Below are 57,671 nucleotides of genomic sequence, written 5' to 3'. Positions count from 1 at the left end.
AACATCGCATTTTTTGAGATTCTCTACCGTAAGGTCGTTTTGATTATCGAGATCGATGGTGAGGCCAATTTCGTGACCGCGTGACACCGCGATTTTCTCAATTTCCTTTCCCATTCTCCCGTAGCCAATTAGTGCAATTCTCATTATTTTGCTGATTATCTGTTTTTAGAATAAGCCACAAATATAAAACAATACTCAAATGTAGCCATAGTAGTTTTGCACTTAAAATTATTTCGATGAACACAAGCGGGAAAGGGGTGAACAGGATTAACGGAAATTTAAAGCCGCAAATATTCAGCTAATTGATTTTTAGCTAATTTTATCGGGATAATTGAAGGAGATGAAAAACATAAAACTTGTTGCAACTGATTTGGATGGTACTTTTCTGAAAAATGACCGTACCGTTAGCCAGGCAAATATTGATGCTTTGCAAAAACTCGGTGAGAAACAGATCGTTCGGGTTGCAGCAACTGGCCGGAATTTACAAAAAGTAAAAGATGTGTTGCAGCCCGATCTGCCATTCGATTATGTGGTGTTTTCGTCGGGAGCAGGAGTTTACAACTGGCAAAAAAAAGAGCTTATTGCCAACCAAAATATAAAAGTGTCGTCGGCAAAAAAACTGCTCACACACTTTATTAATCAGGATGTAAATTTTCATGCTTTTTACCCGGTTCCCGATAATCACAAGCATTACTACTACCGCGGAAAGGACGATTGCGAGGAGTTTGAACGTTACTTTAAATTTAATGTGGCGCATGCTGAACCGTTGAACACCGGTGAGCTGCCAAATGGTGAATTGTGCCAGTTCCTAATCATTATAAAACAGAACGAAGAGCGATTTAATAGCCTGAAAAAAGAGATTGAAGCTTTGTGTCCCGAGATCAGGGTGATCCGGGCATCGTCGCCAATTACGCCGGGATTTATCTGGATTGAGGTGTTTCATCATTCGGTATCAAAAGGAAACGGTGTGAACGAAATCTGTAAACGACTGGGAATTTCGAAAGACGAAACCATGGGGCTGGGAAACGATTACAACGATTTTGATTTGCTGGAATTTACCATGCACTCGTTTTTAACCGAGAACTCGCCACACGAAATAAAAGACAAATATCCGATCATCCCAAGCAATGAAAACGATGCCTTTGCTTACTCTGTACAATCGTTATTGACTTAAAATTGTTCTTATTCAATCAGAAAAGACTACTCCTGTGAATTTTTGTTTGAATACCGGAATTATAAGTTGCTGAAATAATTCTGTCATTTCGAACGTAGAGTGAAATCGGTAGCTATTCTGAAAGTTGGTCAGAGATTTCTCAGTCGTGCCTCCTTCGAAATGACAGTTAGCTAAATAGCATGCGTGCTTCCACCAGTTGTGCAGGTTTGCCAACATCCATCCACAATTCAGAAGTATCAAAGTAACCTCTTATATTTTTGGTTTTTGCCAGTTCGAGGTATACCTGAACGATTGAAAAACGATCTTCGTCGGGCATAAAATCAAAAATTTGCGGCTCTACAATATGAATGCCGCTAAAAGCCATTTCTGTAGCTTCCTGAAAATTTTCAGGCCTGGAAATTTTTGTTTCGCCCGTTTTTTTATTGATCCAACCCACGAGGTTGTGCTCCGCATCGAACTTAAAGTAACGTTGTGTTTCGCGCTGCCGAACAACCAAGGTGGCAATGGCATTTGATTGGGTATGCTGCGCCAATACATCGTGCAAATTAATGTTGCTCAGAATATCAACATTGTAAATAAGTATCGGCTCGCCGGGTGCGAAAAGGTGCGATGCAAATTTTAGACCGCCACCTGTTTCAAGCAGTTTGTCGCTTTCGTCGGAGATAAGTATCGGAACACTCCAGCTCTTGCTATTAATAAAATCAATTACCTGAGGCGCAAAATGATGAACGTTTACCACTATTCTTGTGGCTCCTTCAGCACTCAGTTTCTCAATGGCATGCTGCAGCAAGGGTTTACCGCCAACTTCAACCAGTGCTTTTGGTTTATCGGCCGTTTCGTCTTTTAAACGGGTGCCCAAACCGGCGGCGAATAACATTGCTTGCATAGTTCAATTTTTAGGATTTGAATATCGAATGATGATTAACTAATTAAGATTGCAGGAGTATTAACCGATGTGTTGATCGCAATTTTAACACATCATCAATCACAAATCGTTAATCGACATTCGAAACTCAGTTTTTATCTTATCCGATCCAGACTCCTTACCAATGCTTCGTCTTTACCGATGGCGCGAATAGCCAACCAGTCAAGAATAACACAAACAAGCGGCAGGGCAACAGCAACCTTAAAGGCCACTTTTACTTCCTCGAAACTGGCATAAGTAAAATAAAAGAACAGTCCGAAAAGCCCCAGCATCAGGATTATTGTAAATGCAAGAATACGGATTTGAAGTATACGTTTTTTGTATAAAAACAATGCCACCAGATGAAGCACGGCAATAATGCCAATCAGAATCATTAACGGCAAACCGCTAAAAAGTAATTCCTCATCTTTAAAAATTCCAAAAGCATTAAAAATATGCAGCTGATCGTTAACGATGATGTCTGCAAATTTCTGAAGGTATAACGAACCGATTAACATACCGGCCGCCAGCATAAACAAGGTCTGAATTCTTTGAATCATTGTCGTAAATTTTTAGCAAAAATAGCCAATCAAAATATTTCTCAAAACCAAATCGGCTGTGTGTGGTTAAAAATCATCGGGAAAGCTTAATTTTGATAGGAAAAAACTATGATTACAGGTAAACAATAAAAAAACTGCATTGTTTCTTCAATATCATATTAAAGTTAATTAAAAATCAACTATGGATAAATTTTCGTCTGTGGGAAACCAGGAAATCGAGGCGATTGAGAACCTATACCAGTCTTATCTTGAAGATCCGAATTCGGTAGATAAGAGCTGGCAACAGTTTTTTTCGGGTTTTGAACTGGCCCGAATGCAATACCCTGAGAAACCGTCGGGAATAAAACCCGACAATATCGATAAAGAATTTGCCATTTTAAATCTTATACATGGCTATCGTCAGCGTGGACACCTGTTCACCAAAACCAACCCCGTTCGTGCGCGTCGTACCTACTCTCCAACGCTCGATATCGAGAATTTCGGTTTGGAAAAGGCTGATCTGGAAAAAACATTTCAGGCCGGTAACGAAATTGGAATCGGTGCGGCAAAGCTAAAAGACATTATTGCGCATCTTGAGGCCACTTATTGCCGGTCGGTAGGTGTTGAATATGTTTATATGCGGCATCCGGAAGTGGTGCAATGGTTGCGCGAACGAATGGAAAGCACAAAGAACTCGGAAGCATTTACCGATGAAAAGCGAAAGCACTTTTTCTACCATTTGAAGCTGGCTGTTGGTTTCGAGAATTTTATTCATAAAAAGTTTGTTGGCCAAAAACGTTTTTCACTGGAGGGAGCAGAGGCCTTAATTCCTGCCCTCGATGCAGTTATTGAACGTGGTGCCGAGCTGGGTATGGAAGAATTTATTCTGGGAATGGCGCACCGCGGGCGATTAAATGTGTTGGCCAATATTCTGGAAAAACCTTACCAGAATATTTTTAAGGAATTTTACGGAACCGAATACGAAGACGATATTGCACAGGGCGATGTAAAATATCACCTGGGTTATGAAAATGATGTGGAAACCGATTTTGGTAAGAAAGTAAAACTGAAACTGGTTCCCAATCCGTCGCATTTAGAGACGGTTGCGCCGATTGTTGAAGGAATGGTTCGTTCTCAGATAGAATACGAATACCAGCGCGATTACAGTAAAGCGGCTGCCATTATTATTCATGGCGACGCGGCAATTGCAACACAGGGCGTAGTTTACGAAACCATCCAAATGTCGCAATTGCCGGGATATAAAACAGGTGGAACAATCCATTTGGTAATTAACAACCAGGTTGGATTTACCACTCCATATATCGAGGCACGTTCGAGCACGTATTGTACCGACGTTGCAAAAGTAACCCGTTCACCCGTTTTCCATGTAAATGGCGACGATGTTGAATCGCTGGTCTGGACAATTAAACTGGCCATGGAATTCCGTCAGAAGTTTCATTCTGATGTGTTTATCGATATTCTGTGTTACCGAAAATACGGACACAACGAAGGCGATGAGCCGCGTTTTACCCAGCCGATGTTGTATAAAGCCATCTCAAAACATAAAAATCCACGCGATATTTATGCCGATAAACTCAACGAACTGGGAATTATGACCCACGAAGAATCGCGGGAAAAGATTCGTGAGTTCGACCAGTTACTGGAAGGTAAATACACGGAATCGGAGAAGATTGAAAAGTTACAGATTCGAAAATTCCTGGTAAAGGAGTACGAACAATACGAAATGCCTTCGAAAGCCAACTTTAACGAGCGGGTTGAAACAGGCGTTGGAGAGGAAACCATTCGAAATGTAGCTGAAAAGATTTATACGCTACCTACTGATTTGCCATTCTTCAAAAAGGTAAATCGGATTATTTCCGACCGGAAAATGATGGTTCATGATAACCGTTTGGATTGGGCAATGGGAGAGTTGCTGGCTTACGGTACACTGGTTGCCGAAGGTCATCCGGTGCGTTTAAGCGGACAGGACAGCGAGCGCGGAACCTTTGCTCACCGTCATGCTGCTTTCGTTATTGAAGGCTCGGAAGATAAATATTTCCCGCTGAAGCATGTGTCGGAAGACCAGGCACGTTTTAAAGTGTACAATTCGCCGTTGTCGGAATACGCGGTAATGGGATTTGAATACGGTTATGCTTTGTCCGAGCCAAACGGACTGACTATTTGGGAAGCCCAGTTTGGTGATTTTCATAACGTGGCGCAGGTGATAATCGATCAGTACATTACCTCGGCCTTCGAAAAATGGGGACTGATGAATAACCTGACGCTGTTGTTACCTCATGGTTTTGAGGGGCAGGGACCGGAACACTCGTCGGCACGCCTCGAACGTTTCCTTGAGCTTTCGGCAAATAATAATATTCAGGTGGTAATGCCTACCACGCCGGCCAATATGTTTCACTTGTTGCGCCGCCAGGTGAAAATGAAAATGCGCCTGCCGTTGGTAGTGTTTACGCCAAAGAGTTTGTTGCGTCACCCGATGGTGCATTCAACGATTGAAGAACTGGCAAAAGGACATTTTAACGAAATTATCGATGATCCGGTTGCAGAACCTGATTTGGTAGAAAAAGTAGTATTTGTTACGGGTCGTTTGTATTACGATCTGGCAAAATACAAATCGGAGCACGGCATTTCGAATACGGCAGTTGTGCGTCTGGAGCAAATTCACCCGATTCCAAATAAGCAGATCAATGAAATACTGAGTAAATATTCAAAATCATCCGAGTTGATATGGGCACAGGACGAACCCGAAAACATGGGAGCGTGGCCGTTTATCAACCGCAAATTAGATTGCCTTGGATTTAAAGTTGTTGCCCGCCCTGAAAGCGCCAGCCCTGCGGTTGGACTGATGGAAAAACACAAAAAAGGCCTCGACCAGATTTTGGAGACAGTGTTTAAACAAAAAGAAGTTGTAGCTTCATAAAAAACCAAAATATGATTATTGAAATCAAAGTTCCCAGTCCGGGAGAATCTATAACCGAAGTTGAAATTGGCAGTTGGCTTGTTGAAGACGGAGCCGTTGTTGCCAAAAATCAGGAAATAGCCGAAGTTGAATCAGACAAAGCCACACTAACCATTGTAGCCAGCGAAGGCGGAAAAATTGCCATTAAAGCCGAAGAAGGAGAAGCTGTTGAAGTTGGTGCAGTGGTTTGTACTATTGATACGAGCGTGGAAGCACCGGCAGCTGAAAGTGGCCAGTCTCAGTCTCAGTCTCAGTCTCAGTCGACAGATAAGGAACCTGCATCAAACGTGAAGGATCAAGAATCCAGTATCCAGAATCCAGTATCCAGAATCCAGTATCCAGAATCCAGCACCGAACACGATAAGGTAAAAGTAACATCGGTAGCAAAGGAAATGATGAAAGAGCATGGCCTGTCGGTTGACGATGTGATAAATGGCTTGAAACGCCTGGGCAAAAAAGAAGTGGAAGCTGTGGTAAATGCGCCGCAGGCCGCTGCTGCCGCCATTCCGCAAAAAGAGGCAACACGCGACGAAGAACGTGAGCGTATGTCGAGCCTGCGCAGGAAGTTAAGCGCACGCCTTGTTTCGGTGAAAAACGAAACGGCAATGCTCACCACTTTTAACGAGATCGACATGAGCTACGTAATGGATATGCGCAAAAAGTACCAGCAGAAATTTGTGGATACCCACGGATTAAAACTGGGCTTTATGTCGTTTTTCACCAAGGCGGTTGCTACGGCTATGGATTTCCACCCGATGGTGAATGCACAGATCGATGGCGAAGAAATTGTAATGCCTAAGTTTGTTGATGTGGGTATTGCGGTATCAACACCAAAAGGATTGATGGTGCCCATTGTGCGCAATGCCGAAAGTAAATCGATTCCGGCAATTGAACTCGAAATAAAGGAACTGGCCGAAAAGGCACGAAATAAAAAGATTACGGTTGAAGAATTAACCGGCGGAACATTTACCATTACCAATGGTGGTGTTTTCGGGTCGTTGCTATCAACGCCGATTATTAACCCGCCGCAATCGGGTATTCTGGGCATGCACAATATTGTTGAGCGTCCGGTGGCTGTAAACGGCCAGGTGGTAATTCGCCCGATGATGTATGTGGCGCTGTCGTACGATCACCGTATTATCGATGGTAAAGATTCGGTAGGTTTCCTGGTGAAACTGAAAGAATTGCTCGAAAACCCGGAACGCTTATTTACCGGAGGAAAAGATGCCGGTGAACTGATGCTGGGGATCTAATCTCAGTTTGCAGTCTCAGTTGACAGAAAGGATGCCATCCGTATAAGTTGAAAAACTTTGGGATGGCATCCTTTTCTTGTTACAAGTTACAGGTTGCAAGTGACCAGCATCCAAAATATCCAATGATCAATATTGAATATTCAATAACCAGCATCCAAAATCAAATATCCAGTAACCAGCATCCCTTTCCTTTATGCTAACAGTTTTTTATTCTCTTTCTACCCCTCACCCTTTGGGAGCTCCCCTCACGAGGGGAGCAAGCGTCAGGCTACCTTCTTCGTTTCAACGAAGCTTTTTTCCCTTGCTAAGGGAAAATGTCGACAGACAAAAGGGTAAGGTGTTCAACCGAGCCAGAATGCGATACAATTGCTCTCCATCCTTAACTGCTAACTGCGACTGCTAACTGCCAACTAATTCTGAGGAGGGAATCCACCCTGGCCGCGTCTTTGGCGTCTTTCTTCCTGCATTACCTGGTATTGTTCCCACTGCTGTTCCGAAAGAACTTCTTTCATTTTCTTATCCTGCTCTTTGCGTGCTTCCTGCATTTTCTCGCGCATACCTTCAAAACCGGCACCGCTGTTTTGCATTTCTTCGCGCATGGCAGCCATATTCTCAAAATTCTCTTCCATAATTTCGCGGATTTTCTCTTCCTGATCGTCGCTTAAATCCAGGTTTTCGTCCATTTCTTCAATCTGTCGATCAACCATCGCCTGCGGATCAAAATTACCGGGTCCCATTCCGCCACCGCCACGGCCAAATGGCATTTGTTGCGAATTATTTCCCCCGTTGTTGCACGAAATAACCAGTGCACTTACCAGCACCATCACTAAAAATACTGTTCGTTTCATTTCAATTTTGTTTTTTGTTGATAAAGTTCAGCTGCTTTAGATGAAAACCAAAAGCAAAAGTTTAATGGCATAGCCGTTTTTGTTGCGAAACAAGCATTGTTAGTTGCGCCACAGGTACCTTCCCGAAACAAGAAACCCGCGTTGAGGAAGCTTTGGGAGTACTCCCAAAGCAAGGAACCCGCGTTGAGGAAGCTTTGGGAGTACTCCCAAAGCAAGAAACCCGCGTTGAGGAACCTTTGGGAGTATTCCCAAAGCAAGAAACACGCGTTAAGGAGCCTTCGGGAGTACTCCCAAAGCAAAAAAAACGCGGTAGGGGACCTTTGGGAGTATTCCCAAAGCAAGAAACACGCGTTAGGGAGCCTTCGGGAGTACTCCCAAAGCAAGAAACCCGCGGTAGGGAACCTTTGGGAGTACTCCCAAAGCAAGAAACACGCGGTAGGGAACCTTTGGGAGTACTCCCAAAGCAAGAAAACTGCGTTAGGGAGCCTTTGGGAGTACTCCCAAAGCAAATTCTTTACAAAAAATCTGTTATTTTTAAAGAATTAAAACCAAAGTTGCCGAATACATTGAACTTTACGCTGCACAAAATAAAAACTACCCCCCGCTGGCGTGATTTGTAATCCGTGCCTCTGCCAACTAGGCTAAAAAGGTTCTGATTGCACAACGGAACCAGCAGGCAATCTATTTTCTTCAGACAGATTCGCAGCTCTTAACATGGCTTATCTTAATTGTTCAAAAAATCTCCCAATTTCTATCCGATATCATCAAAAGGCTGAATTAAAATGTATTAACTTTGCGCTTTCATTAAATTAATTCAGTTACAAGATGAAGAGAGATACTTTGGTTTTTGATATTATCAGGAAGGAACACGAACGTCAGTTGGGCGGAATTGAGCTGATTGCTTCAGAGAACTTTGTAAGTGAGCAGGTTATGGAGGCAATGGGTTCGGTAATGACCAACAAGTACGCTGAAGGTTATCCGGGAAAAAGATATTATGGTGGTTGTCAGTTTGTTGACATGACCGAGCAATTGGCCATCGACCGTATTAAAGAATTGTACGGTGCCGAATGGGCCAACGTTCAGCCGCACTCGGGCGCACAGGCAAATGCAGCTGTGTTGAGTGTTATTCTTAAGCCGGGCGATACCTTCCTCGGACTCGACCTTTCGCATGGTGGTCACCTTTCGCATGGTTCGCATGTAAACTCATCGGGTATTCTTTACAATCCGGTTGCCTACAAGGTAAAAGAAGATACCGGACGTGTGGATTACGATGAGATGGAGGCGCTGGCCATCGAGCACAAACCAAAGTTGATCATCGGTGGTGCATCGGCATACAGCCGCGAGTGGGACTACAAACGCATGCGCGAAATTGCTGATAAAGTAGGTGCATTGTTTATGGTTGATATGGCTCACCCTGCAGGTTTAATTGCAGCGGGTTTGCTTGATAATCCTGTAAAATATGCTCACGTTGTAACATCAACAACACATAAAACATTACGCGGACCTCGTGGTGGTATCATCCTGATAGGTGAAGATTTTGAAAACCCTTGGGGTATTACAACGCCAAAAGGTGTGGTTCGTACCATGTCATCGTTGCTTGATTCGGCTGTTTTCCCTGGTCAGCAAGGTGGACCGCTTGAGCACGTAATTGCTGCAAAAGCTGTTGCATTTGGCGAGGCACTGGAGCCGGAGTACAAAGAATACCAGGCACAGGTGCAAAAGAATGCTGCTGTTATGGCACAGGCTTTTGTTGATCTGGGTTACAAAGTAATTTCGGGCGGTACTGATAACCACTCGATGTTGATCGACCTGCGTACAAAATACCCTGAGATCACCGGTAAAATGGTTGAGAATACCATTGTAAATGCGGAAATTACCATTAACAAAAATATGGTTCCTTTCGATAGCCGTTCTCCTTTCCAGACTTCAGGTTTGCGTGTAGGTACACCGGCGATTACAACCCGTGGTGTAAAAGAAGATCTGATGCCTGAGATCGTTCAACTGATCGACGACTCGATTGCAAACATTCACGACGAGGCATACATTAAAGCAGTTGGCGAAAAAGTTCACCAGTTAATGAAGGACTTCCCGTTGTTTGCTTACTAGTATTGATCTAACAAGTTAAAGCATATAAAAGCCCGGAATTATTTTCGGGCTTTTTCCATTTTAAAGGGGTGAATTGGTTAAGTTGTGAGTAATGCGGTAAGAAAAACAAAAGTGCATTGTAGCTTTACGAAAATGAAATTGTTAAATTGCTGAACTGTAAAATTAAAATCGAATTTCGTGCTCAGTGAAACTCTGTGACTTCTCGGTGTAACTCTGTGGTAAAAAAATATGCTGAACACCAATAGGTGGAAGGAGCGTGAATTTAAAACCAATTGTTAAACTGATTAGTTGTTAAGTTGTATCCTTGATACTCGAAACTCGGAACTCTCGGCTCGAAACTTAAAGATCTGAATATGGAATGGTACATGATACTGGCACTCGTTGGAACCGGAATTGCCGCCGGATTTATTAACACCACTGCAGGGGGCGGCTCTATGCTAACCATCCCTTTGCTGATGTTTATCGGCTTACCGGCCAATATTGCCAATGGCACCAACCGAATCGCCATTTTACTGCAAAATGTTATTGCCGTAAAAACGTTCAAACAGAAAAAAGTACTTGATTTTACAAAGGATTACCGGCTGGCAATACCTGCCATTGTCGGGTCGATAATTGGTGCGTTGTTTGCCGTTGAAATTGATCCCAAGCTTTTAAAAAATATTATCGCCGTGCTAATGGTGGTTTTGTTGCTGCTGGTGGTTTTAAAACCCGAAGTATGGATTACCGATCAGATTGGGAAGGTTAATCCCAAACCGTCGCCGCTGCAATACATCATTTTTTTTGCAATCGGTTTATTCGGTGGATTTATTCAGATGGGCGTGGGATTTTTTCTGCTCGCCGGGTTGGTTTTGGGCTGTGGACATAACCTGGTGCGCGCCAATGCAATAAAGGTTTTTATTGTTTTAATTTACACCGTGTTTTCCCTCGGGATATTTATTTATAATAAACAAGTTGACATTGTTGCGGGTTTAATACTGGCTGCCGGCAATATGTTCGGCGCATGGCTGGGCGCCAACTTTACGGTAAAAGGAGGCGCAAAATATGTGCGTTACGTATTGATTCTGGCCATGCTGATTGTGATTTTGAATTTGTTTGGGGTATTGTAGTTGCAAGGTACAAGCTTCAAGTCGCAAGCGAAATCCTGTTTTGAAAAAAGAACAATCTCCCCTCGTTGAGGGGAGTGCCCGAAGGGCGAGGGGTGAATATCTTCGAATTAGAAAAAATAGATTGGAGCACAAAAATAAAATACCAGTAACCATAATCACCGGCTTCCTTGGGGCCGGGAAGACTACTTTTATCAACTTCCTGCTGAAATCAAATTCCGACACTCAGTTTGCTTTGGTAGAAAACGAATTTGGTGCTGTTCCCATCGACACGAAACTGATAAAAGGTGTTGATGCCAGCCAGATGTTCGAATTGAAACAGGGCTGTATTTGCTGCTCCATTTCCGACGAGTACGAGCTGGTACTAAAGGAACTGGCTGAGCGTTTCCCGAATGTGGATCATCTGTTGATTGAAACCACCGGAATTGCCGATCCGGCACCTGTAATTCAACCTTTTTTTGCTGATGAAGATCTAAAAGAACTCTACGAATACAACGGCGCGATTTGTTTGGTTGATGCCTTGAACTTTGATGATCTACCGGAAGAGGAGATGGCATACAAACAGTTAACTATTGCAGACCTTATTTTGCTAAACAAAACCGAAAGCCTGGATGAAAAGCAGCAAGAGGAACTTACTGAAAGAATGAATAAACTGGCTCCTTTGGCCAAAATTCAATCAGCAAGTTTCGGAGTAGCAAAAGAACTGAAACTGAAAGACCTTAGACAACATTCGTTTAATGCGTATTCTTTTTTTTCGTACAAAAGCAATCATGCGCTGGTGCAAACCAAAACACTTTCATTTTCTGCTCCGTTAAAACGGGCCGATTTCCTTTACTGGCTGGAATACACGCTTGACATTTATAAAAGCCGGATTTATCGCTGCAAAGGTGTGGTGTGTTTCCAGAACGAACCTTTTGAATATATTTTGCAGGGAGTGGGCGGCCGCTTTGAATTAGAAGAAGGCGATTTAATTATGGAAGCACCGGAAAGTCATATTGTTTTTATTGGGAAATTGGATGGGCTGGCTTTAGACTTTAATCCTGAAATATAATTGCACGCAGATTTCGCGGATTTACGCAGATAAGAAATTTTAATCCGGAAGAAATCTGTGGCATCAGCGAAATCTGCGAGAAATTATTTCTTATCCAAGGAAAGCTATCCAAAGCGGAATAATAATTACCGAAAGCAGTGTGCCCAGCACCACAATTCGTGCTACTAGTTTTGTTTCCAGTTTATACTGAACGGCCAGCGCATACGGCGTTAGTCCTAGTGGCATTGCCGAATCGAGAATAGTGGCTTTAAACTGAAGATCGTTTAAACCGGCAGTTCGGATGCTAAATTGGAGCAGCAAAGGAAGAATGATCATGGTAACAATAACAAAACCGAAAACCCGGATCCATTCGCGGGGAGCGCCAATTTTATTTTGCCCCAGGAATATCCCCAGAGAGAATAGTACGATAGCTGTTACCGATTCGGCAAAAAGGCTGACGGTTTTATCGATAAACGTCGGGACTTTTATTTGAAACAGTACGATAGCTACACCTACAAAAACGGAGATCAGCAATGGGTTTTTGACCAGACTCAACATTAATTTCTTCGGCCGAATTGATTCTTCTCCAGTAGATTCGATAAGAATTACACCAAGCGTAAGCAGCCAGAAAACATATACCGCAGATAAAACGGCAGCTACCGGCAAAATATCGTCGCCAAAGCTGCTGCGAAGAACCGGGATGCCGAGGTAAGCCACGTTCCCAAATGATAGGATAAGGAACAGTGAACTGCGTAAACGCTTTGAAAATTTAAAAATCCGCGCGATGGGGAAGGCCAGTAACATGCACGTCGCAATATAAGCCGAATTAATAAGAATGAGTTGTGTATAGGATTCGCCTTGCGGGTCGAGGTGCATCAGCGATGCAACAACCAGTGCCGGGAATCCGATCCACAGCGCGTATTTGTTCAGCACATCAACCCACGGCCCGTGAGCCGCTTTTGTACGCGAAAAAAGCGTTCCGGTAAAGATAACGAGAAACAGGGGCGCAACAGTCTTCAGGGCCAGTAGAAAATGTGCCATAAATCCCGTTTTACTTGTTTTCAGTCATTGCCCAGTCGCCATAAACAATATGTTCACGCACGTCGGTAACAAACATTCCAACTTCTTTGGCAGCAGAAATTCCCAAATCTCCGTCTTCGAAAACCTGGCAAAGTTGTGGTTCAACACCCATCAATTCCGCACATTTTACAAAGGTCTCAGGGTGAGGTTTGTGTTTCTGCACATCGTCGGCTGAAACCACAAAATCGAAATATTCGCGAATACCCAGTTCTTTTAACTGCACTTCGGCACTTTTTCCGCTTGCACCGGTTCCTACCGACATGGGCAGTTTCCCGTGGTAATTTTTTACAATCGAAATCACCTCTTCAATTGGTTCAAGCAAATGCGCCGAGTCCCAAAATGCTTGTTGTTTCAGGCGAACAAGTATTTCGGGCTGTTCATCCACTTTGTATTGCTCAACAATTCGTTTGGCAAATTCAATGGTCGGGCGACCTGTCATTTCATGAATAATATTCGGGTCAAAATCAAAATTATATTTTTTCGCCACTATTTTCCAGGTTTCCAAATGCACCGGAAGCGAGTTCGACAAGGTTCCGTCTAAATCAAAAATCAAGGCTTTCGCCTCGGGATGAACTGTAATTGCCATTTTTCTATAATTTGCGGTAAAAGTAACAGAACCTCAACACTGCATGAAAGTTCAATCGTTAATAAGTGAAGATTTAATCATCAGTTAAAAAAGGTGATCGCGCTTATGCTTCCTTGAATTGTAAACTACATAGGTAAAATCTATTAGTCATTAAGAATTAGTATTTAAAAGCTTGTTAATTAAATAATTAATCATTTTTTTAGTCGTGCTGTTTTTCGTATCTTAATGCATCATTACATAAATTTTCACTTAAAACTAAGTATATGGAAAACAATCATTCAAAACAAGGCAAATGTCCTGTAATGCATGGTGGAAATACCGCTTCCGGCTCATCGGTTATGTCTTGGTGGCCCAATGCATTAAATCTCGACATTTTGCATCAGCATGACACTAAAACAAATCCATTAGGAAAAGATTTTGATTACCGGGAAGAGTTAAAAAAGCTGGATGTAGCGGCTTTAAAAAAGGATCTTCACGATTTAATGACCGATAGCCAGGAATGGTGGCCGGCCGATTGGGGGCATTACGGAGGATTGATGATTAGAATGGCCTGGCACGCTGCCGGTTCGTATCGAATTGCCGATGGCCGTGGTGGTGGCGGAACCGGAAACCAGCGTTTTGCACCACTAAACTCCTGGCCTGATAATGTGAGTCTGGATAAAGCGCGTCGTTTACTTTGGCCCATTAAAAAGAAATACGGCAATAAAGTAAGTTGGGCCGATTTGATCATTTTAGCCGGTAACATCGCCTACGAAAGTATGGGATTAAAAACCTTTGGTTTTGGCTTTGGGCGCGAAGATATCTGGCATCCGGAGAAAGATACTTACTGGGGAGCCGAAAAAGAATGGCTGGCACCAAGTGACGAACGTTACGATGATGTAACAAAGCCCGAAACGATGGAAAATCCGTTGGCTGCCGTTCAAATGGGATTGATCTATGTTAACCCGGAAGGTGTAAACGGAAAACCCGATCCTTTAAAAACAGCTCAGCAAATGCGCGAAACTTTCCGCCGAATGGCTATGAACGATGAGGAAACAGTGGCGCTGACTGCCGGTGGACATACCGTAGGAAAAACTCACGGTAACGGCGATGCAGAAGCGTTGGGACCTGATCCGGAGTCTGCGGATGTGGATGAGCAAGGTTTGGGTTGGAAGAATCCGCATAAAACCGGTAAAGGAAGATACACGGTTACCAGTGGTTTGGAAGGTGCTTGGACAACAGAGCCAACAAAATGGGATAACGGTTATTTTAAAATGCTGTTTAACCACGAATGGGAATTGCGTAAAAGCCCTGCCGGTGCTCAGCAATGGGAGCCTGTGAATATTGCAGAAGAAGATAAACCGGCCGATGTAGAGGATTTTTCAATCCGTACCAGCCCGATGATGACCGATGCCGATATGGCCTTAAAAATGGATCCGGAGTACCGAAAAATCTCTGAGAAGTTTATGAATGATTTCGATGCGCTTTCTGATGCTTTTGCCCGTGCCTGGTTTAAACTTACGCACCGTGATATGGGGCCCAAAGCGCGTTATTTTGGTCCGGATGTTCCTGAAGAGGATTTGATTTGGCAAGACCCAGTACCCGCAGGTAAATCGGATTATGATGTGGAAGCTGTAAAAGCTAAAATTGCGGCATCAGGGCTTGGCATTGCCGACATGGTTTCTACGGCCTGGGATAGTGCGAGAACTTTCCGCGGGTCGGATATGCGTGGCGGTGCCAATGGTGCCCGCATTCGTTTGGCTCCTCAAAAAGACTGGGAAGGAAATGAGCCGGAGCGTTTGGCGAAGGTTTTAGCGGTACTTGAACCAATTGCTGCTGAATTCGGAATTAGCGTAGCCGATGTAATTGTATTGGCCGGAAATGTTGGGGTAGAGAAGGCCATAAAAAATGCAGGAATGAATGTATCTGTTCCGTTTTTGCCCGGACGTGGAGATGCCACTGATGAAATGACCGATGCTGAGTCGTTTGCTCCGCTTGAACCGTTGGCCGACGGTTTTAGAAACTATCAGAAAAAAGATTATGTGGTTAGCCCGGAAGAATTAATGCTTGACCGTGCCCATTTGATGGGATTAACAGCTCATGAAATGACAGTTCTGATTGGCGGTATGCGTATGATGGGAACTAACTACGCAGGTACAAAACATGGGGTCTTTACGGATAATGTCGGGGCTCTGAGCAACGATTTCTTTATAAACCTTACCGATATGGCTTATGTTTGGGAACCCACCGAAAAAGGACATTACAATATTCGTAACCGGAAAACTGGTGAAGTAAAATGGACGGCAACACGTATTGATCTGGTATTTGGATCCAACGCCGTTTTACGCGCGTATGCCGAGGTTTATGCACAAGACGATAGCAAAGAGAAATTTGTAACCGACTTTGTAAAAGCCTGGAATAAAGTGATGAATGCCGATCGTTTTGATGTTGAATAAGCAATAGCTCTTATAAATATAAAGGCTGTCCAATACTTATTTTGGACAGCCTTTTTTATGTCTTTTTGCTAATTGTAATCTTATATCTCCCAGGCAATAACAATGTTTGTGCGCATTTCAATTTCGTCGGGCGAAAGCACTGAAGTAATATCAGCTTTTGCTGCACTCATGACAGGCATCGATTCTGCGCGCATAAGTTCCATGTTTGTATTGTATGGCCCAACCATTCTGGGCTCTCCGTATTGAATCGATTTGATTTTGCCTAATTTAACTTCGGCGCTTTTAGCAATCACGGTTGCTTTCTGTTTGGCATCTTCTACGGCCAGCTGAATGAGTTTTTCTTTTACCGTTTCCATTTGTTCTTCCGAAAGCGCAAAATTCAGATTGAAATTCGACTGCAGATTATCTTTAATCAATTCAAAGATTTTATCATTCTTTTCATAATCTTTTTTGGTACGAATGGTCACCGGAATGTTTGCCTCATAGCCTTCAAATACCGACTGCCGCAGTTCAGGATCGTATTTTTGTACTTCGCGGATTGAAAAACTGTTTGTTTTTATCAGCTCCTCGTCAATTCCGTTTTCTATAAAAAGTTTCTTGATTTCGTCCATTTTTTCAACAGACATTTCTGCACATTCCTTGTAGTTTTCGCTTTTCACACTAAAATTTACAGTGAACGATATATCTTCAGGAGCTAACTTAACTGATGATTTTCCTTCAACAGTAATAATTCCACCTTGATTATTTTGTGCAAATGAACCGAATGCAAAAACGATAATGGCCAGTGATAAAATAATTTTCTTCATGACTTAATTTTTAATGATTTTAACTGTTTGTCTGTTACTTTGAATCCGTAAAGTTACAAAGTATATGCCAGAAGAAAGTTTAATTTCAAAATCGCATTATCGCGCTGTATTTTTACGAAGCTCAACGATTTTTTCAATCGGTAAGGCTTCAATTTTATGCCCATCTCTTCCCGTTGTCGTTTTTGCAGCCACCAGTGAGTTTAAAATCGCTTCTTCGGTAGCTTCAATGGTAGCCAGAAACAGAGGAGACATTTTATCGTTATGAAGTTCTTGTATCGCCAGTACAGGATTTTCGAAATTATACGGAATCCGGTTTTCCTTGGCTGTAGAAAAGGCAATAACATAATCGCCGCTTCCGTTCGATGCAATTCCACCGGTTTTTGCCAATCCCAACATCGCTCTTTTTGCCAGGCGTTTCAGGTTGCGCGGACCGATTGGTGCGTCAGTCGCCACCACGATCATACAAGAGCCATCTTCCTGGTTGCGTATCGATTCGCTAAAAGGGAATTTTCCCAAAGCCTCGCCGGCATTAAAATCATCGATCTTTAAAACACCTCCAAAATTAGTCTGTACCAAAACACCAACGGTATAAGCGCCCAGGTTATCAGGTAAAACTCTCGATGAAGTTCCGATTCCGCCCTTAAATCCAAAACATATTGTACCCGTTCCGGCACCCACATTTCCTTCTGCAACCGGCCCGTTTGTGGCTGATTCAATAGCACTCAAAACGTGGTCCTCCTTTACATGGCGGCCCCTGATATCGTTTAACCAGCCGTCGTTGGTTTCGCCAACCACTGCATTTACCGAACGAACATCTTTATTCCGATTCAACGTGTAAGTAATCAAAGCATTGCAGGCCGTAGGAACGCTCAATGTGTTGGTTAATACGATAGGAGTTTCAATATTTCCCAACTCTTCTACCTGGCTGTATCCGGCCAGTTTGCCAAAACCATTTCCGATATAAATGGCAGCAGGTACTTTCTCCTGAAAAATGTCTCCGGGATGCGGGATAATGGCAGTGACACCGGTACGAATATTTTCTCCTTCAACAATTGTTGTATGGCCAACTTTTACGCCTTCCACATCGGTAATGGCATTTAACGCACCGGGAATCATAACTCCGGGTATGATATCGTAATCGCGCAGTCGTTGCGAAAACGCGGAACAAACAGTCAGAAACAGCAGGAAAAACAAAAAGATTCGTAACATTTTTATTTGTTTGATGAATGTGAGCTTTAAAAATACACTATTTTCAACACTCAATTCTATAAATCATTTTTATGACACGGACTTTTTTTATCAGCGTAATCCTTTCGTTGTTTTTTATTACGGAATTTGCTCAGGAAAAAATCACAAAAAGCGAAAAGCAGCATATTCTGTCGTTGCTTGATAAACAGGCAGAAGCGTGGAACGAGGGCAATCTTGAAAAGTTTATGGAAACCTACTGGAAATCGGATAAGCTGGTTTTTATGGGCTCGCGCGGACCAACATACGGTTGGCAGGCCACGCTGGATAGCTACAAAAAAGGATACCCTGATAAAACTGCAATGGGACACCTTGAATTCAAAATTCTAGATATCAGTAAAATTGATACCAAAACGGTTTTTCTAATCGGGCGTTTTGAGTTAACCCGCGAAATTGGCGATTTGGCAGGCCATTTTACACTGGTTATTCAAATGATTGATGGGGAGTGGGTGATTATCAGCGATCATTCGAGCGGTGAAAGTTAATTGTCGGACTTTTTGAAAACCACTCGTAATGTTACTTTTGAGTCCACCTTGCGGTTATCCCTGATTGCCGGGGTCCATTTCGGTCCGTTAAGTACAATCTCTTTTGCCAACTCAAAGAATTTTTCATCGGCATCATTCAGGTTTACAATATCCTGAATTTCTCCAGAACTGTCCAGGGAGAGGCGGAGTTTTACAACCACTTTATCCGTTTCATAATCCGCCGGCAGAACAGCCTTTTCTTTTAGATAAACCTTGTATTCAGTTATTCCGTCTACCGGAGTGGCAGCCGAGTTTAAAGGCTCATCATTAATTATAGTGGTAGAGCCGGTTACACTTTCTTTTTTCTGGGTTCCATATCCAATCACAACAACTTCGCTTAACCCCACCACGTCATCGGTTAGCTTTATGATATTGTCGGAATCTTTTTGTGGATGAAACTCTGCTGATTCCATTCCAATAAAACTGGCAACAACAGGATTGCTGTCGTTTTCAAGTTGCATTTGGAAATTACCTTCAATATCTGTTATAGTGCCATTGCTTGTTCCCTTTTCAACAACGGATACCCCCGGAAGTGGCAGTCCGTCGCTGTCGGATAGAATCTGTCCACGGATGATATTGTCTTTTGTTGTGGCACTTTTTGAAAGTAGTACAGGCGCGGGCTGAGTTTGTGCTAATTCAATTTCTTTTTGTTTCTCAATAAGTTTTAATTCTGTGTTTTGCTTCAAATCCTCTTCTGCTGTTTGTATCGGTGTAGTTTCAGCAATGGCTTCATTTTCGGCAAGATCATCAACTATAATTTCATCTTCGGTAATTATTGTTTGGGGCTCTTCTATTTCAATATTTTGCTCTTCTGCTGGTTGTTGTATTCTTGAATCTGCTGTTGCCTCTGTTTCTTTCGTAACTTCAACTTTAGTATTAACTTCTGGCTCGTCTTGAGGCACTATTTTTTCCTCTGGTTCAGAATGCTCTTCTTCCATCTTCTCCGTTTTTACCTCACTTACTTTATCAATTGGATGGTCATGATTGAGTTGCATCCAAATAATACCCGAAGTTATGAGTAACAGAATAGTTGCAGCAGCGGCAAAATAGGGTATACTTCTATTTCGTTTTTTATTGGCGATTTTTTTGGACAGATCATTCAAATCGTACTCGAATTTCGAAGAAGAAACGCTTTCATAACCATCCATAGCTTCTGCTTCAAACGGATATTTTTGCAGCTCTTTTTCAAAAGCATTCCGTTCGATATCTGTCATTTCATTGGCCAGATACCGCCTGAATAGTTCCTTATCAATATGATTTTTATTACTGCTCATTTTTTGTTTCCAGACAAATTTTCAGGTTACGTTTACCATTCTGAATCAAACTCTTAATTTTTTTTATCTCGACTTTTAACTCGTCGGCAATTTCACGGTAACTTTTGTTTTCAAAATAAAACAACCGGATACTTTGCCTCTGTTCTGCCTTCAACCGCTCTATACAATCTTCCAACGCTTTTGCTGTTTCCTCGCTGTTATCTTCTCTGTCAAAAGGATGCAATTCCGCTTCATTTTCCATAAAAACCGACAACTCCTCGTCGTTTGAGGTTAAAACAATTTTTCGCGACTTGTTTTTACGTAATTCCATTAAACAATGGTTTTTGGTAACTACGTATAGCCAACTTTTAAAGTTTTTTACCTGCTGATTGGGAAGATCGGTTTGCAGCTTTTCATAAATTTCGATTACGGCATCTTTTGCCCGTTCCACATCTTTATAGTACTTCAAACACACTCCGTAAACCAAATGCATATAACGAGTGTACAGCTCACCCAGATATTCCGTTTCAAGTTTTTCCTGAAACAGTTCGAGCAACTCTTCGTCGCTCAGTTTCTTCATATTTTTTTGAAATAGGGTAAGCCGCATTCTGGTTTTCAATCTAATAATTCCCCCTGGCTTTGCCAAGGGGTTCCGCTTTTTCTCCCCCGTTGAGGGGAGATGTTATCCGTCAACTGACGGATGACAGAGGGGTGAAATAAAGAAAATTCGATTCTCTGCTATTTAGCTGAAATGAAGTTGGCGAAATACCCATTAGCTCTGCCACGGGATAGTCAACTTCGGGAATTTTCTTTATTAGCCCCTAAAAGTAAGATAATTCAATTTTATTAAAAATTATTTATGGAATAAGAAACGCTGTTGCATCCTGTTAGTGAAATCAAAATTTTAAAACTTCAGATTATGAAACAATTTATTATCTCACTGGCCTTTCTACTATTATTTTCAGGTATAGGATTGGCAACAGAACAACGAATTATTTCCGGAACAGTTAGCGACGAAACCGGATCACCGCTTCCGGGAGTTACCGTAATGGTAGAAAACACATCGCGTGGAACAATTACCGATCTGAGTGGCTATTACAGCATCGGAGTTAATCCTCAGGATAAAAGACTGGTGTTTTCCTTTATTGGAATGGAAACCGAGAAAGTACAAATCGGCAAACAGGATACAGTAAATGTAAAGATGACTAACAACCAGATTGCTTGTGAAGAAGTAGTGGTAATTGGTTACGGTACGCAAAAAAAGAGATTTCTTTCCGGTTCAATTTCGAAGGCAAAGGCTGCCCGTACTTCTTACATGGTGGTAAATGATAATTTTGACTGGAATACTGAAAATTATTCCGCCATTCATGAAAACGGATTCAAAAACGTGAGTGTCAATCCGCTGTCGACTTTTTCAATTGATGTTGATAATGCTTCGTATTCCAATGTTCGCCGCTATTTAAATGCAGGAGAGCTGCCACCAACTGATGCTGTTCGTATTGAAGAGATGATCAATTATTTTTCGTACGAGTATCCGGAACCACTAAACGAACATCCGTTTAGTGTAACAACTGAAATTGCAGCTTGCCCGTGGAACAACGAAAATTACCTGATGCATATTGGTTTAAAAGGAAAAAGTTTCGACAAAACTGAATTGCCGGCATCCAACCTGGTATTTTTGCTTGATGTTTCAGGTTCAATGAATTCGCCGGATAAGTTACCCTTATTAAAACGTGCTTTTAAAATGTTGGTGAACGAACTTCGCCCCAACGACCGGGTGGCGATTGTGGTGTACGCCGGTGCTGCCGGAAAAGTGCTGGGGTCTACGCCCGGCAATAAAAAGACAAAAATTTTGGATGCCCTCGAAAAATTGAATGCAGGTGGTTCAACAGCCGGTGGGGCTGGTATAAAACTGGCCTATAAAATTGCAGAGGAGAATTTTATTGAAGGTGGAAACAATCGTATTATTCTGGCTACCGACGGCGATTTTAACGTGGGCGTATCAAGCACTTCCGAGATGGAGCGCTTGGTGGAACAGAAGCGCAATAATGGGGTGTTTATCTCTGTTTTGGGTTTTGGTACAGGCAATATTAAAGACGATAAAATGGAAACCATTGCCGATAAAGGAAACGGAAACTACTCCTATATCGACAATATTCAGGAGGCACGAAAAGTTTTTGTCAGCGAATTTGGTGGTACCTTATTTACCATTGCCAAAGACGTGAAATTTCAACTCGAGTTTAATCCCAAACAAGTGAAGGCTTATCGTTTGGTGGGCTACGAAAATCGTTTGCTTAACGATGAAGATTTTAACGATGATAAAAAAGATGCCGGCGAAATCGGCGCAGGGCATACCGTTACTGCGCTGTACGAAATTATTCCGGCCGGAGCAGGTGGTGATGTACCTTCTGTTGATCCGCTTAAATATCAAACGAGCAAAAATGTTACGGGGGAAAACAGTGATGAATTGCTAACGATAAAATTGCGTTACAAAAAACCGGACGAACACAAAAGCATATTGCTGGAATTACCGGTGCAGAATCGTTTGAATACCGAAACTTCAGATGATTTTCGTTTTTCGGCAGCCGTTGCCTCGTTCGGTATGTTATTGCGAAAATCTGAGTTTATGGGAAATACTACCATAAATTCAGTAATCAACCTTGCAGAAAGTGCAAAAGGAGCTGATTCCGAAGGTTATCGCAGCGAGTTCGTTCGTTTGGCAAAAACTTTAGATAATCTGGAGTTTGTGGCAGAAGAGAAATAATGATAAAAGCAAATTATTTATGAAACATATCGTTCTAATACTCATTTTCTTGTTTTCTGGACTTCAAATAATATCGGCGCAAACTGCTTTGGAAGACGCTGTAAAAAGGGTAGGGATTTTACTAAATGTTCCAACTTCTTTCCAATCTTCCGAAAATTCAGAATTAATATACCCGGCAGCGGTAAACGAGGAATCACCCAATCCTGATATTGCACAACAATATGGTATAAAGCCGGCTCTTGGAAGCACTTTTTTCAATGCGTATTTTGGACTGGTTACAGCGGTACTTGAACACAGTGACAATGAATGCATTGTTTTGGCAAGTATTCCTCCAGGTAATGCCGGTGGTGGTTTTGAAGGTCTTGCAAAAGATAGTTTGCAGGAGATGGCTTTTAAGCATCTCTTTTTCGGACGGATAAAACACGATTTTAGGTATGGAAAACCTTTTAGTGGTGCTTCAGAGTTGGATGTGCTTGAATTGTATTCAATGGTAGAAATGTATCCTCCCGAAAAGGCAAGTGAGATGTTTAACGCAGAGGCAATGGCCAGCTATCCCCTGAACTTTAGAGGCAATGTTTTTAAAGATAAATTTACGAGAGGAAAAGGTTTAGCAATAGGCAAAGACGGACTTTGTATTTGCCTTTATTTTCTGATGACCGATGAGAGTGTGTTAAACTTTGAAACATACCTCGAAGAATTTGATGGGGCTTTTGTATTCGAATGATATAAATAAAATTTTGAGTTGTCATTCTAAACCTTCAAGGTCGTTTATACCTTGAAGGTTTTTAAATAGTTCAAGAACCCAAATCCCTGAATTTTCTCATTACAAGTTAAGCAGAACTTTTGCTATTTTCGGGCTTCAATTTTTAAAACCGAAAAAATGCGTCGAAGTATAGTTATTCTTTTCCTTTTTGTTCAAGCTTTTGCTTTTGCCCAAACCAAACAAATGAGTCTGGAAGATGCCGTTTACGGGCGGTATACTTATTTGTATCCCGAATCGATGACGGGATTACAATGGATGGATGATGTACATTTTTCTTTTGTTGAGAATAAATCTATCGTTGCAGAGTCGGCAAAAACAGAAGAAAAAACTACCGTTGTTACACTTGGTGAGTTAAATACTATAACCGGCGAAACATTCAAGGGGCTTCCATCACATAGCTGGACTAACGAAGGAAAACTTTTGGTTTCGGATGCGAAAAAATATTGGTTGGTCGACATTCATAAAAAGCAAGTCATATTTCAGATTGAACTTCCGGATGGAGCAGAGAATGCGAATTTCTCGGAAGTAGGCCGGTTTGTGGCGTTCACACAGGAAGATGATTTATTTGTTGCATTTGCTGATGGAACAACAAAACAAATGACCAATGATGGTGGTAACGGAATTGTAAACGGACAAACCGTTCACCGGAATGAATTTGGAATTTCAGGTGGTATTTTAAATTCGCCCGAAGGAAATTTTGTGGCTTTCTACCGTAAAGATGAAAGTATGGTAAAAGATTATCCGCTGGTGGATTTTATGGCCCGCGAAGCCGAATACACGCCGGTAAAATACCCGATGGCAGGAATGGCAAGTCATCACGTAACTCTGGGCGTTTACAATATCGAAACAGGGAAAACTACTTTCCTGAAAACCGGGGAGCCATTGGATCATTTTCTTACCAATGTGGCCTGGTCGCCCGGTGAGAAAACCATTTACATGGCAGAGCTGAACCGCGAACAAAATCATATGCAGCTGAATTGTTACGATGTGGCAACCGGAGATAAAGTAAAAACGCTTTTTGAAGAAACTTCTCAAACTTACGTGGAGCCGCTTTATCCTATTCAGTTCTCGAAAGTAAATGCAAATGAATTTTATTACCTGAGCCGCCGGGATGGATGGTTTCATGTGTACAGATACAATACCGATGGCGAGCTGGTTCAGCAGATTACAAAAGGGGAGTGGGAAGTAACAAAAATGCTTGGATTCGATGCCAGCGAAAAATCGTTGTTTATTGAAGCTACCATTGACGATCCGCTGCAAAACAATATTTATAAAGTGGATGTAAAATCGGGAAAGACTGTACGACTTTCAACTGAAACAGGTGTTCATGGTGGAACTTTAAGTCCTGATGCGACTTATCTTTTAGATGGTTGGTCGGCTAACGAAGTCCCGGGAAAAGTTGATTTGATCTCTGCAAGCGGAAAAGACAAACGAACCATTTTCGAGTCGGAAGATCCGCTAAAAGATTATCAGTTGGGCGAGAACAAGCTGATAAGCTTAAAAACCAAAGACGGAAAATATGATTTGCATGGACGATTGATTTTGCCGGTTGATTTCGATCCTGCTAAAAAATACCCGGTTGTAGTATACGTTTATGGCGGCCCGCACTCGCAACTGGTAACCAAAAACTGGCACAACCAGGCACGTTGGTGGCAATATTATATGGCGTCGCAAGGCTACATTGCTTTTACACTCGATAACCGCGGAACCTCAAATCGTGGTCGTGCTTTTGAAACCGCTATTCACCGGAATTTAGGTGTTCTTGAAACCGAAGACCAAATACAGGGAGTTGAATACCTGCTTTCGTTGCCTTATGTTGATGCCGACCGGATTGGCGTTCACGGATGGAGCTACGGTGGTTTTATGACGCTGAATTTAAAACTGAAACATCCTGAGATTTTTAAAGTGGCAGTTGCCGGTGGTCCTGTCGTTGACTGGCGCATGTACGAAATTATGTACGGCGAGCGCTATATGGATATGCCGCAGGAAAACCCGGAAGGCTACAAAAATTCGAACATGACCAATTATGTGGAGAACCTCGATGGCAAACTGATGTTAATTCATGGCGTGCAGGACGAAACCGTGGTAATGCAACACAGTATGAAATTCCTGCGCGAATGTGTGAAGCAGAACAAGCAGGTTGACTTTTTTGCATATCCGATTCATCCGCATAACGTGCGTGGAAAAGACCGTGTTCACCTGATGGAAAAGGTAAGTCAGTATTTCTTCGAGAACCTTTAGTTCGTTTAGGGGGTCATCCGTTTCTTTAGATTTAAATTTACGACTAATTGTGTCGGTAGTTCGAAAAAGTGAACAATCTGACGCAAAAAGCAATAACTTTGTCTTTCGCTAAACGATAGAAACTAATCAATAGAAACTAAACATTATGAACGGACAAATTAAAGAGATAGCCATGAGGCTAAGAGGTTTACGCGATATGCTCAATCTTTCTGTTGACGAAATAGCAACAAGTTGCCGGGTGTCCGCTGAAGAATACGAAGGATACGAAAGCGGAAAAACGGATATTCCAATTGGTGTTCTCGAAAACATATCAAAAAAATATAATATTGGGTTAACGGCATTGCTATTTGGTGACGAGCCCCATATGAAATCGTTTTATCTCACCCGGGCAGGGCAGGGAACTGCCATGGAACGTACCCGGGCGTATAAATACCGGGCGCTGGCATCAGGGTTTACCGGACGGAAAGCGGATCCGTTTATTGTAACCATTGAGCCGGATGCTGAAGAAAAACCAATTCATCTGAATAGTCATAGCGGACAGGAATTGAACTATGTTTTGGAAGGCAAATTATTGTTGAGTGTTGATGGACATGAAATGATACTCAACCAGGGAGACAGCCTTTACTTTGATGCCACACTTCCGCACGGAATGAAAGCATTGGAGGGGAAAACAGTAAAGTTTCTGGCCGTAATTCTATAATAAAAACTTGACGCTACATGATTGAAAAATACTTAAAACAGACTGCTTTTACCGATTTTGAGGATTTTAAAGCCAATTACGAGTTAAACGTTCCGGAGGATTTCAACTTTGCCTACGACGTTGTAGACGGTTGGGCCGCGAAAGAACCCAACAAAAGGGCCTTGCTCTGGACAAACGATAAAGGCGAAAGCCGTTCATTCACTTTTGGCGAACTAAAGGAAATTACCGACCGCACTGCCGGTTATTTATCGTCGCTGGGAATTGGAAAAGGTGATATGGTGATGGCAATTTTGAAGCGACGTGCCGAATTTTGGTACACCATTATTGCCTTGCATAAAATCGGCGCCGTTATTATTCCGGCTACACACTTGTTGACTAAAAAGGACATTGTTTACCGTGACAACGCCGCTACAATAAAAGCCATTATTTGCGATGGTGATGAGCTGATCACTTCGCATGTAAATGAGGCATTGCCCGAGTCGCCATCCATTGAAAAACTGGTGTCGATCGGACCGATAATTCCTGAAGGCTGGGAAGATTTTCACAAAGGAATTGAAAATGCTGAGCCCTTTCAACGTCCAGTGGAGCCGACAAAAAATGACGATCCGATTATCGTAAGTTTTACATCGGGAACTACCGGCGATCCGAAAATGGTGGTGCTCAACAGTACTTATCCGCTGGCACACATTGTTACGGCAAAATACTGGCAAAACCTTCACCACGACAGTTTGCATTTAACCATTGCCGACACCGGCTGGTTGAAAGCTGTTTGGGGAAAACTGTACGGCCAGTGGCTGGTTGGCGCATCAGTTTTTGTTTACGATCATGAAAAATTTACGCCTTCCGATATTCTGGAAGTGCTTTCAAAATACCAGGTAACCTCGCTTTGTGCACCGCCAACTATTTTCCGTTTTCTGATCAGGGAGGATATGAGCAAATATGATTTGTCGGCACTTGAATGGTGTACGATTGCAGGCGAAGCATTGAATCCCGAAGTTTACAATCGTTTTTACGATTTAACCGGAATTAAACTGCGCGAAGGTTACGGACAAAGTGAAACTACCTTGTCGGTGTTTACTTCGCCTTGGGTAGAACCAAAACCGGGTTCGATGGGTTTGCCAAGTCCGCATTACGATATTGATTTGCTTACTCCGGAAGGACGATCAGCCGAAGCTGGTGAACAGGGACAAATTGTAATTCGAATCGACAAAAATTATCCTGCCGGTTTGTTTGATGGTTATTACCGCAACCAAAAATTGACCGACGAAGCCATGTCGGACGGAATTTATTACACCGGCGATTTGGCCTGGAAAGATGAGGATGGTTATTTGTGGTTTGTAGGCCGCGCCGATGATGTAATTAAAAGTTCCGGTTACCGTATCGGGCCTTTCGAAGTGGAAAGTGCATTGATGACTCACCCTGCCGTTGTGGAATGTGCCATCACAGGAATTCCTGACGAAATTCGTGGACAAATTGTAAAAGCGACTGTTGTTTTGGCACCGGACTATAAACAGCGCGCCGGCGATGAGTTGGTAAAAGAGTTACAAAATCACGTAAAAGAGGTAACTGCTCCGTATAAATATCCACGACAAATCGAGTTTGTTGATGAGTTGCCAAAAACCATCAGCGGAAAAATTCGCCGCGTGGAAATTCGTGAACGCGATAATGAGGTAGAATAAATTGCTGATTATCCAATTCGTGCAGGAATGTTGAATTACTTATTTATTTAGAATTATTACTGCGAAAGAAACTGGTACGGGTTCGCTTATAGTAGCAGGGGCAATGGAATTCGTTTTACAACCCGGTACGGGTTGGATTAATTTATGTATTTCCTTCAGAATTATTGTGGGCTGTTTAATCGGAAATCATATTTTTGCGTATCATTTTTGCAAAAGTTGTATTTGAAACGATTCGAACAAAATAAGCCGGGTTCTTTAATTGGAATTTTTGTGGTTTTGCTGTTGTTGGTTCCCCTGCTAAATTGGGGGCAAGACAGTATTAACGGCGAAGATTTTCAATCCCGTTTGCTGCAAAATATTCATCAGCAGGTTTTTGAATATCCATGGAATGATGCCGCATTTTTCCCCGGGAAACTGGAGTTGGCAAACCGTCAGACGATGAAACGGGAACTGAAAGACGCGAAAGAATATGCACATAATCCGGAGGCGTTTGAGACTTATTTTTCCGTTTTAGATCATTTACCTGCTCCCGATAAGGCAATTTTTGTTAAAAGCTTCTGGTTCTATCAGCCGGAAATAAAAAGCGAGTTGATTGAAGCCGGATTAAGTGAAGATTTACAGTATTTGCCGGCGACACTTTCGTCATTTAACACTGACGCTAAAAGTCCTTTTAAACGGGCAGGAGCGTGGCAATTAACACATTTTCAGGGTGTGCTGAACGGTTTGCAAATCAACAAGCTGGTTGATGAACGTTTGAATGTTTCAAAAGCAACGCAAGCTGCTGTTAAGGAATTGAAGAAAAATGAGGCTTTATTCGATCATCCGAAAAAAGCCATGTTGGCATTTGTGTTTGGAAAGACTGAGATTAAGAATCTTTGTCGTCGTGCCGGTGGTGATGCTTGTTCTGTAAACGAATTGCTGAAAATAGCACCGAAAGAAGTGACTGATTTTATGGCGGCCTTCCAGGCAACGACAGCATTTTTGAGCCAGAACAAATTTATAACGGAACAGGAACCACAAATAACGGCAGAAGCAATGGTGCGCCTGCAAACTCATTTTAATCAGATCGGTGCTGTGCTGCCAATATCATCCGAAGAACTACACTTTTTTAATCCACAGTTTCCATATCTCATAGTACCGGGGCAGGCATCAATTACTTTACCTGAGGATCTGAAACAAGACTTTTTGTTTCTGCAGGACTCCATTTACAACGGTGTGGACTCAACACTGTTTGGGGTGTTGGCTCAAAAGATTGAATACCCGCCGGCACCCAATCGTCAGTATGTGGGCGAGAAGGTAAAGGATCTGGAAATTGAGGGGAAAACAAAAATCAAGTACACCATAAAATCGGGCGACGTGTTGGGGTTTATTGCGGAGGATTATGATGTGCGTGTAGCCGATTTAAAATACTGGAATAACATTTACGACGAACGCAAAATTCAGGCCGGTAAAACGCTTGATATTTTTGTCGACGATGAAAATGCAGAATATTATCGCGGGCTGCAGCAAGAAACAGCTAAAAAGGAGGAGCCCAAAACGGTAGTTCCGAATTTTGCTTCTGCTACATTACCGGGAATTGTAATTCCTGAGTCGTCAAGAAAAGTGGAGCACATTGTGAAAAGTGGCGAATCTCCGTATGTAATTGCACAAAAGTACGATGGTGTAACGCCCGAGAAAATTCTGGAATGGAACAGCATCAGCGATGCGCGTAAAATCCAAATAGGTCAAAAATTAATCATATACGTTCAATGAAGCCACTACAAACATTAACATTTACTTTGGGCGTAATTGCTTTGCTGGCCGGCGCTATGTGGTTAACGCCCGACGATGGTTTCGAGGTAGGTGAAATGACTTTTCATATGCCGACCTTTCCTGAAATGTTGGGTGCCGATGATGTAGAATATACCGATGTATCGGAAATACTGGCGCAGCAGTTTGAGATCGATTCGCTGGTCGATATCGAACTGGATACCATTTCCGGCGATACAGTGATTGAAGTCATTCATGGGGCAGATTATGATAAGCTGGTGCAATCGGTTCGCCGAATTGAAATGACGGACCTGGGCCGGGAGAATATGTTTCGCTTTTTTCGTCATTTAAAAAGCGATTCGCTGGTTCGGATAATGCATTACGGCGACAGCCAGATTGAAGGCGACCGCATCACTTCTTTTCTTCGAAACAAATTGCAGGTAAAATTTGGAGGAACAGGCGTTGGGTTACGTCCGGCTTTGCAACCTTACGATTATGTTTTTAGTGCCTATCAAAAGAATTCCGATAACTGGACACGTTACCCGATTTACGGCAAGGTGGACTCAACGGTAGAACACAGTCGGTACGGAATAATGGGCGCTTTTTCGCGTTATGCACCTTTAGCCAGCGACACGATTCCGTTTAAAGATTCGATAATTTACGAGGCGGAAATGAATGTCTCGAAATCTGATATCTCCTACAAACGCACCCGCGAATACGAAAACATGCGGTTGTTTTACGGGAATACAAAACGTCCGGTTGCCGTGCAGTTAATTGCGCGCGGTGATACGGTTTTAAGCGATACGCTTTTGGCGGATACAACTTATGCGGTATTCGAATGCGAATTGCCTGATTCAACAAGCAGTGTTACATTGAAATTCTCGGGCTACGATGGCCCGGATGTGTACGGAATTGAACTGGCTTCGAAAAAAGGAGTGATAATGGATAATATTGCCTTGCGGGGCAGTTCCGGTACTATTTTCACCAAGGCCGACTATCAGCACAGTTTAAAAATGTACAACGATCTGAATCCAAAATTCTTTATCCTGCAGTTTGGCGGTAATGTAATTCCATACATTAAAGATAAAAAGGCGATTGAACGTTATGGCCGTTGGTTTGGCAGCCAGATACAACGAATTAATTCTTTGTGTCCCGATGCAGCCATTCTGGTTATCGGGCCAAGCGATATGTCGACAAAGGTGAAGGATAAGTACATTACCTATAAACATTTACCCGATGTTGTTGAAACACTTAAACAGGTAGCATTGGAAAATAACTGTGCATATTGGGATATGTACGAAGCTATGGGCGGACACAACAGTATGCCGTCGTGGGTGAATGCCCAACCCGAACTGGCGCGCCCTGATTATGTGCATTTCTCTGCTCGCGGAGCACGTTTGGTGGCCAATATGTTCTACAATGCATTGATTCTGGAGTACAATAATTATTTGGAGGAGGAGATGTAATGGGGAAGAAAGTAAAAAGTATCGAGCTGCGAGCTATGAGTAACGAGTTCACTGTCATCTCGAACGTAGTGAGAGAGCTGTTTCAACGAAGCTTCAAGCTACAAGTTGCTAGTTTCAATAGCGTACTAAGTTTTGTAGATCAATCTCTATTCAATCTAATTCAATCTCCATCAATCTTCGTGCAATCTTTAAAAGCTCGCAGCTCGCGGCTGGAAGCTAGAAGCTTGTCATTCATTGTCATTGCAATTATCCTGCTCATAGGCACATCCGTTTCCGCCCAGCAAAACAGCTACTTCTACCACGTTAACCAGTACAACTTTGTTCGTTACGACCGCAATGAAATGCATTACCCCGGAAGCCGGACAAATGCAGAACGATTTTATTCAAAGCTGGAGCAACTGGTAAGCACCGGTGAAGGACGTGTAAATATTGTTCAAATTGGTGGCTCACACATTCAGGCGGGTTCGTTTTCGGGGCAAATGCGCAACCGTTTTCAGCAACTTAACGGCGAAATGAATGCCGGTTGGGGATTTATGTTTCCGTACCGCATTGCACGCACCAACTCGCCTTTTGGTTATTATATTCGTTACAACGGCTACTGGAAAACTTTCCGTAATGTTGAAGGCCGGAAAAGCGGAACGCTGGGAGTGGGAGGCATTTCTGCAACAACATCATCGCCAAAAGCCGAGCTCACTATTTTACTGGAAGACGAAAACGAACTGGATTACAGTTTTAATAAACTGAGAATTTATTACGAGAACACAGCAAAGAATTACTCCATAAATATTGATCAGGATTTGGTGAAAAATAAGGTGGAAGCCGAAGGATACACCGATTTTGAACTGAATGAGTGGGTAGATAGTTTGCAGATAACACTAGAGAAAGATTACAATTCGCAGGGTAATTTTACCTTGCTGGGAATGAGCACCGAAACGGATCCAAACGGCATAATGTATCACAGTATTGGCGTGAACGGAGCGCATGTTCCGGCATTTTTGCGTTGCCAGCTTTTTACCGAACAGCTGGCTGATCTTAGTCCTGATCTTGTGATTCTCGGACTGGGAATTAACGACGCCTATGGCCGAAAGTTTTCGCAAGCCCGTTTCGAAGATCATTACGGACAGCTTATCGACAAAATAAAAGCCGCTGCTCCAAATGCGCTGATTGTGTTTACTACTAACAACGACAGTTACCTGTACCGCCGGTATGTGAACAAAAATGGCGAAAAGGTGCAGGACAGCATGTTTAAAATGGCCAAAAAATACAATGCCGGTGTGTGGGACATGTTTTCGGTTATGGGAGGTTTGAATTCCATTGTGCTGTGGCAAAACAATGGACTGGCGCAAAGCGATAAAATCCACTTTTCCCGCGAAGGTTATTTAATGATAGCCGACCTGTTTTTTGGTGCGATGATGAAGGATTTTGAGAATTATTTGATTGATAAAAAAGAACTTACAATAAACAGTTATTTCGAGGACGGAGGAAGAGAAGGAAGCTTTAACGGGCAGATTTCTCAGTCGTTAACTCCTTCGAAATGACAGGATAACTAAGACTGCTTGGATTTACTACAACAAATAGAATTAAGAGAACTGCTACGGAATATTTTTCTGTACGACAAAACGGCACCGCTAATTTTTACACGCTTTTTCTTTTGGGCGTTTTTTGCTTTTGTGTTGGCCGGTTATTCATTGGTTTACAAAAACAAAAACCGAAGTGTTCGCGCAGGGTATTTGTTCCTGGTAAGTTTGTTTTTTTACTACAAATCCAGCGGATTCTTTTTCTTTATTTTGTTGTTCAGTACGTTAACCGACTTTTTTATTGGCAAAGGAATATACAAATCGAAGAGTGATTTGACTCGGAAACTACTGATTGTAGCAAGTGTTGTTATTAACCTCACCCTGCTGGCTTACTTTAAATATGCTTACTTTTTTATTGACAGCATTAACCTAATGCTTGGCACCGATTTGCATGTGATCAATCATCTGGCACTGTGGGCCAACGAAGCAACCGGGACACATTTCGAAGTGAACCAGATTTTGCTGCCTGTGGGTATTTCGTTCTTCACCTTTCAAACCATTAGTTACTCGGTTGATGTGTACCGCGGCGAAACCAAACCTGTAAATAATTTAATCGATTTTGGTTTTTATGTATCGTTTTTCCCGCAGTTGGTTGCTGGGCCGATTGTTCGCGCATCGGGATTTGTAAAGCAGATTTACGAAGATTACCGCCTTTCGAAAGAAGAATTTGGCTGGGCAATCTTTATCATTCTGAAAGGATTGATTAAGAAAATATTTATTGGCGATTACATTGCTGTAAACTTTGTCGACCGTGTTTTTTCCGACCCTGTTACCCATTCGGGATTCGAAAACCTGATGGCCTTATTTGGATACTCGCTGCAGGTATATGTCGATTTTTCGGGATACACCGACATCGCCATCGGGGTAGCGCTGTTAATGGGCTACCGTTTGCCGCAAAACTTTAATTCGCCCTATAAGGCTAAAAGTGTTGCCGAGTTCTGGAAACGCTGGCACATGTCGCTTTCGTCGTGGTTGAAAGATTATTTGTATATCCCCATTGGCGGAAACCGCGAAGGTTCGGTATTTAGTTATATCAGCCTTGGTATTATTCTGGCAATTGTTGTCCTTTTGGCCGGGAAGCTCATTTTAGTACCGATATTTGCTATCCTTGTGCTGCTGTTTGCGTTGCTGGCCCATTTCGTCCCGAATGTAAAACGGCATATCAATACCAACATCAACCTGATGCTTACCATGTTACTTGGAGGACTCTGGCATGGTGCATCGTGGCAGTTTATTATCTGGGGAGGACTGAACGGTGTTGGTTTGGTAATTTACAAATTCTGGCGAAAAATCAGCCCGTGGGAAAAACGCAGTAACCGTTTGGTGAATATCTGGAAGATTGCCATAACATTTACCTTTATAACCTTTACACGTGTATTTTTCCGCTCCGAATCGATGGACGTAGTAAGCGGAATGCTGCACCAAATTGGCACCGACCTTAATATTGCAATGATTCCGGAGGTACTTGTGGCCTACAAATGGGTTTTTCTGATGATGTTGTTTGGTTTTGTTACCCACTGGCTGAGTTATGATTTGAAAGACCGGGCAAAAAACTGGTTCATCGCATCACCAATGTGGGTAAAAGCTGCTATTTCTGCTGTTGTGGTTATAATCGTTTACCAATCCGTTTCGGCCGATATGCAACCGTTTATTTATTTCCAGTTTTAGAGATTACTTTTATTCAAATCGCATCGGTTCCGGCCCTGTAGGAGCGAAGGATATAAACCGTTTTTTCGATTGCTCGTCGAGAGAGAAACCAACGAAACTCATATCATCCGGATGGAAAGGATAGAAAGCCAAACGCAGCCGGAAAGTTTCAAACACAAGGTTTTCGTTGTGTAAACGAATGCCAATACCAATGCCGCTGTAATAATCCTGTTTAAAAATAAGCTCGCGGTTTGAGCCAATAACACCAAAGTCGGCAAACCCAAAAATGGCCATATTAAATTTGTAAAACTGCGCAGGCAAAAATACAACATGTTCCAGCTTTAGGTTTAAGCGCTGTTTGCCAATGGCAATGTCGCTGTCGAAACCACGAATATGGTCACGGTCTCCCAGTGTTAAATGTTCAATCTCAAAGCGTCGAATACCAAGGGTGTAATTCAGGTCGGCAAATGTTCGAACCCGTTTTTTACCTGCTTTATGCAGCTTCGAAATAAAGTTTACATCACCCTGGATCATCCCTTCCTCAAAATGACCATCTTTTAAATATCCGCTAATTCCTGCACTTGTAAACAGGTAACCACTTCGGCTCAGCAGTAAATTGCCGTTCGATGTTAAAAAATGCAGGTAGTGGCGGTCGCCAAATTCATTGGCATCGTAGCCATAAATAAATTCGTTTTTAAAACCTTCAGGAATATCCTCGGTAATTCCGTAGCTGTAAATTAACTGGTCCTGAATATAGCGGCGTTGCGAAATGGTAAGACTTGCCATGTACAGTGTGTGGTTGGAAAAGAAGTGACTGTTTTCGGGTTCAACCACCGGTTCGTCGAAATAGTTCCAGTTATTCATACCTGCCGATAAAACCAATTCGGTAATATTTTCGTGTCGTGGACTGATATTAAAACTTCGGCCGCCCCAAAGGTAATTTACCGAAAGATCCATGGGCTCCTCCACCTTTACCGGGTCGTTATTTGTAATTCGGTCGGTGCGGAGCATGCGTGCCGAATAACCACCATATCCCCACTTAATATTTTGTGTTATGAAAGGTTTGGTTACCTCCGTTACAAAGCCCTCACGCCGATAAGTATTTAAATACCCCAGGCGAACGTCGAGAAATCGCCCGCCAATGTTTTTTATATTGTAAAAGGTCTCAACTCCCAGGTATGGTTCCTTTTCAACATGTCCGACAAACTTTACCGAAACCTCGTGACCGACCCCAAAAATGTTACGGTTGTATATCTCCAAATCACCTGAGCTGGTTCCGTTTACACCTCCCGAAACCCCAAATGAAAACCGGTCTTTGGTTAAAACCAAAACATTCACCAGTCCCGGATATACGGGATCCTGCTCTACATAAAACCGTACATCTTTTATATATGGCAAATCCCTGATAATCCTTTCGTTTTCGTACATCAGCTCAGGTTTAAGCACGTCGCCAATTTTAAAGAGCAATAATTTACGAATGGTTTTCAGGTTTGATTTTGTATGAATTGTATTTGCAGCACGCTCGGCCCAGTGGTCTGCTTTTTTTGTGGTATCGGTGCAGGTTGGCCCAAAAACATCAAGCGCGTTAATTTTTATCTCGGCAATAATTTTGCCCTCATATTCTTTAAAATAGTCGAGGGCAAGTGCCTTTTTATCAACGTACGGGCGGGGAGGGGTGATTATAGCATCGTAAAGCCAGCCGGTAAGTCTGCGGCGGTTGGCCCGGTTTTCCAAACTGTCGTAAAAGTGTTCTTGTTGAAGGTGAGGAGTTTTGATCACTACTGTGGTATCAAGCTGTGGAATTTGCGCGTTAACTGGTTTGCCGGCCAACAGTGCCAACAATATAAAACCAATTAGTATCAACGCATTCAACTTCACAGTTCCCCCTTTTTTTATTTCAGCAAATGAATAAGTTTTTTTGAAAGTAAGAATTTTATTATTTAAAGTTTTTAAATCATACTGTTAATTTACGTTAAACACAGTTCGTGAAAACTGATAATCCCGACATCTTATTGTAAAAAATACTTGAATGCTTTATTTATTGACGCTTGAGTAGAAAAGATTTATATAATCACTTTCGACTTACTAAAAAAATTAACAAACATTTGCTTTTGATTTAAAAATTTCTTTAAATTGCAATCACATTAATTAACTATACTATTCCAAAATGATCCTTCTTGAAAATATAAAAGATAAGAAACTCACTGGCAATGCCTTAAAAAATTATCGCCGGAAGAAGAAGATTCTTAGTCTTTTATATCAAAACGACACACTTTCAGCAACATTTCTTTCCAAACAAATTGGTGTAAGTTTACCCACGGCCATTTCATTATTAAAAGATCTTGGAGAAAGTAAGCTGGTTGAAGTAAGAGGAAGCGGCGAGTCGAAAGGCGGACGACGCCCTACTTTATTTGGCTTGAAGCGCGACAGCATTTTTGTTATTTCGTGCGAGCTGGGGCGTTTTAACGGAAAAATTGGTGTTTATAATTCACACAACGAACTGGTTGCACCAATTACTGTTGTTGAAACATCAATTGACGATGACGACCTGGTAGATAAACTGTATGCCGAAGCCCGCCACATATTGGAAGTGAATAACATTGATTACAGCCGTGTATTTGCAGTTGGTACAGCTATGCCGGGGCTGGTTGATTCGATTAATGGAATAAACTACACGATAAAGAAAGAGGCATACCGAAATGTTGCCGATCGCTTAAGTATGAAATTCGGCAAAATGGTTTACATCAATAACGATGCCCGAATGGAAGCGTATGGCGAGTTTATTTTTGGTGCCGCAAAAGACCATAACGATGCCGTTATTATAAACTGGAACTGGGGATTGGGAATCGGGCTTATTCTTGGTGGAAAATTGTACAATGGTGCCACCGGTTTTGCCGGCGAATTGTCGCATACCAAGTTTGAAGAAGACGGCGATTTATGTATATGTGGTAAACGAGGTTGTTTAGAGACTGTGGTTTCGGCAAGTGTGCTGATTCAGCGTGCTAAAGATGCCATTTCAGCAGGAAAAATTTCGCAGCTCACCAACCGTTTTCAGTATAAAATAGAAGAACTACAACCCAAAGATGTTATCGATGCTGCAAAACTCGGCGACGAACTGGCTATAACACTTTTAAGTGAACTTGGGCAGGCTTTGGGTAAAGCACTATCAAATACCATTCAGTTATTAAATCCTGATATAATTGTTATAGGAGGAATTGTATCGCGCGCCAACCAATACATTCTTACTCCTATTCAGCAAGCAATTAATCAGCACTGTTTGGAACAAATATCAGGCAACATTGAAATTGTGATTTCCGAAAACTGGGAACAATCCGGTTTATTGGGAATGACAGCAAAACTATTTCAAAAACTATTCAGCGATATGTATAAATAATTCAAGTATTAATCTATTTCTAGTTCATTTAAATTCAAAATCTATGCGAAAGATTTTTTTGATTTTAGGAATGTGCTTTGCATTACTAGGTAGTGCATACGCGCAGCAAACGGTGACAGGAACAGTTACCGGTGACGATGGCCTCGGGATTCCCGGAGTCTCAGTAGTTCAGCAGGGAACAGGTAATGGAACCAGTACCGATATTGATGGTCATTATACCATTAGTGTTCCGGGAGATGCTGTTTTAATATTTTCTTTTGTTGGAATGAAAACAATAGAAGAAGCAGTAAACAACAGATCTTCCATTGATATTACTTTGGTTACAGATGCTGTAGGCCTCGATGAGGTAGTAGTAACTGCACTAGGTATTCAGCGCGATAAAAAGTCGCTTGGATATGCAATGCAGGAAATTGGCGGAACAGAACTTGTTGACGCCCGGGAGCCGAACCTGGCAAATACCCTGTCGGGAAAAGTTTCAGGATTGCAGGTTGTAAGAGGAGCAGGTGGACCAGCCGGATCTTCAAAAATTATTCTCCGTGGTAATAACTCGTTAACCGGAAGTAACCAGCCTCTGGTAGTTGTTGATGGAATGCCTATCGATAACTTTACTGATGGTGCACAGGTTGACATGTGGGGATCTGGTGCCGGTAGAGACTTTGGTAGTGGTATCGGAGATCTTAACCCAGATGATATTGAATCAATGTCAGTTCTTAAAGGAGCATCGGCAGCAGCACTTTATGGTTCGCGCGCAGGTAATGGTGTAATTCTGATTGTTACCAAAAAAGGACGTAAAACAAAAGGTGCCGGTATTACAATTAACTCGAGGGTAGGATTTGAATCACTTTTAACTCAACCCGACATTCAGGATGTTTTTGGACAAGGTTCGTACGGAACATACGACAGGTTGTCTCGACAGTCGTGGGGACCAAAAGCAGAAGGACAAATGGTGGAAGATTGGCAAGGAAACCAGTCGCCTTTGCAAACTTACGATAATCTGGATAACTTCTTAAGAACAGGTATCGTATCCAATCAGAACGTTTCCTACTCGCAAATGATCAACAAAACAAATATTTTTGCTTCTTTAACCCGTTATGATAACCGAAGCGTGATTCCGGAAACACACATTGACAGAAGTACCTTTACAATGCGTGCAACAAGTTTGTTTGGCGAAAACGAAAGATGGAAATTTGACAGCAAAGCAACATTTATAAAATCGAATGCTGAAAACAGACCATTAGCAGGTATCGCTGCTCAAAACAACTCTTTTTATACCATGTACACCTTGCCGGTATCGATTGATATTAGAGACTTTAATCCATCGATTGATGAGGACGGCAACCAGATTTGGTGGGATGATGCCAGTACTCCGCAAGGAAACCCATGGTGGAATTTGCAATACGGTAAAAACAACGATACAAGAGATCGTTTGATTGGTTTTATGTCGTTGGCATATGATTTTACAGATTGGTTAAATGCTGAAATAAAAGGAGGTACAGACTATTATACCACCAAAAAGGAAGAAAAGATCCATACCGGAGGTATTGTTCGCCCATCTGGTGTTTACTCAAAGAATATCGACGAAGCATTTGAAAATAATTTCAGCTTCCTTATTAAAGCCCAGAAAGACCAACTTGTTGACCGTTTGGGTGGATTTCTTACGCTTGGCGGAAACATGATGCATCAAAAAAGTAACGGAATGGGAGGAAATTCAGGCGACCTGGTTGTTCCCAACCTGTTTAGTCTTAATAATGGTGTAGATAAACCTTCTGTATCGCAAAGGTATTCAGAGAAAAAGATAAATTCGTTATACGGTGCCGTACAATTAAGTTGGGATGGCTACGTGTTTGTTGATGCAACATTGCGTAACGATTGGTCATCAACCATGCATAAAGATAATCGATCATTTCTTTATCCATCTGTAAGCGTATCGGGTATTATTACCGACATGATTACTCAAAATGGAGGATCGGTTCCGGAATGGCTAACTTTTGCAAAAATCAGAGGTTCTTATGCAGAAGTGGGTAACGATTTGCCTCCTTACCAGTTGTATAACACTTACAGCATTGGTAAGTCAAATTCTCCACATGATCAAACTACTGCTGCTCCGGGAAGTATTTTATACGATCCGTCAGTGGTTAATGAGCTGATAAAATCTTACGAAGCAGGTATTGACTTGCGATTTGTTGACAATCGCCTGGGCTTAGACTTCACATGGTATAAAACAAATGCCACCAACCAATTGATTAACCTTCCTATGGATTCATTCAGTGGATACCAATCCAGGAAGATTAATGCAGGTAACATTCAGAATAAAGGTATTGAAATCATGTTGACAGCTGACATTTTCAGACAGAAAGGTGGTTTTAACTGGACTGTTAATGCGAATATGTCGAAAAATGAGAACAAAATTCTTGAATTGGCAGATGGTGTTGAAGAATACAGCCTGGGAACCGTTGATGACCTGAAAATTGTAGCTATGGTTGGAGGAAATTATGGTGAAATGTATGGCAAGAAAATGGTACGTGTTGATGATGAAGCCAGTCAGTACTACGGAATGGTAGTGGTTGATGAAAGTGGTTTGCCTTTAAAAGGATCTGATTGGGAATATTTGGGTAATCAGCAACCAGACTGGATGTTGGGTATAACCAATATGTTCTCGTACCGGAATGTAAACCTAAGTGTTCTTCTCGATATGAAGTTTGGAGGAAAAATATTCTCTGGTACCACCGCTTTTACACATAGTAGAGGTACAGCAGCTGCGACAGTTGTGAATGGAGAACGTGAAGATTTTGTTGTAGAAGGAGTTGTTCAAAACGAAGATGGTTCTTATGCTGTTAACGATGTGGCTGTTTCGCCGCAAGATTATTGGGGGCGTGTATCGGCAACCGGAAACCTTGGGATTACAGATGAGTTTACATATGATGCATCAAGCATTCGAATTCGAAATATAAAACTGGGTTACACTCTTCCTTCACGTTGGTTTAGTAATATTCCTATTAATGGTGCTGATATTTCTGTTATTGGAAATAATATTTGGTTGATTCATAGTGATACTCCTGGTATTGATCCGGAATCAGTTATCGGTGTTGGTACTAATGCAATTGGTATGGAGATGGGATCTCCTCCAACTATGAAGTCTTATACATTTAACGTATCACTTAAATTTTAATAGGGAGGGCGAAAAATGAAAAATATTAAAATTATACAGATAATAGTCACACTTGTGACAATAGTGTTCTTCACTAATTGTAACGATTTTGAAGAAATAAATACCAGCCCAACGGCTGTAGGACCAGATAAAGTTCAAATAGAATACTTAATCAATAATTCAATAATCAAAGCGCAGCAAAATCCGCACATTGCAGAGCGTATGTTTATTCTGAACTGGAAAGCTGCGGCACACTACGAAACAGGTGGTTATGCAATAACTGGTAGTGATATTAACGGTTGGTCGGAAGATTATTGGAAAGATTATGTGGGCAGCTGGATTAACCTGGCTCAACAGGCAATTACTCTGGGTACCGAATCAATGGAAAATGGAACTGCTTATTCGTATACCAGTAACCTGGTTCAAATTGCACGTATTTGGAGAGCTTATTTGATTAGCGAGGTGAGTGATAACTTTGGTCCAAACCCATCTATTAATGCATTTCAAGGTGAAAATCCTGACTCGTATAGTTTGCAGGAAATTTACCATTTTATAATTGAAGAACTTGAAGATGCTCAAAGTAAATTAGATGTAGGTGTTGATATGTCGAGCGTTGCAAAGTACGATTATATGATGAATTTTGATGTGGTAAACTGGAAGCAGTACACCAACTCTTTACGTTTAAGATTTGCCATGCGTTTATCAGAAGCAGAACCATCGTATGCTAAAACTGCCTTTGAAAAAGCAGTAAGTGATGCCGGAGGTATAAGTGGCTTTGTAAGCACATTAGAAAGTATGCCAACTGTGCCTGAAGATGGAGGATGGAAAGACTTAACTCGTGTGATGTCTCGCCCATGGAACCGACAGTTCTTAACCGCTACTATGTCGAATATTACGTTCGGTTTAGGAGGTGTTCCTTCTCGTGATCTTGCAACTGTTTCAGGAACATCGGTATACAATCTAAGCCCTGAAATATTTGATGAACGCGAAAAGTCGGTGCACGACTATTTAGGACTTTATATGCCAGATAATATTGCCACCGCAGTTAATAATCCGGCAAAAGGGCATTTCTTCGATGGAATTCCTGATAAAATTGATCCTCGTATTCTGAAAATGTTTGCTATTCCCGGATACGACGATGGTACCGTAATGTTCAGATATGATGCTTCGGGAGATTCATATAATGTAAAAACCTGGAATGCCGAAGGCGATACTGCAAGTTTTAGCACACGTTACAGTTTTAATGCTTTTACAAATGGTGACGTAGGAGAGAAAGGATCAAGAACTGATTATTTGTATTGGTCTTATAATCAGCCGCACATTTCAAATGTTTACCATGTTGGACCGACTGAGCGTGTTTGGTTCGGACCATGGGAAACGTATTTTCTTCTAGCTGAAGCTGCTTCGTATGGATGGAGTGCAGCTGGAACAGCGAAGGAACATTATGAAAATGGTGTGCGAATAAGTTTTGACTATCATGGGTTATCACAATTTGCTGATGATTATCTGGCTTCAACAGCCTTTAGTAGGGCCGGAACATCTGTAAATTTTGATCATACCGATGAGGCAACTAGTTATACGATTAATAATTATGATCCGTATAATGAAATTGCAGGAACCGTAACTTACGAATATCCGGAGAATTTTGGATCGGCAACTAATAACGATGTTTTAACAAAAATTATTACACAAAAGTATATTGCCAATTGCCCATGGCAGCCGCTTGAAGCCTGGAATGACCATAGAAGGTTAGGATTACCTTTCTTTGTGAATCCGGCTGCAGAGAATATTCTCCCGAATTTACCTGGAGCAACTCCAACTGGTGTGCTTGTTAGCAAACAAGAGTTTTTTCCGCAACGATTACGTTATCCAATTTCACTACAGAATACTAACCCTGACAGTTATAATCAGGCATTGCAATTCTTAGGTGGTGAGGATTTGGTAACTACTCCGCTATGGTGGGCAAAACAGTAACACTGTTTTAATCCGATTAAATTAAATAGTTTGGTTAGGTTAAACCGTCGTTCATTTAGTTGAACGGCGGTTTTTTTTTGTTTAACGATTAAGGGTATTTCTGTCGTTGGTTGTCTGGAACAAAACAAAGGTTAGTTTTTATCATAGATAAAGCGTTTGATTAGTGAACCGCCGGTAAATGGATCGGCGGTTTTTCAATTGGAACGAAATTTGCAGGAAACAATCGAACAACAGAAAACAGTTCAATCCTATTGCAAAGAGTAATAGAGTGAGTAAAAAAGAAAGGGCAGTAATTACTGCCCTTTCGAATGTATTGAGGTTCTGTTTTAAACATCAAGCTGCCCTTCGGCGTTGGCATTCGTCAGGTTTCTTACTTTGGTAGTTCCGCCGCCTGCCAAAGTAAGCTCAACCGGCTTATTGGTTTTCCAGGCTCCGCGTGTAAAATCGGGCACTTCAATAGGTGCCGATCCGTTGGCGATCGACCACTCGCTTAGCGGAGTTATTGAACTCCACGCTGCCGCATCATAAACATCCATATCTACCGGAAGGCCGTTGCGCAAACAATCAATCAGGCGCCAGTCCATAATAAAATCCATTCCGCCGTGGCCGCCAACTTGTTTGGCCATTTCGCCAACACGTTTTATAATTTCCGGTTCGTATTTTTCACGAAGTTCTTTCATGCCAGCTTCATCAACCACATCGTGCCCTAAAGCAATGTGTTGAAGTGGCCATTTTTGGGCAAAACATTTTGTTCCACTCAACATATGAATACGCGAGTAGGGGCGTGGCGAAGAAACATCGTGCTGAATAAGAATAGTGCGACCTTTATTGGTGCGAATCATTTGCATATCCATGTTGCCGCGCATGTCCATTCCTATAAATTTTTCGAAAAACGGATCTTCCTTGGCTTTCTCTTCAATGCGGTTTTTCAGCGTAAAATCATCAGAGATCATCGCTGTCAGGTAATCCATTTTGTCGCCACGGTTAATGTTCATCGCCTGGCATATTGGTCCCAGTCCATGAGTTGGGTAAACATTTGCCTGACGCTGGTTTTCATATAAACGCCACATTTTGGTGTAGGCTCCGTCAGTCATCTTTTCATCTTGTGGCTTGTTAAAATGCCAGTAATCCAAATCATGGATATAAGCACCTTCACCATGAATCAAATCGCCAAAAACACCCTGGCGAACCATGTTTAGTGTAAGTAATTCAAAAAAGTCGTAACAGCAGTTTTCCAGAATCACACAGTGTTTTTTTGTACGCTCCGAAGTTTCCACCATTTGCCAGCACTCGTCCATGGTTTTGGCAGCCGATACTTCAAGCGCCGCATGTGCACCGCCTTCCATAGCTGCCAGGCCAACAGGTACGTGCCATTCCCACGGAGTGGCGGTGTAAACGAGGTCGCAAAGGCCACTGTCGCAAAGTTTTTTAAATTCGTTTTCGTCGCCAACAAACTCTTTGGCTTTTGGTAAGCCGGCGTCGCTAAGTATTTTCTGAGCGCCATCAACAGCAGCCTGGCGAATATCGCACAAAGCTGTTATTTCAACGCCCTCAATATAGGTCATTCGTTTTACGGCACCTGAGCCGCGATCGCCAATACCCACAAATCCAACACGCACTTTATCGAGTTTTGGTGCGGCATAACCACACATATTAAACTGTTGCGGATTGTTGTTTACGGCTGCATCTTTTATAAACTGCATGGCCGATGGCTCTGCCTGTGGCTGACTGCATGATGTTAGCCCACCGGCTGCAATTCCTGCTCCAACTGCACCGGTTACTTTAAAGAAATCTCTGCGGTTTGTTTTCATTTTAGTTTCGACTTGTATATTAGTTTTGAAAAAATTACTAAAGATGTTTAAAAGAAAATAAAAATATAATAAAAGACAAGAAGAACAATCAGAAAGGTGAGGCGATTATAAAATCATTCCTTTTTTACTTATATTCGACAACGTATTTCTGTACCAGATCAAAAATATGTTTTATTTGAATTACTCGCTTAGTCTAACTAAAATCAATTAACATGAAACGTTTTCTGTTTTTATGCGCATTCTTAACTGCTTTATTAGTGTCGGAGGCGCAGGAAAGTGTAACCAAACAGGGTTGGAATTTTGGGGCATTGCCGGCCATTACTTTCGATACCGACCTTGGATTTCAGTACGGAGGGTTGGTAAATCTTTACCATTATGGCGACGGAAGTCGCTACCCCAAGTACGAACACAGCATTTATCTAGAAGTGTCGCGATTTACAAAAGGAAGCGGGATTAACCGTTTTAATTACGATTCGGATAAACTGATTCCCGGACTGCAAACATCGGTTGATATTAGTTACCTGAGCGACCGCGCCTACGATTTTTATGGCTTTAACGGTTACGATGCCGTTGTAAACAAAGACTGGTACGATGATGAAGCAGCGGATTACAGAACCCGGATGTTTTACAAATACGACCGTAAATTATTTCGTTTTAAAGTTGATTTGCGCGGAGATTTGGCCGGAGAAAAGTTTGACTGGGTTGGAGGTTTTAACCTCCTGAATTTTAAACTTGGCTACGTTGATATTGAAAAGCTGAATAAAAATAAAGACGATGATTTGTTGCCTACTCACAGCGCACAACCCGGATTGTATGAGATTTACCGGGATTGGGGAATTATTTCGGATGAAGATGCCGACGGTGGTTTTGTGCCAACGGTAAAAGCCGGTATTGTTTATGATACCCGCGATAATATACCTAACCCGATGAAAGGAATGTGGACCGAAGCCGTTTTACTGGCTTCACCCGAGTTTTTGGGAGGAGAGCATAGTTTTACTAAATTATCGCTTATTCACCGCCAGTATTTTACGATCATTCCTGATGATCTTTCTTTTGCTTACCGGCTGGCTTACCAGACAACGCTTACCGGAGATGTGCCTTTTTACTACCAAACACAATTGATCACTTCGGTAATGAAAAGTTCCACTTCCGAGGGATTGGGAGGCGCCAATTCATTACGCGGAATATTACGAAACCGGGTTGTTGGCGATGCTGTATTTTTAGGAAATGTTGAGGCGCGCTGGAAATTTGCTCGTTTTCAGTTTATGAACAATAACTTTTATATGGGCCTAAATGCTTTTGCTGATTTTGGCCGTGTTACCAATAAAATTGATGTTGATAAGAGTAACATTATTGTTCCGGCCATTTATCCGAGTCCTTTGGATAGTTATTTCGATAACGGTGCCGAAGCCATGCACTATTCATTTGGTTTAGGTCTGCGTGCGGCAATGAACGAAAACTTTATTATTCGTTGCGATTACGGTATGGCTGCTGATGAACGAGATGGCGATTCGGGCATTTACATCGGCTTGAACTATTTATTTTAATCGTTTCTGCAGGTTTTCATTTTGCTGCTGAAAGGTGGTCTTTTATCTCAACGACAAAAAGCCGCATCTCAACGAAAAAATTCTTTTGCACGGTTAAAGTCCTGTAATTTTGAGTAGGAATTTAAAAACAATCAAAATGAAAACACGTAATGTTCTGCTCATTGCAATAATTACTCTTCTGTTGTCGGGGTGTGTGGTCTACTCGTTTTACCCTTTGTATACCGAAAGTGATCTGTTTGAAAACGATTTGCTGTTGGGCGAGTGGTTTGAAGACGATGATAATGATGTTGTTTTTAGTGGTTCTGACGATTCGTGGAATTTCACCCATCCGTTTGTTGGAGATATAAAAGACAGTATACGCGACAAAAAAAGATACGTTCTTAGCCTTACTTCCACAGAAAATGGCATAGTGAAAGAGTCGAAATTTGCAGTGCACGTGATTAAACTGGCCGATGAATATTTCCTGGATTTTTACATTGAAGATTACGGTGACGACGATAATATAACCTTAGCCGACCTGCACCTGGTGCCGGTACATACTTTTACCAAACTATCCGTTTCCGACGATAAACTCGAAATCCGTTGGTTTGATCCGGAGTGGCTGGAAGATTTGATTAAGGAAAATAAGATTAGAATTCATCATGAAGACAACAGCGATTATATTTTACTCACCGCCAAACCTAAGGAATTGCAAAAATTTGTAAGCAAATATGTGGATTCGGAAGAGGCTTTTGAAGATGGATTAGAAGTAGAGTTGTTTCGGAAAAAATGAACAGCTACTTAAAAATCACACTTGGGCGGCTCATAAAAAACAGGGTGTTACAACATATCCTGTTTTGGTGTTTATCGTTTTTAATACTGATGAATGTGTTAAAAGTGTCGGCCGAAGTTAAACAGATCGACCTAATTTACACGGCTGTTTTCCATCTGCCCATTGTTTGTGTGGTTTACCTGAATTTAAAACTGCTTTTTCCGCTACTTTGGGAGCGAGGTAATTATTTCAGCTACGCTGCCGCTGTAATTGCCGCAGTTGCTTTGGGGGCGGGTTTTTACCTGCTTTTATTCGACAAGCTGATCGATTACATTTTCAAAGGCTATTACTTTATTGCGTACTACAGCTTTTGGGACATTTCGCTGTTCTTTGCCATTTACCTGTTTATCTCCGGTTTATTGCACCTGGCTCGTGGATATTTCCGTGCAGAAGAACTGGAAAAGGAAAAATCGCAGGCCGAGTTAAAAGCTTTGAAATCGCAGATCAACCCGCATTTTCTTTTTAATTCGCTGAACAGTATTTACAGCATGGCCCGAAAAGAAGCGAAAGAAGTGCCTGAAAAGATCGTTCAGCTCAGCGATTTAATGCGTCACATTATTTACGAATCGGATGCAGATTTTATAGCCCTGGAAAAAGAAGTGGAAATGCTGCAAAATTATATCGATATGCAGAACCTTCGGTCAAGTGAAAACAAAATTGTATTCAATACCATTGGCGAGATAAAAGGAAAGAAGATAGCACCCCTGTTGTTTCTCCCTTTTGTGGAGAACAGCTTTAAACACGGAATGAAAGGTGGGGCCGATAATGCTTTTGTAAACATTACTATTGAAGTAGTGGGGAAGGTTCTTCACTTCGAGGTTGAAAACAGTAAAGGACAGGCAAACGATCTGCTCCTGGACAAATACCATGGTATTGGAATCGACAATGTGAAAAAACGCCTGGAAATGATCTATCCCAACCAACACAAGCTGATGATTTCGGACAACGAAGAAACATTTAAAGTACTTTTACAGGTGCAATTGAATTAATTGGGCATGGCTAAAACAAAAACCTTAAACTGTATTATTGTCGACGATGAGCCTTTATCGCAGGATGTGATCTGCGACTTTGTTGAGGCTTGTCCGGAGCTGGAACTTGCGGGCGTTTGTAACGATGCACTGGAAGCCGGTCAGTTGTTAAAAGAGAAACACATTGACTTGCTGTTTTTGGATATAAACATGCCCAAATTAAGCGGAATCGGTTTTGTGAAAAGTTTAAAAGAACCACCGCTGTTTATTTTGGTTACTGCCTATCCCGAATTTGCTTTGGAAGGTTTCGAGGTGGATGCGGTAGATTACCTGCTAAAACCGGTTTCGTTCGAACGGTTCCGAACGGCGGTTAACCGGGCACTCGAACGATTTTCCTCTCGTGCAGAGATCGGCGGGCAACATTTAATGGTACGTGCCAATAAAAAAGATTACCGCTTAAATTTCGGCGAAATAATTTACCTGGAAGCACAGGGCGATTATGTACGTTTTGTTACCGAAACTCAATCGTTGATGGTGCACGGACGGTTTAAGGATTTTATTGCGCAATTGCCAGAAAACCGATTCGCCCGTATTCATAAATCGTATGTGGTTTCGCTTGCTAAAGTGGTTTATTTAGAGGGGAACAGCGTAAAACTCGCCGATGTAAAACTGCCGGTTAGTTTGAGTTTTAAGGATGCTTTTGTAGCGCTGCTTAATGCTTAGGTCATCAAAACCGAAATCCCGGTATTGCAATCACCTTTAATTACGTCTCAATAATCGCTCAATGCATTGCAGGGACTGCACGTTGGATCTCAGAAGCCTCTCATTGGATCTCGAGGACTGCTCGATGGATCTCAGAAACCTCTCAATAAATCTCAAAGACTGCTCGATAGATCTCAAAGACTGCTTGATGGATCTCAGAGATTGCTCGATGCGCATCAGAAGCCTCTCGATGAATATCAGAAACTCCTCGATGCTACGCATAAATGTAAAAAAAGACACAAACCAGAAGGAATGTGTCTTTTTTCGTATTATTGTTTTTTTACCTAGAATTTAAATCCTAAAGTAAACATTACATCATGAGTTAAACCATCAAAACTGGCCGCTTCAGGTACAGGATAGAAACCTGAACTAGGTGCACTGTATGGAAGTTCGTATTCCATCATATCGGTTAAACGATAGGCAAGATCGAAAGTGAAACTGCCAAAACGGTAACCTAAACCGGCTGAATAAACACTCAACTCGTCGTTCGATTTAAATTGATCGTTTCCTAAGGATGTTGACCTGTATGCTGTTGGATAATATTCGTAACCGGCACGCAAACTTAAGTTGTCGGTTGCACGCAATTCGCCACCTACACGGATGTTGCCAACCGATTTATAGGCATCCTTAATCTCCTGGTTTTCGGTAGAGAATCCGTAGCCATCGCCACCTCTTCTGAGTTTTGCCGTTGAATAATCAACATATTCGTAATCAACACTGATCAAACCTTTTTTTGCAATTACAAAAGCTCCGCTAAATGTAGCACGAAGTGGTGTATGCAATTGATAATCGTAATTGTTTAATGGTGAATATCCTGCATCATCAACTACGCCGGCGTCTTCAAAATCATTTCTTGAATACATCGATGTATGGAAGAAATCGTGGATGTCGTAGAAAGTAGGCGAGTGAATAGATGCACCCAGACGAACTTCGTTAACCGGTTTGTATATAATTCCGAATTTAAAGTTGTAACCGGTTCCTGTTGTTCTCAGGTAGCTGTCGAATTGCATGTCAACAAAGTTTGGAATTACGTTCTGGTCATCCCATTCCTCGTAGGTGCTCGATTCGCGGTAATAAATATCGGTTACCCCCAATGTAGCTCCCAAATAAACTTTATGGTTGAAGTTTAATCCAACGGCAAAGTTGTATTCATCTATCGCTCCTTCACGCGAAATGCTTTTGCGTTGCGCTACCGGATGGTTCTGAATATTTTGATCAAACGGATTAATTTGTATATCGCTTCTCCATAATTCAGCATCTTCATCGTAATACATTAAATCGGCACCCGAGTTGTTATCCGAATGGTAATAGGCCAATTCTTCGTAGTAATCGCTCCATCCTGCATTCGGATCTTCTCCATTTGCATTTTCAATCAGGTCGTCCATAAATGAACTTGTAACTCCCGAAGCCCCAATTAGAGAGTTGCTGTTGAAGTCTTTCAGACGATTATAACCAATTCCAAGGTTAACGCTGATCAAACCAACATCGCTGCGCGATGCAGTTGGAATAACTGTTACATAGCTTAAATTATTTAAGGCAACGTTGTATTTGTTATCTTCCATTAAGGTATTCATATAGTTACCTTCCGTATTGCCATAAGTAAATTTTGGCGTAACGGTTAATTCCGACGATCGGTAAACTCCCAAACCGGCAGGATTGATACTGATAGAAGTAAAGTCGCCGCCCAGTGCTCCAAATGCATTACCCATTGCTCCGGCACGTGCTGTTCCGGAAACCTGAATATTGGAATAACGAAGTGCATCGAGCAAGTCTTGTGCCTGCATAAAAAAGGGCATAAATAGAGCCAGTAATAGTATGCTGAAATATTTTTTCATGGCAAATAGTTTTTGTCGTTAATGTTCATTATTACTATCTTCTTCCACCACCTCCACGTGATGAACCACCAGAACTTCCTGATGAACCGCCGCTGCTTCTTGAGCCGCCTGAAGAGCTGCCGCTGCTTCTTACACTACTGCTGCTGCCACTGCTTCGGTAGCTACTGCTGCTACTGCTTCGGGTAGGAGAGCTGCTGTATGTGCTGCTTGATTTGGTAGAAGACGGTGCACGATATGACCGTGAAGAGCTTCCGCTACTGGAACTACGGTTGTAGGTAGATGTTGAACGATACGATCTGTTATAAGTTGACGTCGACTTTGGTGTCGTGTAACTTGAAGATGATCGGTTACTGTTCGAAGTAACTACTCTTGGTTTTGTGTAGTTCGTACGTGCATCACTACTGGGTCGGGTATAGCTTCGGGTTGTTGTTGCCGAACCAGGACGAGTGTAGCTTTGCGTAGCCGATTTTGATGTAGTTGTTGCCGGACGAGTTGTTGCACTCGTTGTTCTTCGTTGTTCGGTAAGAACTCTTGCGTTATTGGTTGCTGACCGGTCGGAAGTAGCCCTGGTTCTGTCTATAGTTCCCGATTTGTTTACAGTGCTTGTTCCGCGTCGGTTGTTACTTGCCGAAACAGCTGCTGCAGATGATGATCTGCGGCTTACATCGCCACGGTAAACATTGGTACCTGTTGAACGGCGTTGGCCATAAGTATAACCTCTTCCGTAATCGTTGTAGTAACCGCCGCCGCCATAATAGCCGCCGCCGTACCAGCCACCATAGTAGCCTCCTCCGTAATATGGTGGGTAATAGCCATAACCCCAGCCATAATATGGGTAATTCCAACCCCAGCCCCAGCCGGAATAGAATCCACCCCAGCCAAGCGACCAGCTAAGCGACCATGAAGGGTAGTACCATGACGAGTAATAATAAGGATCGTAGTAAAACGGATCGTAATAACTCCAACTGTCCCAATAGAACGGATCGTAGAAGGACGGACGGTGGAAACGACGGATACGGTATGCATAATCCAGTTCGTCACCATCGTAATAGTTGTTTATTACGTATTTCATTTCATCGTCGTTGTAGTATACTGTTGTGTCGCTGCCTTCCAGTTCCATTTGGTCCATGTTATAGCGCAACACATCGGCATCTTCTTCCGAGCCTTCGAAAATATAGTTGTTCATGGTATTGGTACCATCTTCACCTTTTTCAATATTGCTGATGATCATGGTGTTGGCCGATTTTTGAACCGGTTGTTCCACAACTTCTTCAACTGCTATTGGTGGAGGAACATCACCCGGATTAAAGTAGATGTCGTCGGAATACGTACCAGACACATATCCTCCCATCGAACAAGCTCCAAGAACGATAGCCAGTAATCCTAAAAATGTTAATCTTGATTTCATAAGGTATCCTCCGTTTATTTAATGTCAATAATAATTACTTTCTTTGTAAGCTCAAAATTTATAGTAGTAAAAACAAAATCTATACCAAATATTAGATTATGGCGAAAGAATTGACCTCGCGTAGCGAGAATTATTCACAATGGTACCAGGATTTGGTGATTAAAGCAGACCTCGCTGAGAATTCGGCAGTTAGGGGTTGTATGGTTATTAAGCCTTATGGCTACGCCATTTGGGAGAAAATGCAGGCCGAGCTCGACCGTATGTTTAAAGAGACCGGACACGTTAATGCTTATTTCCCGCTTTTTATACCAAAATCTTTTTTTAGTAAAGAAGCCGATCACGTTGAGGGCTTTGCAAAAGAGTGTGCAGTAGTTACACACTACCGATTAAAGAACGATGAGGAGAATGGCGGAGTGGTTGTTGACCCGGATGCCAAACTGGAAGAGGAACTGATTGTACGACCGACTTCTGAAACCATAATCTGGAATACATATAAAAACTGGATACAATCGTACCGCGACCTGCCAATTCTGGTTAACCAGTGGGCCAACGTTGTACGTTGGGAAATGCGTACGCGTTTGTTTTTGCGTACTGCCGAGTTTTTGTGGCAGGAAGGTCACACCGCTCACGCAACTAAAGCTGAGGCTATTGAAGAGACTGAAAAGATCATTAACGTATATGCTGATTTTGCTGAGAATTTTATGGCCGTTCCGGTTGTAAAAGGTTTAAAATCGGCCAACGAGCGTTTTGCCGGTGCATTGGAAACGTATTCTATTGAGGCACTGATGCAGGATGGAAAAGCATTGCAGTCAGGAACTTCACACTTCCTGGGGCAGAACTTTGCCAAAGCTTTTGATGTAACTTTTGCCACTAAAGAAGGAAAAGAGGATTACGTGTGGGCGACATCGTGGGGTGTTTCAACCCGTTTGATGGGAGCGTTAATTATGGCGCACTCTGATGACAACGGTTTGGTATTGCCTCCAAAACTGGCGCCATTCCAGGTTGTAATCGTTCCAATTTACCGTAAAGAGGAACAACTGGCTGAAATCACTGAAAAAGTGGATGAGATCATCGCCAAATTAAAAGCAAAAGGTATTACGGTTAAATACGATGATCGCGATACGCGTAAACCGGGATGGAAATTTGCGGAATACGAATTAAAAGGTGTTCCGGTACGTTTGGCAATGGGACCACGCGATTTGGAGAACGGAACAGTGGAAGTTGCCCGTCGTGACAACCTGACAAAGGAAGTTACTTCGATTGACAATATCGACGAGTACGTAGAAAATTTATTGGAAGACATTCAGCAAAATATTTTCAAAAAAGCCTACGATTTCCGTGCTGAAAATACACGCAAAGCTGATACCTGGGAAGAGTTTAAAGAAATATTAACTACAAAAGGTGGTTTTATTTCGGCGCACTGGGATGGAACACCTGAAACCGAGGACCTCATTAAAAACGAAACCAAAGCAACTATTCGTTGTATGCCTTTGGAATACGAAGAGGAAGAAGGAACGTGTATTTACTCGGGCAAACCTTCAAAAAGAAGGGTATTGTTCGCTTTAGCATATTAATGTCATTTCGAATGAAATGAGAATTGAAAATCAGCGGAGCTAAATCTGCTACATTGAAAAAGATTTCTCCTCGCTAGCTCGTCGAAATGACAAGAAAAATATAAAAGCAGCTCAACCGGGCTGCTTTCTTTTTTTTCAGTAATTGTGTACATTTAAAAGTTAATATTTACACGCTATGACTGAAAAAGAAGTTCGGGCTTCGTTCCTTGAAGCACTGGTTATCAAATCAACCGTAAAAGAGCAGGTTTACCAAAACACCCGGTTAACTTTCACCATCCTCAAGAAGGTGTTGAATCAGCTTGAGAAAGACTACCTAAAGGCGGTAAAGGGAAAGGTGCCCGATGTGGCTTTGCCGCAATACAACGACAGGGGGCCGTTTGAGGTGGAGTTTAAAGTGGGCGGCGATTTGCTCATATTTAGTATGCACTCCAATGTTTTCGAGTTCGACGATAAACACCCCGTGTGGAAAACAAAATACATCGAAGAGGATTCGCTACGTTCGTATTGCGGGGTGATCAACATATATAATTTCTTGGCCGATTCGTTTAAATACAACCGCGTGAACGACATTGGATACCTGGTAGCACGCATTTTTATCAACAAAGACAAGCACTTTTTCGTTGAAGGAAAGCGGCAGTCGGACGAGGTGGTGAAAGATTTTGCCATCGATACCATTTCGCCCGGATTTATTCGGCAAATTGTTGAAACTGCCATTCAGTACAGTATTGAGTTTGATGCCTTAATGCCGGTTTACGATCAGGTTAAAGTGGCCACGGTCGATCAGATGCGCCAAAAAATGAGTCATTCTAAAATGGTTACAGGCAAACGTTTGGGATTTACCTTTAATTCGGATGATGTTTAGAGCCGGATTCTGGATACTGGATATTGGATACTGGATGTGAAAAAAGGATGTCATCTTTATTTGCAGTGTATAGAAATATGACATCCCTGAATTACCGGATTCCGGATGCTAATTTGAAAGCTTTGTCAGTTTTTATCCGGTGTAAAAAATATAAATTTGCACATCACGTTGAAAATAGAATATTTTAAAGTCAGATAACAGAATGGAAAAAATAGTAGAACGATTTATCAATTACGCAAAACAATACACCACTTCCGATCCAAAAAGTAAAACTTACCCAAGTACCGATCGTCAACTGGTTTTTATGAAAAAACTGGTTGAGGAGTTGAAAGAAATTGGTTTAAGTGAAGTAGAAATGGACAAATACGGTTACGTAACAGCAACCATTCCGGCAAAGGGGATTAACGACTGCCCGGTGGTTGGCTTTATTTCGCATGTGGATACCAGCCCTGATTTTTCTGGCGAAAGTGTTGAACCACAAATCCTGGAGAATTACGATGGCTGTACCGTTTTTTTAAAAAATAATGTTTGTATCGATCCAAAGCAATTTCCCGAGATTCTTAATTACAAAGGCCAGGATATTATTACAGCCGATGGAACAACACTGTTGGGTGCCGACGATAAAGCAGGAGTAGCGGAAATTGTTACCGCTGCCGAGCAGTTGTTAAATTCGCCGGATTTAAAGCACGGAAAAATCCGAATTGCTTTTACTCCCGACGAGGAGATTGGTAAAGGAACCGACTTTTTTGATGTGAAGAAATTCGGGGCCGATTTTGCCTACACGCTCGATGGCGGCGAAATTGGCGAGCTGGAGTATGAAAACTTTAATGCCGCCGGAGCTACTATTAAGATTAAAGGATTAAGTGTACACCCCGGATCGGCCAAAGATAAAATGATAAACGCCCTGTTGGTGGCGCATAAACTGGTTGCTATACTGCCTCCAACACAACGCCCGGAGCATACCGAGAAATACGAGGGATTTTTCCACCTGTTATCGATGAATGGTGGAGTTGAAGAAGCTGAATTACAATATATCATCCGCGACCACGACAAAACCAAATTCGAAGACAAAAAACGACTGCTAACCGACGTTGTTAAGCTGATAAATTCGGAATACGACAAAGATATTGTGGAGCTGAAAATGAAAGATCAGTACTACAACATGCGCGAAAAGGTGGAGCCGGTAAAATACATAATCGATATTGCCGAAAAGGCGATGATTGATGCCGGTGTGGAACCTAAAATAAAAGCCATTCGCGGTGGTACCGATGGCGCACGACTTTCATACGAAGGACTGCCTTGCCCGAATATTTTTGCCGGTGGGCATAATTTCCATGGGCCATTCGAGTTTGTGCCCATTCCGTCGATGTTAAAATCGGTTGAGGTGATTCTGAACATTGCGCAGGCGGTTGGAAAAGTGAAAAAGTAGATCCTTGTCATTTCGACGAAGAATGAGGAGAAATCTGTTTTTTTGGAAAAGATTTCTCAGTCGTTTCTCCTTCGAAATGACAGCTTTTATGTCGATAAAAATTTCAACAGGAGAGAACCAGAATAAACAAGCAGTCCATGTTCGATCAATTCATCATCAATAGTAAGAGAAAGCAGCTGATAAAGCCCGGGCAAAAAATATTGCTGGCTATTAGCGGTGGGATCGACAGCATGGTACTGCTGCATTTATTCGAGCGCTCGGAATTTGAATATGGCATTGCCCATTGCAATTTCAGGTTGCGTGGTGATGAATCGGATGGCGACGAGGCTTTTGTGCGCGAGCAGGTTGAACAACACGGAACTGCTGCTCATTTTGAAACGTTCGACACCATCGAATACGCATCGCTAAAAGGTATTTCGATTGAAATGGCGGCGCGCGAGTTACGCTATGGGTTTTTCGAGCGCATCCGCAAAGAGTTTGAATACGACTGTATTGTAACAGCTCATCACCAGGACGACCTTATCGAGACTTTCTTTTTAAACCTGTCAAGGAAAACCGGCATAAAAGGGCTTACAGGTATAAAAGAGAAAAAGGGAAAACTGATACGTCCGTTGCTGTTCGCCAGTCGCGAAGACATTGAAAGATACGCTGCTGAAAATTCTATTTCCTATCGTGAAGATTCATCGAATAACGAAGTAGTTTTCCAACGAAACTTTTTGCGGCATAAAATTCTTCCTTTGTTTTCGGAGCTAAATCCGGCTTTTAAAAAGAACTTCATGGCCAGTGTCGACAATCTGAAAGTGGCATACGATGTATATAAAGATGCTGTTGATGATGAAATCCAGGCAGTGTTGACCAAAGAAAAAGAGCAGTCGGTGATTTCAATTCCGGCATTGCAAAACGCGTCGCATCCAAAGATTGTTTTGCTGGAGATACTATCGGGTTATGGTTTTAACGCCAGTGTTGTTGATGCGGTTTTTCAAAGCCTGGAAACACATTCAGGAAAACAGTTCTTCTCGAAAACACACCGGCTGGTGAAAGACCGCGATGCTTTGTTTATCCAGGAACTCACAAATGATGAAGATCGTGTGTATTACATCGAAGAGGACGACATGGAGTTATTTGCCCCTTTCAATATTTCTATCGAGCGTTTGGATGCCAATGACTTTTCGATTATTAAAGATCCAACTATTGCCTGCATCGATCTGGATGAGGTACAATTTCCGTTGTTAATGCGAAAATGGCAACAAGGCGATTATTTCCAGCCGTTAGGCATGACCGGATTTAAAAAGATAAGCGATTTTTTTATCGACCGCAAAATGCCATTGCACGAAAAGGAAAATACCTGGCTGTTGTGCAGCGGTAAAAATATCGTTTGGATTATGGGCCATCGATTGGACAACCGTTTTAAAGTAACACCATCAACAAAACAGGTCCTAAAAATTGTAATGGGGTAGAAGCCCGGCATCGGAATTCAGTATCCAATCCCCAATAGGCAATAGGCAATCTCCATTGAGCAATTGGCAGAAACCAGCATTTAGAATCTAGCATCCGGTAACCAGCATCTAGCATCCAATCCCTGAGGGGCACAAAGCACGCCCCTGTTTTTACAAAGCCATTCCCAAGGGGCACGGAACAATCCCCAAGGGGCATAGGATGTGCCCCATGTTTCGCATAAAGATCCCCAAGGGGCATAAAG

At 42.1% G+C, this 57,671-nt stretch carries 43 protein-coding genes (1 of these 43 running past the window's edge); 28 read left to right on the top strand and 15 right to left on the bottom strand.

Features of this window, described 5'->3' with window-relative positions; all coding sequences use genetic code 11:
* Positions 1-144 carry the 5' portion of a 4-hydroxy-tetrahydrodipicolinate reductase gene (dapB, locus tag G4420_RS21220; RefSeq protein ID WP_163325953.1) on the bottom strand. It extends 573 nt beyond the left edge of the window, so only the first 144 of its 717 coding nucleotides appear in the window; its start codon is at positions 142-144; its stop codon lies beyond the left edge, outside the window.
* A 196-nt stretch (positions 145-340) separates the two neighbouring features.
* Here dapB and G4420_RS21215 point away from each other — a divergent pair, with 196 nt between their 5' ends.
* Positions 341-1,174 (top strand): HAD-IIB family hydrolase, encoded by an 834-nt coding sequence (locus tag G4420_RS21215; RefSeq protein ID WP_163325952.1) that lies wholly within the window; start codon positions 341-343, stop codon positions 1,172-1,174.
* Positions 1,175-1,340: 166 nt separating this feature from the next.
* On the opposite strand, the gene G4420_RS21210 is transcribed toward G4420_RS21215, so the two are convergent.
* Both G4420_RS21210 and G4420_RS21205 read right to left on the bottom strand, forming a co-directional pair.
* Positions 1,341-2,060, bottom strand: a complete 720-nt coding sequence (locus G4420_RS21210; RefSeq protein WP_163325951.1) for a nucleotidyltransferase family protein — start codon at positions 2,058-2,060, stop codon at positions 1,341-1,343.
* Between the two features lie 134 nt (positions 2,061-2,194).
* Complete coding sequence (locus G4420_RS21205; protein WP_045030624.1) at positions 2,195-2,638, bottom strand: DUF4293 domain-containing protein; 444 nt, start codon at positions 2,636-2,638, stop codon at positions 2,195-2,197.
* Between the two features lie 181 nt (positions 2,639-2,819).
* Between G4420_RS21205 and G4420_RS21200 the strand changes: the two genes are divergently transcribed.
* Positions 2,820-5,555, top strand: coding sequence for a 2-oxoglutarate dehydrogenase E1 component (locus G4420_RS21200; RefSeq protein ID WP_163325950.1), 2,736 nt, complete (start codon positions 2,820-2,822; stop codon positions 5,553-5,555).
* An 11-nt stretch (positions 5,556-5,566) separates the two neighbouring features.
* A complete protein-coding gene (odhB, locus tag G4420_RS21195; RefSeq protein ID WP_163325949.1) occupies positions 5,567-6,847 on the top strand; it encodes a 2-oxoglutarate dehydrogenase complex dihydrolipoyllysine-residue succinyltransferase in 1,281 nt (426 codons plus the stop codon).
* 410 nt (positions 6,848-7,257) lie between these two features.
* On the opposite strand, the gene G4420_RS21190 is transcribed toward odhB, so the two are convergent.
* Entirely contained in the window at positions 7,258-7,695 is a 438-nt protein-coding gene (locus tag G4420_RS21190; RefSeq protein WP_163325948.1) for a hypothetical protein, read from the bottom strand.
* 825 nt (positions 7,696-8,520) lie between these two features.
* Here G4420_RS21190 and glyA point away from each other — a divergent pair.
* The 3 genes from glyA to G4420_RS21170 all read left to right on the top strand — a co-directional run bounded on the left by glyA (position 8,521) and on the right by G4420_RS21170 (position 11,955).
* Complete coding sequence (gene glyA, locus G4420_RS21180; protein WP_163325947.1) at positions 8,521-9,801, top strand: serine hydroxymethyltransferase; 1,281 nt, start codon at positions 8,521-8,523, stop codon at positions 9,799-9,801.
* Positions 9,802-10,154: 353 nt separating this feature from the next.
* On the top strand, positions 10,155-10,907 hold the full coding sequence (locus G4420_RS21175) for a sulfite exporter TauE/SafE family protein (RefSeq protein ID WP_163325946.1): 753 nt from the start codon (positions 10,155-10,157) through the stop codon (positions 10,905-10,907).
* A 121-nt stretch (positions 10,908-11,028) separates the two neighbouring features.
* Positions 11,029-11,955, top strand: a complete 927-nt coding sequence (locus tag G4420_RS21170; RefSeq protein WP_163325945.1) for a CobW family GTP-binding protein — start codon at positions 11,029-11,031, stop codon at positions 11,953-11,955.
* Positions 11,956-12,045: 90 nt separating this feature from the next.
* Here the strand turns inward: G4420_RS21170 and G4420_RS21165 are convergent, their stop codons facing one another.
* Both G4420_RS21165 and G4420_RS21160 read right to left on the bottom strand, forming a co-directional pair.
* Positions 12,046-12,975 (bottom strand): AEC family transporter, encoded by a 930-nt coding sequence (locus G4420_RS21165; RefSeq protein WP_163325944.1) that lies wholly within the window; start codon positions 12,973-12,975, stop codon positions 12,046-12,048.
* Positions 12,976-12,985: 10 nt separating this feature from the next.
* Positions 12,986-13,600 carry a beta-phosphoglucomutase family hydrolase gene (locus G4420_RS21160; RefSeq protein WP_163325943.1) on the bottom strand — a complete coding sequence of 205 codons (615 nt, stop codon included), beginning with the start codon at positions 13,598-13,600 and terminating at the stop codon, positions 12,986-12,988.
* 263 nt (positions 13,601-13,863) lie between these two features.
* Here G4420_RS21160 and katG point away from each other — a divergent pair, with 263 nt between their 5' ends.
* Entirely contained in the window at positions 13,864-16,035 is a 2,172-nt protein-coding gene (gene katG, locus G4420_RS21155; protein ID WP_163325942.1) for a catalase/peroxidase HPI, read from the top strand.
* A gap of 80 nt (positions 16,036-16,115) precedes the next feature.
* Here katG and G4420_RS21150 read toward each other — a convergent pair whose 3' ends face one another.
* From G4420_RS21150 to G4420_RS21140, 3 genes are read right to left on the bottom strand one after another with little or no spacing between them, the layout of a single operon-like run.
* Positions 16,116-16,841, bottom strand: coding sequence for an SIMPL domain-containing protein (locus G4420_RS21150; RefSeq protein ID WP_163325941.1), 726 nt, complete (start codon positions 16,839-16,841; stop codon positions 16,116-16,118).
* A 3-nt stretch (positions 16,842-16,844) separates the two neighbouring features.
* Complete coding sequence (locus G4420_RS23625; RefSeq protein WP_163325986.1) at positions 16,845-16,925, bottom strand: T9SS type A sorting domain-containing protein; 81 nt, start codon at positions 16,923-16,925, stop codon at positions 16,845-16,847.
* 12 nt (positions 16,926-16,937) lie between these two features.
* A complete protein-coding gene (locus tag G4420_RS21140) occupies positions 16,938-18,050 on the bottom strand; it encodes a DmpA family aminopeptidase (RefSeq protein ID WP_163325940.1) in 1,113 nt (370 codons plus the stop codon).
* Between the two features lie 71 nt (positions 18,051-18,121).
* Here G4420_RS21140 and G4420_RS21135 point away from each other — a divergent pair, with 71 nt between their 5' ends.
* Positions 18,122-18,571, top strand: a complete 450-nt coding sequence (locus G4420_RS21135; RefSeq protein ID WP_163325939.1) for a YybH family protein — start codon at positions 18,122-18,124, stop codon at positions 18,569-18,571.
* Here the strand turns inward: G4420_RS21135 and G4420_RS21130 are convergent.
* A complete protein-coding gene (locus G4420_RS21130) occupies positions 18,568-19,884 on the bottom strand; it encodes a carboxypeptidase-like regulatory domain-containing protein (protein WP_163325938.1) in 1,317 nt (438 codons plus the stop codon). The genes G4420_RS21135 and G4420_RS21130 overlap by 4 nt on opposite strands.
* The gene (locus G4420_RS21125; RefSeq protein ID WP_204273775.1) at positions 19,874-20,443 is read right to left on the bottom strand and encodes an RNA polymerase sigma factor; all 570 of its coding nucleotides are present in this window, start codon (positions 20,441-20,443) and stop codon (positions 19,874-19,876) included. Before G4420_RS21125 ends, G4420_RS21130 begins: the two co-directional genes overlap by 11 nt.
* Before the next feature lie 339 nt (positions 20,444-20,782).
* Between G4420_RS21125 and G4420_RS21120 the strand changes: the two genes are divergently transcribed.
* The 9 genes from G4420_RS21120 (at position 20,783) to G4420_RS21080 (ending at position 34,470) form a co-directional block, all read left to right on the top strand.
* Complete coding sequence (locus G4420_RS21120) at positions 20,783-22,627, top strand: vWA domain-containing protein (RefSeq protein WP_163325937.1); 1,845 nt, start codon at positions 20,783-20,785, stop codon at positions 22,625-22,627.
* A 19-nt stretch (positions 22,628-22,646) separates the two neighbouring features.
* The gene (locus G4420_RS21115; protein ID WP_163325936.1) at positions 22,647-23,351 is read left to right on the top strand and encodes a hypothetical protein; all 705 of its coding nucleotides are present in this window, start codon (positions 22,647-22,649) and stop codon (positions 23,349-23,351) included.
* 156 nt (positions 23,352-23,507) lie between these two features.
* Entirely contained in the window at positions 23,508-25,631 is a 2,124-nt protein-coding gene (locus G4420_RS21110) for a S9 family peptidase (protein ID WP_163325935.1), read from the top strand.
* A gap of 145 nt (positions 25,632-25,776) precedes the next feature.
* Complete coding sequence (locus tag G4420_RS21105; RefSeq protein ID WP_163325934.1) at positions 25,777-26,331, top strand: helix-turn-helix domain-containing protein; 555 nt, start codon at positions 25,777-25,779, stop codon at positions 26,329-26,331.
* A gap of 17 nt (positions 26,332-26,348) precedes the next feature.
* Positions 26,349-28,010 carry an AMP-binding protein gene (locus G4420_RS21100; RefSeq protein ID WP_163325933.1) on the top strand — a complete coding sequence of 554 codons (1,662 nt, stop codon included), beginning with the start codon at positions 26,349-26,351 and terminating at the stop codon, positions 28,008-28,010.
* 222 nt (positions 28,011-28,232) lie between these two features.
* The gene (locus G4420_RS21095) at positions 28,233-29,762 is read left to right on the top strand and encodes a LysM peptidoglycan-binding domain-containing protein (protein ID WP_163325932.1); all 1,530 of its coding nucleotides are present in this window, start codon (positions 28,233-28,235) and stop codon (positions 29,760-29,762) included.
* The gene (locus G4420_RS21090) at positions 29,759-31,225 is read left to right on the top strand and encodes a GDSL-type esterase/lipase family protein (RefSeq protein WP_163325931.1); all 1,467 of its coding nucleotides are present in this window, start codon (positions 29,759-29,761) and stop codon (positions 31,223-31,225) included. The genes G4420_RS21095 and G4420_RS21090 overlap by 4 nt, the downstream gene beginning before the upstream one ends.
* Positions 31,226-31,449: 224 nt before the next feature.
* Complete coding sequence (locus tag G4420_RS21085) at positions 31,450-32,763, top strand: GDSL-type esterase/lipase family protein (RefSeq protein WP_163325930.1); 1,314 nt, start codon at positions 31,450-31,452, stop codon at positions 32,761-32,763.
* An 18-nt stretch (positions 32,764-32,781) separates the two neighbouring features.
* Positions 32,782-34,470 (top strand): MBOAT family O-acyltransferase, encoded by a 1,689-nt coding sequence (locus G4420_RS21080; protein WP_204273774.1) that lies wholly within the window; start codon positions 32,782-32,784, stop codon positions 34,468-34,470.
* A gap of 9 nt (positions 34,471-34,479) precedes the next feature.
* Here the strand turns inward: G4420_RS21080 and G4420_RS21075 are convergent, their stop codons facing one another.
* Positions 34,480-36,327 (bottom strand): BamA/TamA family outer membrane protein, encoded by a 1,848-nt coding sequence (locus G4420_RS21075; protein ID WP_163325929.1) that lies wholly within the window; start codon positions 36,325-36,327, stop codon positions 34,480-34,482.
* A gap of 289 nt (positions 36,328-36,616) precedes the next feature.
* On the opposite strand from G4420_RS21075, the gene G4420_RS21070 reads away from it, so the two are divergent.
* From G4420_RS21070 to G4420_RS21060, 3 genes are read left to right on the top strand one after another with little or no spacing between them, the layout of a single operon-like run.
* Complete coding sequence (locus tag G4420_RS21070; protein ID WP_163325928.1) at positions 36,617-37,843, top strand: ROK family transcriptional regulator; 1,227 nt, start codon at positions 36,617-36,619, stop codon at positions 37,841-37,843.
* Between the two features lie 43 nt (positions 37,844-37,886).
* Positions 37,887-41,012 carry a SusC/RagA family TonB-linked outer membrane protein gene (locus G4420_RS21065; RefSeq protein ID WP_163325927.1) on the top strand — a complete coding sequence of 1,042 codons (3,126 nt, stop codon included), beginning with the start codon at positions 37,887-37,889 and terminating at the stop codon, positions 41,010-41,012.
* A 15-nt stretch (positions 41,013-41,027) separates the two neighbouring features.
* The gene (locus G4420_RS21060) at positions 41,028-42,965 is read left to right on the top strand and encodes a SusD/RagB family nutrient-binding outer membrane lipoprotein (protein WP_163325926.1); all 1,938 of its coding nucleotides are present in this window, start codon (positions 41,028-41,030) and stop codon (positions 42,963-42,965) included.
* Between the two features lie 326 nt (positions 42,966-43,291).
* Here G4420_RS21060 and G4420_RS21055 read toward each other — a convergent pair whose 3' ends face one another.
* Positions 43,292-44,776: a Gfo/Idh/MocA family protein gene (locus G4420_RS21055; protein ID WP_163325925.1), complete on the bottom strand. Its 1,485-nt coding sequence runs from the start codon at positions 44,774-44,776 to the stop codon at positions 43,292-43,294.
* A 212-nt stretch (positions 44,777-44,988) separates the two neighbouring features.
* Between G4420_RS21055 and omp85 the strand changes: the two genes are divergently transcribed.
* The 4 genes from omp85 (at position 44,989) to G4420_RS21035 (ending at position 48,825) form a co-directional block, all read left to right on the top strand.
* Entirely contained in the window at positions 44,989-46,323 is a 1,335-nt protein-coding gene (gene omp85 / locus G4420_RS21050) for an Omp85 family outer membrane protein (RefSeq protein ID WP_163325924.1), read from the top strand.
* A 136-nt stretch (positions 46,324-46,459) separates the two neighbouring features.
* Positions 46,460-47,095 (top strand): hypothetical protein, encoded by a 636-nt coding sequence (locus G4420_RS21045; protein WP_163325923.1) that lies wholly within the window; start codon positions 46,460-46,462, stop codon positions 47,093-47,095.
* Positions 47,092-48,123, top strand: a complete 1,032-nt coding sequence (locus G4420_RS21040; RefSeq protein ID WP_163325922.1) for a sensor histidine kinase — start codon at positions 47,092-47,094, stop codon at positions 48,121-48,123. The genes G4420_RS21045 and G4420_RS21040 overlap by 4 nt, the downstream gene beginning before the upstream one ends.
* A gap of 6 nt (positions 48,124-48,129) precedes the next feature.
* A complete protein-coding gene (locus G4420_RS21035) occupies positions 48,130-48,825 on the top strand; it encodes a LytR/AlgR family response regulator transcription factor (RefSeq protein ID WP_163325921.1) in 696 nt (231 codons plus the stop codon).
* Positions 48,826-49,148: 323 nt separating this feature from the next.
* Here G4420_RS21035 and G4420_RS21030 read toward each other — a convergent pair whose 3' ends face one another.
* Together G4420_RS21030 and G4420_RS21025 are read right to left on the bottom strand one after the other, a co-directional pair.
* A complete protein-coding gene (locus tag G4420_RS21030; protein WP_163325920.1) occupies positions 49,149-50,699 on the bottom strand; it encodes an OmpP1/FadL family transporter in 1,551 nt (516 codons plus the stop codon).
* 34 nt (positions 50,700-50,733) lie between these two features.
* The gene (locus G4420_RS21025; protein ID WP_163325919.1) at positions 50,734-52,107 is read right to left on the bottom strand and encodes a hypothetical protein; all 1,374 of its coding nucleotides are present in this window, start codon (positions 52,105-52,107) and stop codon (positions 50,734-50,736) included.
* 98 nt (positions 52,108-52,205) lie between these two features.
* Here G4420_RS21025 and proS point away from each other — a divergent pair, with 98 nt between their 5' ends.
* The 4 genes from proS (at position 52,206) to tilS (ending at position 57,429) form a co-directional block, all read left to right on the top strand.
* The gene (proS, locus tag G4420_RS21020; RefSeq protein WP_163325918.1) at positions 52,206-53,681 is read left to right on the top strand and encodes a proline--tRNA ligase; all 1,476 of its coding nucleotides are present in this window, start codon (positions 52,206-52,208) and stop codon (positions 53,679-53,681) included.
* Between the two features lie 175 nt (positions 53,682-53,856).
* Positions 53,857-54,543: a hypothetical protein gene (locus G4420_RS21015; protein ID WP_163325917.1), complete on the top strand. Its 687-nt coding sequence runs from the start codon at positions 53,857-53,859 to the stop codon at positions 54,541-54,543.
* A 202-nt stretch (positions 54,544-54,745) separates the two neighbouring features.
* A complete protein-coding gene (pepT, locus tag G4420_RS21010) occupies positions 54,746-55,972 on the top strand; it encodes a peptidase T (RefSeq protein WP_163325916.1) in 1,227 nt (408 codons plus the stop codon).
* A 137-nt stretch (positions 55,973-56,109) separates the two neighbouring features.
* Positions 56,110-57,429: a tRNA lysidine(34) synthetase TilS gene (tilS, locus tag G4420_RS21005; protein WP_163325915.1), complete on the top strand. Its 1,320-nt coding sequence runs from the start codon at positions 56,110-56,112 to the stop codon at positions 57,427-57,429.
* Positions 57,430-57,671: the final 242 nt, after the last annotated feature.

It is taken from the genome of Draconibacterium mangrovi (assembly GCF_010586825.1).
In the GTDB taxonomy this organism is placed as follows: domain Bacteria; phylum Bacteroidota; class Bacteroidia; order Bacteroidales; family Prolixibacteraceae; genus Draconibacterium; species Draconibacterium mangrovi.
Note: the sequence above shows the minus strand (reverse complement) of the source record. Positions and strands in the feature narration are given on the sequence as shown.

Bases quoted from the DNA above. Each gene is read 5' to 3' on its own strand.
- G4420_RS21090 (WP_163325931.1), top strand. From the start codon at position 29,759: ATGAAGCCACTACAAACATTAACATTTACTTTGGGCGTAATTGCTTTG.
- pepT (WP_163325916.1), top strand. From the start codon at position 54,746: ATGGAAAAAATAGTAGAACGATTTATCAATTACGCAAAACAATACACC.
- glyA (WP_163325947.1), top strand. From the start codon at position 8,521: ATGAAGAGAGATACTTTGGTTTTTGATATTATCAGGAAGGAACACGAA.
- G4420_RS21040 (WP_163325922.1), top strand. From the start codon at position 47,092: ATGAACAGCTACTTAAAAATCACACTTGGGCGGCTCATAAAAAACAGG.
- G4420_RS21135 (WP_163325939.1), top strand. From the start codon at position 18,122: ATGACACGGACTTTTTTTATCAGCGTAATCCTTTCGTTGTTTTTTATT.
- G4420_RS21055 (WP_163325925.1), bottom strand. From the start codon at position 44,776: ATGAAAACAAACCGCAGAGATTTCTTTAAAGTAACCGGTGCAGTTGGA.
- katG (WP_163325942.1), top strand. From the start codon at position 13,864: ATGGAAAACAATCATTCAAAACAAGGCAAATGTCCTGTAATGCATGGT.
- omp85 (WP_163325924.1), top strand. From the start codon at position 44,989: ATGAAACGTTTTCTGTTTTTATGCGCATTCTTAACTGCTTTATTAGTG.
- G4420_RS21120 (WP_163325937.1), top strand. From the start codon at position 20,783: ATGAAACAATTTATTATCTCACTGGCCTTTCTACTATTATTTTCAGGT.
- G4420_RS21175 (WP_163325946.1), top strand. From the start codon at position 10,155: ATGGAATGGTACATGATACTGGCACTCGTTGGAACCGGAATTGCCGCC.
- tilS (WP_163325915.1), top strand. From the start codon at position 56,110: ATGTTCGATCAATTCATCATCAATAGTAAGAGAAAGCAGCTGATAAAG.
- G4420_RS21100 (WP_163325933.1), top strand. From the start codon at position 26,349: ATGATTGAAAAATACTTAAAACAGACTGCTTTTACCGATTTTGAGGAT.
- G4420_RS21140 (WP_163325940.1), bottom strand. From the start codon at position 18,050: ATGTTACGAATCTTTTTGTTTTTCCTGCTGTTTCTGACTGTTTGTTCC.
- G4420_RS21130 (WP_163325938.1), bottom strand. From the start codon at position 19,884: ATGAGCAGTAATAAAAATCATATTGATAAGGAACTATTCAGGCGGTAT.
- G4420_RS21205 (WP_045030624.1), bottom strand. From the start codon at position 2,638: ATGATTCAAAGAATTCAGACCTTGTTTATGCTGGCGGCCGGTATGTTA.
- G4420_RS21110 (WP_163325935.1), top strand. From the start codon at position 23,508: ATGCGTCGAAGTATAGTTATTCTTTTCCTTTTTGTTCAAGCTTTTGCT.
- G4420_RS21190 (WP_163325948.1), bottom strand. From the start codon at position 7,695: ATGAAACGAACAGTATTTTTAGTGATGGTGCTGGTAAGTGCACTGGTT.
- G4420_RS21025 (WP_163325919.1), bottom strand. From the start codon at position 52,107: ATGAAATCAAGATTAACATTTTTAGGATTACTGGCTATCGTTCTTGGA.
- proS (WP_163325918.1), top strand. From the start codon at position 52,206: ATGGCGAAAGAATTGACCTCGCGTAGCGAGAATTATTCACAATGGTAC.
- G4420_RS21065 (WP_163325927.1), top strand. From the start codon at position 37,887: ATGCGAAAGATTTTTTTGATTTTAGGAATGTGCTTTGCATTACTAGGT.
- odhB (WP_163325949.1), top strand. From the start codon at position 5,567: ATGATTATTGAAATCAAAGTTCCCAGTCCGGGAGAATCTATAACCGAA.
- G4420_RS21210 (WP_163325951.1), bottom strand. From the start codon at position 2,060: ATGCAAGCAATGTTATTCGCCGCCGGTTTGGGCACCCGTTTAAAAGAC.
- G4420_RS21215 (WP_163325952.1), top strand. From the start codon at position 341: ATGAAAAACATAAAACTTGTTGCAACTGATTTGGATGGTACTTTTCTG.
- G4420_RS21160 (WP_163325943.1), bottom strand. From the start codon at position 13,600: ATGGCAATTACAGTTCATCCCGAGGCGAAAGCCTTGATTTTTGATTTA.
- G4420_RS21105 (WP_163325934.1), top strand. From the start codon at position 25,777: ATGAACGGACAAATTAAAGAGATAGCCATGAGGCTAAGAGGTTTACGC.
- G4420_RS21150 (WP_163325941.1), bottom strand. From the start codon at position 16,841: ATGAAGAAAATTATTTTATCACTGGCCATTATCGTTTTTGCATTCGGT.
- G4420_RS21060 (WP_163325926.1), top strand. From the start codon at position 41,028: ATGAAAAATATTAAAATTATACAGATAATAGTCACACTTGTGACAATA.
- G4420_RS21070 (WP_163325928.1), top strand. From the start codon at position 36,617: ATGATCCTTCTTGAAAATATAAAAGATAAGAAACTCACTGGCAATGCC.
- G4420_RS21165 (WP_163325944.1), bottom strand. From the start codon at position 12,975: ATGGCACATTTTCTACTGGCCCTGAAGACTGTTGCGCCCCTGTTTCTC.
- G4420_RS21125 (WP_204273775.1), bottom strand. From the start codon at position 20,443: ATGAAGAAACTGAGCGACGAAGAGTTGCTCGAACTGTTTCAGGAAAAA.
- G4420_RS21035 (WP_163325921.1), top strand. From the start codon at position 48,130: ATGGCTAAAACAAAAACCTTAAACTGTATTATTGTCGACGATGAGCCT.
- G4420_RS21200 (WP_163325950.1), top strand. From the start codon at position 2,820: ATGGATAAATTTTCGTCTGTGGGAAACCAGGAAATCGAGGCGATTGAG.
- G4420_RS21115 (WP_163325936.1), top strand. From the start codon at position 22,647: ATGAAACATATCGTTCTAATACTCATTTTCTTGTTTTCTGGACTTCAA.
- G4420_RS21045 (WP_163325923.1), top strand. From the start codon at position 46,460: ATGAAAACACGTAATGTTCTGCTCATTGCAATAATTACTCTTCTGTTG.
- G4420_RS21030 (WP_163325920.1), bottom strand. From the start codon at position 50,699: ATGAAAAAATATTTCAGCATACTATTACTGGCTCTATTTATGCCCTTT.
- G4420_RS21015 (WP_163325917.1), top strand. From the start codon at position 53,857: ATGACTGAAAAAGAAGTTCGGGCTTCGTTCCTTGAAGCACTGGTTATC.